The 52,192-nt window shown below is 61.6% G+C and carries 40 protein-coding genes (1 of these 40 only partly in view); 22 read left to right on the plus strand and 18 right to left on the minus strand.

Annotated features, from left to right (window positions below):
• Positions 1–992 carry the 3' portion of a M1 family metallopeptidase gene (locus LJ738_RS09410; RefSeq protein ID WP_227786077.1) on the plus strand. 1,384 nt of this gene lie to the left of the window's left edge, so 992 of the gene's 2,376 nt are visible here — the last part of the coding sequence; its start codon lies beyond the left edge, outside the window; it ends in the stop codon at positions 990–992.
• Between the two features lie 76 nt (positions 993–1,068).
• On the opposite strand, the gene LJ738_RS09415 is transcribed toward LJ738_RS09410, so the two are convergent.
• Positions 1,069–2,397: a hypothetical protein gene (locus LJ738_RS09415; RefSeq protein WP_227786078.1), complete on the minus strand. Its 1,329-nt coding sequence runs from the start codon at positions 2,395–2,397 to the stop codon at positions 1,069–1,071.
• 245 nt (positions 2,398–2,642) lie between these two features.
• Between LJ738_RS09415 and LJ738_RS09420 the strand changes: the two genes are divergently transcribed.
• The gene (locus LJ738_RS09420) at positions 2,643–2,837 is read left to right on the plus strand and encodes a cold-shock protein (RefSeq protein WP_068189689.1); all 195 of its coding nucleotides are present in this window, start codon (positions 2,643–2,645) and stop codon (positions 2,835–2,837) included.
• A gap of 298 nt (positions 2,838–3,135) precedes the next feature.
• On the opposite strand, the gene LJ738_RS09425 is transcribed toward LJ738_RS09420, so the two are convergent.
• Together LJ738_RS09425 and LJ738_RS09430 are read right to left on the minus strand one after the other, a co-directional pair.
• The gene (locus LJ738_RS09425; RefSeq protein ID WP_227786079.1) at positions 3,136–3,627 is read right to left on the minus strand and encodes a gliding motility lipoprotein GldH; all 492 of its coding nucleotides are present in this window, start codon (positions 3,625–3,627) and stop codon (positions 3,136–3,138) included.
• A gap of 130 nt (positions 3,628–3,757) precedes the next feature.
• Positions 3,758–5,497 (minus strand): PSP1 domain-containing protein, encoded by a 1,740-nt coding sequence (locus tag LJ738_RS09430; RefSeq protein WP_227786080.1) that lies wholly within the window; start codon positions 5,495–5,497, stop codon positions 3,758–3,760.
• 501 nt (positions 5,498–5,998) lie between these two features.
• On the opposite strand from LJ738_RS09430, the gene LJ738_RS09435 reads away from it, so the two are divergent.
• From LJ738_RS09435 to LJ738_RS09445, 3 genes are all read left to right on the plus strand, one after another.
• The gene (locus LJ738_RS09435; RefSeq protein WP_227786081.1) at positions 5,999–6,691 is read left to right on the plus strand and encodes a M57 family metalloprotease; all 693 of its coding nucleotides are present in this window, start codon (positions 5,999–6,001) and stop codon (positions 6,689–6,691) included.
• 194 nt (positions 6,692–6,885) lie between these two features.
• A complete protein-coding gene (locus tag LJ738_RS09440) occupies positions 6,886–7,704 on the plus strand; it encodes a M57 family metalloprotease (protein WP_227786082.1) in 819 nt (272 codons plus the stop codon).
• 163 nt (positions 7,705–7,867) lie between these two features.
• Positions 7,868–8,680, plus strand: coding sequence for a M57 family metalloprotease (locus LJ738_RS09445; protein WP_227786083.1), 813 nt, complete (start codon positions 7,868–7,870; stop codon positions 8,678–8,680).
• 129 nt (positions 8,681–8,809) lie between these two features.
• Here LJ738_RS09445 and LJ738_RS09450 read toward each other — a convergent pair whose 3' ends face one another.
• The 7 genes from LJ738_RS09450 to rsfS form a co-directional block, all read right to left on the minus strand.
• Complete coding sequence (locus LJ738_RS09450) at positions 8,810–11,485, minus strand: S8 family serine peptidase (RefSeq protein WP_227786084.1); 2,676 nt, start codon at positions 11,483–11,485, stop codon at positions 8,810–8,812.
• A gap of 178 nt (positions 11,486–11,663) precedes the next feature.
• On the minus strand, positions 11,664–12,830 hold the full coding sequence (locus LJ738_RS09455; RefSeq protein ID WP_227786085.1) for a zinc-dependent alcohol dehydrogenase: 1,167 nt from the start codon (positions 12,828–12,830) through the stop codon (positions 11,664–11,666).
• Between the two features lie 110 nt (positions 12,831–12,940).
• Positions 12,941–13,759 (minus strand): hypothetical protein, encoded by an 819-nt coding sequence (locus LJ738_RS09460; protein ID WP_227786086.1) that lies wholly within the window; start codon positions 13,757–13,759, stop codon positions 12,941–12,943.
• Positions 13,760–13,978: 219 nt separating this feature from the next.
• Positions 13,979–14,761 (minus strand): UDP-2,3-diacylglucosamine diphosphatase, encoded by a 783-nt coding sequence (locus LJ738_RS09465; protein ID WP_227786087.1) that lies wholly within the window; start codon positions 14,759–14,761, stop codon positions 13,979–13,981.
• A gap of 126 nt (positions 14,762–14,887) precedes the next feature.
• A complete protein-coding gene (locus LJ738_RS09470) occupies positions 14,888–15,541 on the minus strand; it encodes a LutC/YkgG family protein (protein WP_227786088.1) in 654 nt (217 codons plus the stop codon).
• 79 nt (positions 15,542–15,620) lie between these two features.
• The gene (gene ftsH / locus LJ738_RS09475; protein WP_227786089.1) at positions 15,621–17,750 is read right to left on the minus strand and encodes an ATP-dependent zinc metalloprotease FtsH; all 2,130 of its coding nucleotides are present in this window, start codon (positions 17,748–17,750) and stop codon (positions 15,621–15,623) included.
• Positions 17,751–17,855: 105 nt separating this feature from the next.
• The gene (gene rsfS, locus LJ738_RS09480; RefSeq protein ID WP_068189721.1) at positions 17,856–18,236 is read right to left on the minus strand and encodes a ribosome silencing factor; all 381 of its coding nucleotides are present in this window, start codon (positions 18,234–18,236) and stop codon (positions 17,856–17,858) included.
• A gap of 67 nt (positions 18,237–18,303) precedes the next feature.
• On the opposite strand from rsfS, the gene LJ738_RS09485 reads away from it, so the two are divergent.
• The 5 genes from LJ738_RS09485 to rlmB all read left to right on the plus strand — a co-directional run bounded on the left by LJ738_RS09485 (position 18,304) and on the right by rlmB (position 25,944).
• Positions 18,304–19,062, plus strand: coding sequence for a biotin--[acetyl-CoA-carboxylase] ligase (locus tag LJ738_RS09485; RefSeq protein ID WP_227786090.1), 759 nt, complete (start codon positions 18,304–18,306; stop codon positions 19,060–19,062).
• A gap of 291 nt (positions 19,063–19,353) precedes the next feature.
• Positions 19,354–20,001 carry a T9SS type A sorting domain-containing protein gene (locus LJ738_RS09490; protein WP_227786091.1) on the plus strand — a complete coding sequence of 216 codons (648 nt, stop codon included), beginning with the start codon at positions 19,354–19,356 and terminating at the stop codon, positions 19,999–20,001.
• A gap of 267 nt (positions 20,002–20,268) precedes the next feature.
• Positions 20,269–23,280: a glycosyltransferase family 117 protein gene (locus tag LJ738_RS09495; protein WP_227786092.1), complete on the plus strand. Its 3,012-nt coding sequence runs from the start codon at positions 20,269–20,271 to the stop codon at positions 23,278–23,280.
• A 391-nt stretch (positions 23,281–23,671) separates the two neighbouring features.
• Entirely contained in the window at positions 23,672–24,946 is a 1,275-nt protein-coding gene (locus LJ738_RS09500) for a GWxTD domain-containing protein (protein WP_227786093.1), read from the plus strand.
• The gene (gene rlmB / locus LJ738_RS09505; protein WP_227786094.1) at positions 24,892–25,944 is read left to right on the plus strand and encodes a 23S rRNA (guanosine(2251)-2'-O)-methyltransferase RlmB; all 1,053 of its coding nucleotides are present in this window, start codon (positions 24,892–24,894) and stop codon (positions 25,942–25,944) included. The genes LJ738_RS09500 and rlmB overlap by 55 nt, the downstream gene beginning before the upstream one ends.
• Before the next feature lie 218 nt (positions 25,945–26,162).
• Here rlmB and LJ738_RS09510 read toward each other — a convergent pair whose 3' ends face one another.
• Positions 26,163–27,245 (minus strand): mannose-1-phosphate guanylyltransferase, encoded by a 1,083-nt coding sequence (locus tag LJ738_RS09510; RefSeq protein WP_227786095.1) that lies wholly within the window; start codon positions 27,243–27,245, stop codon positions 26,163–26,165.
• A 91-nt stretch (positions 27,246–27,336) separates the two neighbouring features.
• The gene (locus LJ738_RS09515) at positions 27,337–28,353 is read right to left on the minus strand and encodes a KpsF/GutQ family sugar-phosphate isomerase (RefSeq protein WP_227786096.1); all 1,017 of its coding nucleotides are present in this window, start codon (positions 28,351–28,353) and stop codon (positions 27,337–27,339) included.
• 320 nt (positions 28,354–28,673) lie between these two features.
• Between LJ738_RS09515 and recQ the strand changes: the two genes are divergently transcribed.
• Entirely contained in the window at positions 28,674–30,878 is a 2,205-nt protein-coding gene (recQ, locus tag LJ738_RS09520; protein WP_227786097.1) for a DNA helicase RecQ, read from the plus strand.
• A gap of 70 nt (positions 30,879–30,948) precedes the next feature.
• On the opposite strand, the gene LJ738_RS09525 is transcribed toward recQ, so the two are convergent.
• Together LJ738_RS09525 and LJ738_RS09530 are read right to left on the minus strand one after the other, a co-directional pair.
• Positions 30,949–31,371 (minus strand): BrxA/BrxB family bacilliredoxin, encoded by a 423-nt coding sequence (locus LJ738_RS09525; RefSeq protein ID WP_068189753.1) that lies wholly within the window; start codon positions 31,369–31,371, stop codon positions 30,949–30,951.
• A 249-nt stretch (positions 31,372–31,620) separates the two neighbouring features.
• On the minus strand, positions 31,621–32,733 hold the full coding sequence (locus LJ738_RS09530) for a glycoside hydrolase family 43 protein (RefSeq protein ID WP_227786098.1): 1,113 nt from the start codon (positions 32,731–32,733) through the stop codon (positions 31,621–31,623).
• 300 nt (positions 32,734–33,033) lie between these two features.
• Between LJ738_RS09530 and LJ738_RS09535 the strand changes: the two genes are divergently transcribed.
• A complete protein-coding gene (locus LJ738_RS09535) occupies positions 33,034–33,924 on the plus strand; it encodes a pirin family protein (RefSeq protein WP_227786099.1) in 891 nt (296 codons plus the stop codon).
• Between the two features lie 173 nt (positions 33,925–34,097).
• Here LJ738_RS09535 and LJ738_RS09540 read toward each other — a convergent pair whose 3' ends face one another.
• Complete coding sequence (locus LJ738_RS09540; protein ID WP_227786100.1) at positions 34,098–35,753, minus strand: M28 family peptidase; 1,656 nt, start codon at positions 35,751–35,753, stop codon at positions 34,098–34,100.
• 209 nt (positions 35,754–35,962) lie between these two features.
• Positions 35,963–36,958, minus strand: a complete 996-nt coding sequence (locus tag LJ738_RS09545) for a DUF1028 domain-containing protein (protein ID WP_227786101.1) — start codon at positions 36,956–36,958, stop codon at positions 35,963–35,965.
• A gap of 68 nt (positions 36,959–37,026) precedes the next feature.
• Between LJ738_RS09545 and LJ738_RS09550 the strand changes: the two genes are divergently transcribed.
• From LJ738_RS09550 to LJ738_RS09560, 3 genes are all read left to right on the plus strand, one after another.
• Positions 37,027–38,088: an ABC transporter ATP-binding protein gene (locus LJ738_RS09550; RefSeq protein WP_317206793.1), complete on the plus strand. Its 1,062-nt coding sequence runs from the start codon at positions 37,027–37,029 to the stop codon at positions 38,086–38,088.
• Positions 38,076–39,647 (plus strand): ABC transporter permease/substrate-binding protein, encoded by a 1,572-nt coding sequence (locus tag LJ738_RS09555; protein WP_227786102.1) that lies wholly within the window; start codon positions 38,076–38,078, stop codon positions 39,645–39,647. Before LJ738_RS09550 ends, LJ738_RS09555 begins: the two co-directional genes overlap by 13 nt.
• Before the next feature lie 251 nt (positions 39,648–39,898).
• Positions 39,899–40,423 carry a GNAT family N-acetyltransferase gene (locus tag LJ738_RS09560; protein WP_227786103.1) on the plus strand — a complete coding sequence of 175 codons (525 nt, stop codon included), beginning with the start codon at positions 39,899–39,901 and terminating at the stop codon, positions 40,421–40,423.
• A 108-nt stretch (positions 40,424–40,531) separates the two neighbouring features.
• On the opposite strand, the gene LJ738_RS09565 is transcribed toward LJ738_RS09560, so the two are convergent.
• Positions 40,532–41,260: a TlpA family protein disulfide reductase gene (locus LJ738_RS09565; protein WP_227786104.1), complete on the minus strand. Its 729-nt coding sequence runs from the start codon at positions 41,258–41,260 to the stop codon at positions 40,532–40,534.
• Between the two features lie 352 nt (positions 41,261–41,612).
• Here LJ738_RS09565 and LJ738_RS09570 point away from each other — a divergent pair, with 352 nt between their 5' ends.
• Positions 41,613–43,550, plus strand: a complete 1,938-nt coding sequence (locus LJ738_RS09570; RefSeq protein ID WP_227786105.1) for a PAS domain-containing sensor histidine kinase — start codon at positions 41,613–41,615, stop codon at positions 43,548–43,550.
• 61 nt (positions 43,551–43,611) lie between these two features.
• Positions 43,612–44,055: a response regulator gene (locus LJ738_RS09575; RefSeq protein WP_227786106.1), complete on the plus strand. Its 444-nt coding sequence runs from the start codon at positions 43,612–43,614 to the stop codon at positions 44,053–44,055.
• 23 nt (positions 44,056–44,078) lie between these two features.
• Here the strand turns inward: LJ738_RS09575 and LJ738_RS09580 are convergent, their stop codons facing one another.
• A complete protein-coding gene (locus tag LJ738_RS09580) occupies positions 44,079–46,655 on the minus strand; it encodes a M1 family aminopeptidase (protein WP_227786107.1) in 2,577 nt (858 codons plus the stop codon).
• 125 nt (positions 46,656–46,780) lie between these two features.
• Here LJ738_RS09580 and pxpB point away from each other — a divergent pair, with 125 nt between their 5' ends.
• The 5 genes from pxpB to LJ738_RS09605 form a co-directional block, all read left to right on the plus strand.
• Positions 46,781–47,527, plus strand: a complete 747-nt coding sequence (gene pxpB, locus LJ738_RS09585; RefSeq protein WP_227786108.1) for a 5-oxoprolinase subunit PxpB — start codon at positions 46,781–46,783, stop codon at positions 47,525–47,527.
• On the plus strand, positions 47,487–48,521 hold the full coding sequence (locus LJ738_RS09590; RefSeq protein WP_227786109.1) for a 5-oxoprolinase subunit C family protein: 1,035 nt from the start codon (positions 47,487–47,489) through the stop codon (positions 48,519–48,521). The genes pxpB and LJ738_RS09590 overlap by 41 nt, the downstream gene beginning before the upstream one ends.
• Before the next feature lie 106 nt (positions 48,522–48,627).
• Entirely contained in the window at positions 48,628–49,410 is a 783-nt protein-coding gene (locus LJ738_RS09595) for a LamB/YcsF family protein (protein WP_227786110.1), read from the plus strand.
• The gene (locus LJ738_RS09600) at positions 49,407–50,609 is read left to right on the plus strand and encodes an NRAMP family divalent metal transporter (protein ID WP_227786111.1); all 1,203 of its coding nucleotides are present in this window, start codon (positions 49,407–49,409) and stop codon (positions 50,607–50,609) included. The genes LJ738_RS09595 and LJ738_RS09600 overlap by 4 nt, the downstream gene beginning before the upstream one ends.
• 30 nt (positions 50,610–50,639) lie before the next feature.
• A partial coding sequence (locus LJ738_RS09605; RefSeq protein ID WP_227786112.1) for a glycerol-3-phosphate dehydrogenase/oxidase occupies positions 50,640–52,192 on the plus strand: 1,553 nt, incomplete at its 3' end.

A 52,192-nucleotide genomic window follows, 5' to 3' on the forward strand; every position in this document is an offset into this window, starting at 1 on the left:
ACCTGACCGAGCAGGAATGGGAACGCAACTACCCCTCCCGCCGCGGCGAGCCCGCCAACATCGTAGAGTACATGCGGACGGATAAAAGCCTGCAAACCCCGATAATGACCAATTCGGAGTCGGTACTGCAGTTCGGCAACAATGCCTACGCTAAGCCCGCCACGGCGCTGAACATCCTGCGCGAGACGGTGATGGGGCGCGAGCTGTTCGACCACGCCTTCAAGACCTACGCCCAGCGCTGGGCCTACAAGCATCCGACGCCCGCCGACTTCTTCCGCACCATGGAAGACGCCTCGGCCGTGGACCTGGACTGGTTCTGGCGCGGCTGGTTCTACACCACCGACCACACGGACATTGCCCTGGAATCGGTGAAGGCTTACAACGTGAACACCAAAAACCCGGCGGTGGAAAACCAGCGCCTGCAGCAGTTGCAAGCTTCTGCCCCAGCTTCTATCTCGGCCCAGCGTAACGCCACCGAGCTCAAAAGCACGCTAGTAGACGAGAAGCCCGAGCTCAAGGACTTCTACAACCAGTACAACCCCTTGGCCGTGACGCCCGCCGACCAGCAGCGCTACACCTCCTACCTGGGCTCGCTAAGCGAAGAGCAGCGCCAACGGCTCGGCGACAACCAGCACTTCTACGAACTGAGCTTGCGCAACGTCGGCGGCTTGGTGATGCCCGTGATTGTGCAGCTCACCTACGCCGACAACTCGCAGGAAATCCAGACCATTCCCGCGGAAATCTGGCGCAAGAACAACGCGCAGGTGAGCAAGGTGATTGTGACCAAGAAGCCGGTCATCAGCTTCGTGCTCGACCCCTTCCAGCAGACGGCCGACACGGACCTGAGCAACAACGCCTTCCCGCGCCAGCCCGCCGCCTCGCGCTTCGAGCTCTTCCAGCAACAGCAGCAGGCCCAGCCCAACCCCATGCAGCAGGCCGCGCCCAAAGCCAATGGGCAGAAGCCGGAGAGCTCTATGGGTGGCACGAAATAGCTCCGAATTTCAGCTCAATAAAAAAGCCCGCCGGACATCCGGCGGGCTTTTTTATTGAGCTGAAATAGTGGATGCTTTACTCGTCGGCTTCGCCGTCGCGGCCGGCGTTGCGGCGCGGGGCACCGTGGTCGGCAGCGTTGTCGTCGCCGCTGTTGCTGCGGTTTTCCTCGCGGGCGGCCGAGCCGAAGTTTGCGTCCCGGTCTTCGGCGCGCTGCTCGCCCTGGGCGGGCGAGCCGGCTTTGCTGCCGGGGCGGCTGTCGTCGTAGGCATCGTTGTAGGAGCCCCCGCGCGAACCGTGGCCTTGGGCCGAGTCGCCGCCGTTGGCCTGCACGTAGCCATTGCGGTCGTCGCCGGTGCGGAAGTCCGGGGACTGTCGGGGTTCCTCACGGCCGCGGTCGCCGTAGCCCAGGCTGCTGGCGGGGCGCTGGCCGCGCTGGTCCGCTACTTCGGGGTCGTTGGTAGAATACCCGGGGTGTTGTTCCTCGCGGTGGCCTTGCTTGTCGAAGCCCGCTTGCGCCGGCAGGTAGTCTTCGGTCTGGTTGCGGCGGTCGGCACTGGTAGTACTGGCACTGGCCGGTGCCACGACTCCAGCGGCGGCTTCTCCGCGCAGGGAAGTATGGCCGTAGTCTTCCGCAAAGCCGCTGTCCCGGATTGGGGCCGAGCCGTTGTCGTTTTGGTACGCGCTGTTCACGTCGGCGCGGTTGGGCTGGTTTCGGTTGTCGGCGTTGGGGCCGTTGTACCGTTCGCCTTGCAAGTGGCCGGGGTCGGCGGTTGCGCCCGAGGTATTCGCGGCGGTAGTGCCGCGCTCAAAGCCGTATTCGTGTCGCGGGTCCGGGCGCTCGTCGCGTCCGTCGTAGGCGCGGTAGGCATTGTCCTGGTGCCCGGGGCGGCCGGGGCCGCCGTAGTAGCGGTCCTCCGGCGTGTTGTGCGGCTCGTAATCGGCTAGCCGGTTTTGATTACCGAAGCCGCCGTGGGTGGTCCCGCCCAAATCCTGCGCCCCAAACTCCCCGCGGTTCGGGTCGCTGTCCTGGTTGTCGCGGCGCGATTGGTCGTGGTAGCTGTCCTGGGTACTGTTGCTGAAATTGCCGCCATAAGCCCCCAGCGGCGTGAGGTCGTCGGGGTTGGCGGGCCTGTTCTCTTCTTTCTCATTTTCATCCCCCAGGGCGCCTTCTGCCACGCTCAATTCCGCATCCGCCAGTTCTTCACTCGACGGCGGAATCTCTGGAGAAGCAGCTCCCGAACCGCTGCCGGGGGCGGCGCTTGGCGGCGTGGGCGGGCCGCCGGGTATGCCCACGCCCGCGTTAGGCAAGGTATGCTTGGCAGCAGTGTTGCCCACCGGCCCGTCAATGCGGTTGCCCGCAATGTCGTTGGGCTCGGTATTCAGGTTTGTTTCCTCATTTTCCATGGCCTGCGAAGAGCGTTTGAATCAGTAAAAAGGTGAACTTCCTTTCTATACGCGCCCCCCAAGCCGTTGTTTTACCAACGGCGGCGCCCACGCCCTTCCCCAGGCCAGGGCCGGTTCATTCGGCGCCCTATTTTTACCTTTGCGGAGCTTGCGCCCTTACGCGCCTTTTAATTCGGTCGCCAACCAAGGGCGAACCGAGGCCGTTATGGCAGGGCCAGCTTCATTTTTTACCCCTCCACACGCACATGCTCACCGGCACCGTTAAGTTTTTCGACGACACCAAAGGCTTCGGCTTCATCGTCGCCGACGACAACCAGGAAGAAATCTTCGTTCACCAAACCGGCCTCATCCACGAAATTCAGGAAGGCGACCGGGTTCAGTTCAATATCAAAGCCGGTAAAAAAGGCCCTAATGCTGTAGACGTAACCCGCCTGCAATAGCAGGAGAGCGTATGATAGAGCCGTTGGGCTAAAAGCTCGTCAGCAGTGCATAGAGAAGCGTATGACTCACGTCTCTTTTCATGCAGAGCGCAGCGAAGCAGCTTATCCCCGCTGAACGACTCGTTCGAACGTGATAAGATGCTTCGCTGCGCTCTGCATGACAGGCGATTTAAAGAAGCGGTAGAGATGCTTCGACAAGCTCAGCATGACCGACTTAGTGTCATCATGACTAGCCATTAGCCCAACAAGAAAGGCCGGCTCCACATTATGGAGCCGGCCTTTCTTGTTGGGCTAATGGCTATTTCTTATCCACGTGCTTGGCTACGCGCACTCCCACAGCCATGAGGCCAGGGAGCTGGTCCTGGCGCATGTACTGCTCCAGGGTCAGGGTGTAGTTGCCAGGTTTGGCGAAGTGCTGGTTGGGCAAAGCCAGCAGCTGGATGTCGTAGATATCGCCGGTGCCGCTGCCTTTGGGCTCGCCGGTTTTGGGGTCCATCAGCAGCATTTGGTGCAGCAGGGGTACGCCCACGCGGCCGGTGGGCCCGGTGAGGGTGTGCTTCACATATAGGTTGTAGAACCCGTAGGAGGAAGCGTGGCGCACGTTGAAATACACGTCGTAGCGCGCCGCCGTGTCCTGAATGGCGAAGGTGAAAGCCGGCTTTTGCTGCACGTCCCAGGAATAATTTGGGAAGTCAATGTTCTGCTCAAACACCCGATTGGGGTCGCAGGCCGTGAGCACGCACAGTAGCCCGGCGGCCGTGGCCAATCGGAATGCAAAGCGTTGGTTCATATAGCAGGTCGTCAGTAATGGCGAGGGGCCGTTGTCAGAAGGCAAAGAAAGCTTTGGTAGCGCTTACTTCCGCGCTACTGCTTTGCCTTCTGACAACAAGCCTATTGGCAGTTCAAGCAAGTGGCACAAATCAGGAGCCAGCCGGGGCGGGGGCTGGCGCGGGAGCGGCGCTGCCGTCGCTAGCTGGTCCACGGCCACCGCGGCGGTTGTTGCGCCCACCGCGGCCTTCGCGGCGCTCGCCTCCTTCGGCTCGGCGCTCTCCTCCCCCAGCCTCACGCCGGGGCCGGGCTTCGCCACCTCCTTCGGCAGCTGGGCGGGGTGTGGCGTTAGCATCGGGGCGGCGCGTAGAGTCGGAACGGCGATTGCGGCCGCCATCGGGCCGGGGCTCGCCGGCCTCGCCCTCGGGGCGCGGGGCGTCGCTCCGGCCTCGGCCGTTGCGGCGGTTCAGGGGGCGGGCGGCGGCACCGCGGCGGCCGCGCTGCTCGGGCACATCGCCCAAGGCTGGTACCGGGTTGTCTATATCGCCGGGGCCTGGGCTGGTCATTTGCTCTGGCGGGCGGGGGCCACCGGGAGCGGCGCCCGCTGGGCGGCGACCGTCGCGGGGAACACGGCCTTCGCGGGCTTCCCGGGGCTCGCGGGGCGGGCGGGCTTCGCGGGGTGCGGCGGTGCCTTCAGCAGCAGCACGGGGTTCGCGTGGCTCGCGGCCTTCGCGGGGAGCACGGCTTTCGGCGTCGGCTTCGCCGCGGCTTTTCTTGCGTTTGGGGCGCTTGCTGCCCGACTTGATTTTATCGTCGAGGCGGTCGAGGTTGCCCTCCACAATGGCCGATACTTCGGGCTCGGGAGCTTCTTCGCGGGGCGGCAGCAGGCTTTCGATTACTTCGCCGCGCTTGTTCATTTCCAGCAGCTCGCGCACGCGGGCTGTGTCCAGCATCACCCAGTTGTTGTCGCCTTTGAAGGCAAACCACATGCGGCGGCGGAAGATGTCGGTTTTCTGCAGGAAGGCCTCGCCCTTGCTGGTTTTCAGGGGGCGCTGCACCTGCGGAATATCCTTCAGGGCGTCGAGATAGGCGTCAAGCTCGTAATTGAGGCAGCACTTGAGGCGGCCGCACTGGCCGGCCAGCTTCTGCGGGTTCAGGCTCAGGTTTTGGTAGCGGGCGGCCGTGGTGCTCACGGTTTTGAAGTCCTGCAGCCAGGTGGAGCAGCACAGCTCGCGGCCGCACACGCCGATGCCCCCGATGCGGCCGGCTTCCTGGCGCAGCGATATCTGGCGCATTTCCACGCGCACCCGGAACTCGTCGGCCAGGCGCCGAATCAGCTCCCGGAAATCGACCCGGTCCTCGGCCGAGTAGTAAAAAAGGGCGCGGGTGCGGTCGGCCTGGTACTCCACGTCGCTCAGCTTCATGCGCAGGCGCAGCTCGCCCACCATGGCCCGGGCCCGGAACATGGTGCCGTTTTCCAGGTCGCGCACGGCTTCCCAGCGCTCTACGTCTTCCGGGGTGGCAATGCGCAGGATGTTGCGGATTTCCTTGGAGTCGGTGGGCACTTTCTTTTTGCGCATCTGCAGGCGCACCAGCTCGCCCTTCAGGCTCACGTGGCCCAGGTGCCAGCCGCTGCCGGCGGCATCTACCACCACGGCATCGCCCGTGACCAGCGGCAGGCGCTGGTCGTTGCGCATAAACTCTTTACGGCCGCCCTTGAAGCGGACTTCTACTATGTCGAACCCGGCAAAAGAGTCGGGCACTTCTACGTCCTGCAGCCAATCGAATACATTGAGGCGGTTGCAGCCGCCGGTGCTACAGCCCCCGTTGGATTTGCAGCCGCCCGGCTTGGTGCCGCAGCCCCCGCCAGAAGAACATGATGAACAAGCCACTAGCTAAAAAATATATAGTTGAGGGAAATTAAAATTTCCGCGAAAATTCGGTTCCTAGCAAAGATACGAAATTCGACAGGGGTACCCCCGGCCGCCTGAAGTTGGGCTAAATACGCACTCCCGGTGGAGCTAGCAAAAAGTAGCGCCGTGATAACGAGTGCAATAAAATAATGGTTTTATGACTTTTAGTAGAAATGTGTAAGATTTTGGCAAATCCAATATCTAGGGATATTCATAAATGCCTCTACAGGCCAAAAATGCAATATTTTGAATAATATTCAGTCATAAGGCGAAATCACTATTGGTGATTACAATTATTCTCCTCTACTTGTGCCCATCCTTTAACCAATTTTCCACCTACCAAACCCCCAACAACATATGAAAGTCAAAAATGTACTTTCCGCCGCTGTCATTTGCGCTGCCTCGGTATTGGCAATATCCTCCTGCTCGAAAGAGAAGGAAGCGAATGCAGTTGCTCCTGCAACCGTTAAGCAGGACGCTATGGCTCAAATCAAAGCCCTAGGTTTTAGCACCCAAGGCGTTCGCGCCGTTGACGGAGGTTATGTCGTGGAAGGCGACATGCTACTGACGCCGGAACTGCTGGCTAGCGCCCCCGGCTACTCCACGCTCCGCGTGGGCCAGGACGAGCAATACCGAACCACCAACCTGGTGACCGGCCTGCCGCGCGTACTCACCGTAAGCATTAGCAGTTCGTTTCCCGCAGCCTATGTAACGGCCATTGATGAAGCGATTCGGCGCTACAATGCAGCTGGCCTGCGTCTGACGTTCCGCCGCATTAGCACGTCTGGAGCTAACCTGCCCGTAAAGTATTCGTCTGACCTGGGCCCGGGCGTACTGGGCCAGTCGGGCGGCTTCCCAAGCGGCGGCAACCCTGCTCCGGGCTTCACGCTGGTTCCTAATGTAATCAACAGCACGAACGTCAATTACATTGCCACCATCATGGCCCACGAGATGGGGCACTGCATTGGCATGCGCCACACCGACTACTTCAACCGGGCGTACAGCTGCGGTGGCAGTGCTTCCAACGAAGGTGCCAGCACCGTAGGGGCTGTCCTCATTCCCGGCACGCCGTCGGGTGCTGACCCCAATTCCTGGATGTTGGCTTGCATAGGTAACGGCGTAAACCGTCCTTTCAATAGCAACGACCTGACTGCCCTGAACTACATCTACTAAGGGAAGTACTCCCTTAGTGAGTTTTACACTCCACGAGGCCTCGGCTCCTAACAGCTGAGGCCTCCGTGTTGAAAGTTAAAAATTCAACTATTTGAATTAATACTTTTTACAGCAACCATAGTCTCACAATAATCTTTTTCATTTCCACCATTTTTCATTTCCACCATTTTTCAACCCCACTTTCAACCCATTTCATGAAAATCAAAAACTTACTGTCCGCCACTGCTTTTTGTGCCATCTCGGCGCTATCGCTTTCCTCCTGCAGCAAAAAAGAGGAGGCAGCTGCGGCCCCTACGGCCGTTAACCAAGAAGCTTTAAGCCAAATCAAAGCTCTGGGCTTTGGCACTGATGACGTTCGTGCTGTAGCTGGTGGCTACGTGGTAGAAGGCGACATGCTGCTGACCAAGGAAATGCTGGCCAGCGCGCCAGGCTACGGCACCCTGCGCGTGGGTGCTGAAGAGCAGTACCGCACCACCGAACTGGTGACCGCGGGCTCGGGCCGCACGTTGACCGTGAGCCTGTCGAGCCAGTTTCCAGCTGCGTACTCGTCGGCCATTGATGTGGCCATCGCCCGGTACAATGCCGCCAACCTGACATTGAAAATGTCCCGCGTCGCCAATGACGCCCCTTCTGACCTGCCCGTGAAGTATTCAGCTGACCTCGGCCCGGGCGTGCTCGGCCAGTCGGGCGGTTTCCCGACCAACGGCAACCCCGCACCAGGCTTCACGCTGGTTCCCAACGTGATTAACAGCACGAACGCCAATTACATTGGCACCATCATGGCTCACGAAATGGGTCACTGCATCGGCATGCGCCACACCGACTACTACAACCGTCAGTACAGCTGCGGTGGTCGTAAGTCCAACGAAGGTGCCAGCACCGTGGGTGCTATCCTGATTCCCGGCACGCCGTCGCTTGCCGAGCCCAATTCCTGGATGCTGGCTTGCGTAGGCAACGGTGTAGACCGTCCTTTCACCGCCAACGACCTCACGGCCCTGACGTACTTGTACTAGCCTAACCCAATAGTTCCGGCTAAAAACAAGGGGCCTCGGTTCAAGCCGAGGCCCCTTGTTTTTTTAATCGGCGCTGTCGGTATTAAGGCTTGGATTTCTTCCTAGGAATACAGTAATTGTTAGTTCTTCCCATCATTTCCACTCCACATTTCATCCTGATTGTATGAAAATCAAAAACTTACTGTCCGCCACCGCTTTCTGTGCCGCTTCGGTACTGGCGCTTTCCTCGTGCAGCAAAAAGGAGGTGGCCGCTGCTGCTCCTTCGGCCGTTTCACAAGAGGCTTTAATTCAAATCAAAGCCCTGGGCTTTAGCACGCAAGGCGTTCGCCCGGTGGCAGGCGGCTACGTGGTCGAAGGCGATATGCTGCTGACCAAGGAGATGCTGGCCACTGAAGCCAGCTACAGCACGCTACGCGTAGGCGACGAAGAGCAGTACCGCACCACCAAACTGGTGACCCGCCTGCCGCGCACGCTGACCGTGAGCCTATCGACCCAGTTTCCCGCAGCTTACTCGGCGGCCATTGATGAAGCCATTCTCCGCTACAACAACGCCAACTTGCAACTGCACTTCACCCGCATTACCACGGGCACCGCTGACCTGCCCGTAAAGTATTCGGCCGACCTAGGCCCGGGCGTGCTGGGCCAGTCGGGCGGCTTCCCCTCGGGCGGCAACCCCGCGCCCGGTTTCACGCTGGTTCCCAACGTGATTAACAGCACGAACACCAATTTCATTGCCACCATCATGGCCCACGAAATGGGGCATTGCATCGGCATGCGCCACACCGACTACTACAACCGGGCATACAGCTGCGGTGGCAGCGCTTCCAACGAAGGTGCCAGCAACGTAGGAGCCATCCTGATTCCCGGCACGCCGTCGCTGGCTGAGCCTAATTCCTGGATGCTGGCTTGCGTAGGTAACGGCGTTAACCGCCCTTTCACCGCCAACGACCTCACGGCCCTGAATTACATCTACTAGTAGCTTCGGCTGCTCGTATACTATAAGGTAGTACGACAACAAAAAGCCCCGGCTCAGTTGAGCCGGGGCTTTTTGTTGTGCCTTGCAACCCGGAGCTTGTAGCGGGGACTTGGCGATTAGCAGCCGGTGCTATTGAATGACCACCCGAATGGTTTGTTCGGCTTGGCTTTCCAGCTTCACTCGGAGCAAATACAGTCCCGGCTTCAGGCCGTTGGTATTAAGCTGGTTGATAACGCCGTCGACAGTGGTTTCACGTTGGAACCGGCCCAGCATGTCGTAGAGGCGAATGCTCACCGGGCTGCTCGTACCGGCAATCAGCCGCAGGGTTTCGCCCGCCAACACGGGGTTAGGAAAGGCTTGCGCCGCCCCAGTCTGGAGGTAATACGCCTGTTCGACCTGGCTGTAAAACTGTTGCCCGGCCAGATTCTCCAGCCGCACGCGGTAGTGGTAGCCGCCGGCGGACGGCGGCAAGTCGGTGAAAGCAAATTTGGTCTTCGTAAGCGGCGCGAGGGTTTGCACGGCTTCGTAGCCTGCGGCCCCCAGACGCTCCAACGTGGCCGACCGCAGGCGATACACGCTGCCCAGCTCAACATTGAACAGGATGGTGTTGTCGACTAGCTGGCGCGGCAGAAACGACCGAAAGTAGCACGCCGTGCCTTGGGTCACATAGTCGATGGTGCCGCCGGGCTCGGCCAGCTTGCCCTGCAAAATGGGCGCCACGGTGTAGTAGCGGGTGGCCGCCATCTGGGCCCGGTCGAGCACCAGAGCCGTGTCGGTCGTAAGCGCTAAGGGCACCAGTGCGGTAGCCCCAAGCTGGTACACCTGGTACTTTGCCACGCCGGGCACCCACGCCCATTGCAGCAAGGTTTCTTCAGGGCAAGTAAAGCCTACTTGCAGCGTGGGCGCCCGCACGATAGCAAAAGTGTCGGAAGCATACGCCTGGCTGCCGGCCACTAAGCGCAGTTGGGCCAAGGCCACGGTATCGGGCGCAGTCCAGGCCCAGTGGTTGTCGGCCAAAGCCACGGTTGGGCTGGCCACGCGCCACAGGGCCTGGCCCACCGGCCGGTACTCGAGGCGGGCGGTGGTGGCGGGGCCGCTCCAGTGCCAGCGCAACGTGCTGGCAGTGCCCGGCCGCACGTTGCCAGCGCTTTGCGGGCTTATCCATTCCAGCCCAACCGGATTCACCTCGTAGGCCAGGCTGAACGACTGGGGCCCTTGCGGCACGGCGTAGCCGCGCACGTGCAGCTCGTAGGTGCCGGCCGCGGGCACGGTCAGGGTAATTTGCTCGGCATTATTCAGGTGGTCGGCGCCGCGGCGGGCGGGGCGCGCCAGCGAGTCGGCGTGGGCATAGGTGCTGAGCACCCAGGGCTGCCAGCGCTGGCCGGTGGCCGGTGCCACCAATTCCAGGTCCAGGTCGTTGACGAGGGCGCGCGCAGCGTTGGCGGCTGCATCAGGGTCGGCCCACACGAGGGTAGCTTTCAGCTGCTGGCCGGCGGGCACGGTGAGGGTAAACACCTGCTCGGCGCCCTGCGCAACGGTCCCATTGAAAAACTGGTTGGCGCGCATCATAGCCAAAGCACCCAGCGCATCGGCCTGCCCGAAGCCGCTCACAAAGTCCACTTCGGGCCGGCCCAGGTCGTCGGCGCTGTTCAGCAGCACGGCTTTGACGAGAGCGGCGGGCGGGAGCGTGCCGCTGTGCTGGTTGCGGTAGGTTTGCTGCAACAGCACCCCTATGCCCGACACCAGCGCCGCCGACTCGGAAGAGCCGCCTTCGCCGTACGCCACCAGCTCGGGCTTGATGCGGCCGTCGTAGGCCGGCCCGCGCGAGCTGAGTGCCGCCACCTGGCCCGAGGGGTCGGTGGCGCCCACGGTCAGGGTGTTTTTCGACATTTTGAACTGGCCCGTGACGTTGGCCACGGCGGCAATGCCAGTATACGGGCCGGTTGGGCTGGCCAGGGTGCCCACGTTGCCCGACGAAAACACGTGCAGCAGCGTGGGAAACTGCCGCACCTGGCGGTCGTACTCCTGGGCTTCTACCCCATAGTAGTTTTCAATGGCCACGCCGTAGGAGTGGTTTTGCACCGATATCCCCGCTTGGGTTAGCTGCGTGCCGTCGTCGGGCAGCAGGCGGGCAAAATCGGAGGTAGCCAGCCCGACCTGGCGGGCCACTCCCCGGCCCAGCGGGTGCGAATTGCCGGCGCCACCGATGAGGGTGGCCATGGCGGTGGCATGGCTGGATGGCGGCCCGGGAAACGTGCCCGCGCTTATCACCCGGCCTTTTAAATCGATGTCGTTCGGGTCAAACGGCTGCTCTTTTACCGACACCGCGATGCCCTGGCCGGCCAGCTGCGGAAAACGCGCCTGCACCGCCGCAATGGCATTAACCGATAAGTCCGAATTATTGAGCTGGCGCTCCTCGTGCGCCTGGCGGTCGGGCACGTCCACAAATTGTACGAAGGGACAGGCGGCCAGCTGGGCCAGCGTCGCAGTGCTCAGCCCCGACACGGCCAACGTGCGGGCCGAAGCGCTGGGCTGCGACACCCGAACCGCGGGCAAATGCTGCTGCACCCATTGCTGAAAAGCAGCTCGGTCGGCCACGCTCACCCGCACGGCCCGGGCAGCCCGCTGGGCCCCGGCAGCCTGCAGCCCGGGCGCCAGCTTTGCCTGGGGGCCAGCCGGGGGCGCTAGAGTTTGGGCCAGTAGTGAAACCGCGGGCAGAAGCAAAAGCGCCGTGCACTGCCAACTGCGCACCAGCCGCTTCCACGGCCGGGCAAGCCCCGTGTGGCCGAGTCGAGTTAACCCCATGTATTGCAAGTCGTTTGGTACAAAAATTCAGCTCAATTCGGGTAGAGAAAGCAGCTCAATTCGCCCGTTGCCAAAGATAACCAGAACCGTCTGCTAATTCTAGTTTACCGCCATACATCAATATAAAAAAAGAACCCGCACGCGGCGGGTTCTTGGGAATTTCTCAACAGCGATGCGTTTACGCGCCGGGCTTGAGCACCACCTTGGTGCAGTTGTCCTTCTTGTTGCGGAAGATATCGTAACCGTGGGCGGCCTGGCTCAACGGGAGGCGGTGCGAGATGATGTCGTCGAGGCGCACGTCGCCGTTGGCTACGTGCTTCAGCAGGCGGTCGATGTGCTTGTGAGCGGGGGCTTGGCCACCTTTCAGCGTGATGCCTTTGTCGAAGAACTGGTGGATGGGGAAGTTGTCGAACGGCGAGGAGTACACGCCCAGCACCGACACAAAGCCGCCCCGGCGCACGGCACTCATGCAGGCCAGCAGCACTTTATCGGAACCCTTTTCCAGGTTGATAACGGCTTTGGCGCGGTCGCCCAGGCTGCGGTCGGGCTCGAAGCCCACGGCTTCCACGCACACGTCGGCCCCGTAGCCGCGGCTCATGCTGCGGATTTCGTCCACCACCTGCTGGTGGCTTTCCCAGAGTATAGTTTCGGCGTTGGAGGTCTGCCGGGCTTTGTCGAGGCGGTACTGCTGGGTGTCGATGATGATGACTCGGCTCGCGCCGCGCAGCCAGGCCGATTTGGCCGCCATCATGCCCACGGGGCCAGCGCCGAAAATGGCAATTACCTCGCCGCCTTTCACCCCGGCCCAATCGATGCCGGTGTAGCCGGTGGGAAAGATATCGGTGAGGAAAAGCACCTGCTCATCGGTGAGGTTATCCGGAACTTTTCGGGGGCCGAAATCGGCGTAGGGCACGCGCACGTACTCGGCCTGGCCGCCGTCGTAGCCGCCGTACAAATCGGTGTAGCCAAACAGCGCGCCGCCTTTTTCGGTCATCAGGCCGCCTTCGGGGCCGTAATGCTCGGGGTTGGAGTTTTCGCAGTGGCCCGGCAGGTCGTGGTTGCAAAACAGGCAATGCCCGCAGGCAATGGGGAAGGGCACCACCACGCGGTCGCCGCGCTTGAGGTTGCCCACGCCCTTGCCCACTTCCTCTACTATGCCCATGAATTCATGGCCCAGGGTCATGGGCCGCGGCTGCGGGATGCTGCCGTTGTAGATGTGCAGGTCGGACCCGCAAATGGCCGTGCTGGTGACGCGGATAATAGCGTCGCGGGCGTCCAGGATTTCGGGGTCGTCTACAGTGTCCACGCGGACATCTTTCGCGCCGTGAATTCGGAGTGCTTTCATGGAATTGGGGTAAGAAATGAGGAGGAAGAACTCCTTTGCCTAACGCTCCCCTTTTCCAGAGGTTACTTAGACTGGCTTTACCCACGAATTAACCTCGGCCGTAGCCGCGGCTATTTCCACTGATACACTGCTACTCCCAGGGCCGTGAAAATATAGGCATAGGACTCTCCCACCAGTACCTGCCGCACTCCGCCCGGCTCTACGCCGGCCGGTAGGGCCACACGGCGCTCGGTCAGGTTGTAGAGGTGAAAGAAGTGCACCGCCCCCGCGTCGAAATAGTACAGCTCGTCGCCCCGAAAACCCACCATACTCAGCCCAACGAAGGGGATTTTCTTCTTGTAAGTGCCCAGGTTATCGAACACGTAAATGCCGGTGTTGCGGTCTACCAGGTAGGTGTTGTTCTGGTACTGGCGCAGGAAGCGGAAATCGGGCCGGGAGCGGCCAATGAGCAAATCCAGTGGCGTGTTCTGCACGAGGCGCTGGGAGTTGGGGTCGAGTTCGCGCAGCACGAGGTTGCTCTCGTCGAGCAGCCAGATGCGGTTGTCGGGGGCCAGGGTGGCGGCGCGCACGGTACCATCGAGCACGTCGGCCAGCCGCACTTCTGTGATGGGCGTCAGGAACCGGTCCAGCAATACCAGCTGCTGCCGGTCGTCGTTGAATACGAGCGTACTGGTTACGTTCCAGGCTTCAACCTGCGCCACGTGGCCGGGCTGCGTAGGGGCGTAGGTGTTCAGGGGCAGTCCTTCCGGACCGTATTGGCGCAGGTTGTTGTCGGCATCGGCCACGTAGAGCGCGCCGCGCCGGTCCAGCGAGGCAGCCCCAGGGTTGGGCAGCTTGATGAGGCGCACGAACTTCCAGGGCGTAGCGGCGGGCAGCGGCGTCGCATCGGCCGGCAGGGCGGCTGGGGCCTGCACCGGGGCTACTATCACCTTAGAAGGCGGCGCTACCGAACCCGCGGATGGCACCGTGACCTGAGCGCGGGCCGCGGTTGTGCTCAGTACAAGCAGGGTAAGAAATTTAGCTAAACACTTGACCGAAAGAACGTCACGCAGAGCGTAGCGAAGCATCTCTACCGCGCAAGTTATCAATTTACTTACACGGGCGAGATGCTTCGGCAAGCTCAGCATGACGTTCTTTTTGCTGCTCATTTACTTCTCAAAATGCCGCAGGGCCAGTTCGTTGCCATCGTACACGCCGTAGGAGCAATAATTGACCCACTCGCCTAGGTTCACGTAGCGGCTGCCGGGGGCCACGGCTATGTCGAGGGGCAGGTGCCGGTGGCCGAACACGTAGTAGTCGTGGTGTGTGAGAGTTTCTACTTCCCGGCAGTATTGCAGCAGCCACTCTTCTTCGCCGAAGTATTTGGCATCGGCTTCGCCGTTTTGCAGGCGGCTGTGGCGGCTCCACTTGTTGGCCATGCCGATGCCAAAGTTGGGGTGCAGGCGCGCAAAGAGCCATTGCGCCATAGATGACGTAAATACTTGCTTTAGCGCTTTATAGCTGTAGTCTTTGGGCCCAAGCCCGTCGCCGTGACCGATGTGAAACAGCTGATTGCCGATACGCTGCGACACTTCCTGGCGCAGCACCGGAATGCCCATTTCCTGAGTGAAGTAGCCAAACATCCACATGTCGTGGTTGCCGGTGAAGATGGTCACGGGCAAGCCCGCATCCGTCAGCTCGGCCAGCTTGCCCTGCAGGCGAATGAAGCCGCGCGGAATGGCGTGCTTGTACTCAAACCAGAAGTCGAAAATGTCGCCCAGCAGGTAGATGGCCGCGGCATCCTTAGCGGCCTCATCAAGCCAGCGCACAATGCGGCGCTCCCGTTCAAGCGAGGCGGCAGCATTGGGGGCACCCAGGTGAAAGTCGGAGGCGAAGTACACCCGGCGGCCGGGCGGCAGCGCCAGGTCGGGTAGCATGCGGGGTGGCTTCATATAGGTTAATAAGCAAAAGGAACGTCATGCAGAGCGCAGCGAAGCATCTCTACCACGAGAGTAATTCAATCAACTCAACGAAGCGGTAAAGATGCTTCGCTGCGCTCTGCATGACCGCCCCTCATATTAAGTAAGTGCAGCGTCATCTTCCAGGAGAAAGAGCGCTAGGCGGCGCGGGCCGTGGGCACCGAGCACTAAGGTTTTTTCAATATCGGCGGTGCGGCTGGGGCCGGTGGTGAGCGATACCATGGAAGGCATCTGCGCGCCAAACTTTGCCTGCACCACGCGCAGGGCCTCCCCTATTTCGGCCACTACCTGGCTGGGCCGGGCCAGTACCAGGTGCTGGTCGGGGTAGATGCTGAGCCGGCGCCCGCTGGCCGTGGCCGCCGAGACCAGCACGCTGCCCGTGCGCGCCACCAGGGCCTCGCACGAGGTCAGCCCCAAATCAGCGTGCTCAATAAAATCGGCTTCGTCGGCTTTGAACGCCACGCCCGCGGCCCGCAGCAAGGCCTGTATGTGGGGCTCCCATACGTAGGGCGCGCCCACCTGCTGCCGCTGCTGGAAACCGGCAATTTGCACGGCCAGATGCGCCAGCGACTCGCAGTAGTAGAACTCCCCGCCCACGCGCTGAAAGCTTTCAGCAAAAGCTACTACCGCGTCGCTGTTGCTCAGCGGCGGGTGCACGGGGGAGGCAAAGTCGGGCCGGGGCGGCAGCGGAGCGGGCTGCGCCAGTCCCTGGCGGATGCGGGCCAGCACAACGTCGCGGGAAGATTCGGACATGCAGCAAAAGTACCTGTACAGTTTTACAAAAAAAGCCAGCCCTCTCGGGCTGGCTTTTGCATTCGGATGATTACCGGAATTATGCGGGAGTTGCGGCGCTGCCGGCTTCCACATCCGAGCCGGGGCGCGAGGTGCGGTCGTCGTCCATGCCGGGCAGGTGCAGGTCGGGCAGGTCGTTGCCGAGTTTGCCGGCCGCGGCTTGTTCGCCTTTCACTTCGCTCTCGGTTTCGCTGCGGTCGGTACCGGCCATGTGGGCCTGGTAGTTGGTCTGGCTGTCGAAGGGGCGCTTGCCCACGAGGCGGGTCAGGTCTTCCTGCTGCAGCACTTCTTTCTCCAGCAGCTCCTTGGCTACTACCTCCAGCTCATGGCGCCGCTCGGTGAGCAGCTCCTTGGTGCGGGTGTAGGCGTTTTCGATGATGGTACGAACTTCTTCGTCAATCATTTGCGACGTGGCTTCCGAGTAGGGCTTTGAGAAGCCGTATTCGTTCTGCCCCTTCGAGTCGTAGAACGACACGTTGCCGAGCTTGGCGTTCATGCCATACATCGTCACGATGGAGTAGGCCATCTTGGTGATGCGCTCCAGGTCGCTCAAGGCGCCGGTGGAGATTTTGCCGAACACCAGCTCTTCGGCGGCGCGGCCACCCAGGGCCATGCACATTTCGTCGGTTAGCTGCTCGGTGTTGTACAGAAACTGCTCTTTGGGCAAGTACTGCGCGTAGCCCAGGGCTGCTACGCCACGAGGCACAATGCTCACTTTCACCAAGGGGTCGACGTGCTCCAGGAACCAGCCGGCAATGGCGTGGCCGGCTTCATGGTAAGCCACAATGCGCTTTTCGCCGGGCGAAATGATTTTGTTTTTCTTCTCCAGGCCACCAATCACGCGGTCAATAGCGTCGGTAAAGTCCTGGTCAGTCACCATTTTCTTGTCGCGGCGGGCGGCAATCAGGGCCGCTTCGTTGCAGACGTTGGCAATCTCGGCGCCGGCAAAGCCGGGCGTCTGGGCCGACAGACGGCGGGCGTCTACGTCGGGGCCCAGGGTCAGTGGCTTGAGGTGCACCTGGAAAATTTCGGTGCGGCCATTGATGTCCGGCTTGTCGATGCTGATTTGCCGGTCGAAACGGCCGGGACGCAACAGGGCCGAGTCCAGGGTATCGGGCCGGTTAGTAGCGGCGAGGATGATGACGCCGGAATCAGTACCGAAGCCGTCCATCTCCACAAGCAGCGAGTTCAGGGTGTTTTCACGCTCATCGTTGCCACCGGGCACGGAGCCCCGCGAGCGGCTGCGGCCCACGGCGTCAATCTCATCTATAAAGATGATGCAAGGCGCCTTGGCCTTAGCTTGCTTGAAAAGGTCACGTACACGGGCCGCACCCACGCCAACGAACATCTCGACGAAGTCGGAGCCCGAAAGCGAGAAGAACGGCACATCGGCTTCACCAGCTACAGCTTTGGCCAGCAGGGTCTTGCCCGTACCGGGAGGGCCCACCAGCAAAGCACCTTTCGGAATCTTACCGCCGAGAACGGTGAACTTGCTGGGGTTCTTGAGGAACTCCACAATCTCCTGTACTTCCTCCTTGGCTTCTTCGAGGCCGGCAACGTCTTTAAAGGTGATTTTCACCTTATCGCCGCCCTCAAACAAGGCCGCGCGGCTCTTGCCAATGCTGAAAATCTGCCCGCCGGGGCCCGCGGCGCTGCCCATGCGGCGCATCAGGAACCAGAAGCCGACAATCATCAGGATGATGAAGCCGTAAGTGCCCACGTAGTCGCCCGGACTTTGCCGGGAATCGATGTTAAGTGGCAGGCGCTGGGCTTCCGGCAGAGTTTTCTGGATGCGGTCCAGGTCCTCCTGAAAAAGCTTGGCGTCGACAACGGGGAAGTAGAACTGCGCCCCGGCCCCAGTAGTACCGAAGGGGGTGCGCCGCGTCAGCTCCTGCCGGTACTCCGGCTTGGCCATGGCTTCGGGCTTGAGGCTCACCTCCACCAACTTTTCGTTGATGATGGTGATTTCTCGCACGTCGCCGGCCGCCAGCATCTGCTCGAAGCGCTGCTGGTTGATTTTGGCGGGCGAGTTCAGGTTATTGACCCACATTACCCCGAACAAGAAAACCAGCAAGCCGGCCAACACCCACAGCTGCACGCCCGGCCGCGGATTGGGGGCCGGCATCAGGGGCTTTTTCTTTTTATTGTTATTGGGATTTTTATCCGACATGAAAATAGCTAGTTAAATCAAGTATAACTACGGGAGCAACACCGCGCCGAAAACAAATGTTCGGTACGGATAAGACGTGCTACCTACGTATTTATTTTACCAAGCTTAAGCTTCTTCGGCTTCGATGTAGCTGATGTTGGCGTCGCCCCACAGCTCCTCGAGGGCGTAGAACTTGCGCCGGTCGCGCAGAAAAACGTGCACCACCACGTCCACGTAGTCGAGCAGTACCCACTCGCGGTTGGTGCGGCCCTCGGTCTGCCAGGGGCTTTCGCCGGTTACTTTTTCGATTTCTTCTTCTACCGAACGGGCTACGGCATCCAGCTGCGTGTCCGAATTGGCCGAGCAGATGATGAAATAATCCGCCACGGCGTTTTTGAGCTCTTTCAGATTCAGCACCACGATGTCGGACGCTTTCTTGTCTTGCATGCCGCGGATAACCAAATCTGCCAATGTGTCTGAGTCCTGCCGGACCAACGTGCTTTTCATATTGTGTTGTTAGGTTTGAGCTTTGCAGCCAAAAGTCTACGAAGTTAACGAAACGCGAAAGAAGGCCGTGGTTCTCACCCCTCAAACCTTGTTCACGGGCCAGCAATTGATATGGTTGCCGACTTGTACCTCCACCAATTCGGAGGCCCAGGCCTTGATTGTCCAAAACCGGGCCAGCGACGGCTGCACCATAATTACGGACTTTCAGACCGCTGGCCGGGGCCAGCGCGGCAACCAATGGGAGGCCGCCCCCGCCGAAAACCTAATGCTCTCGGTGGTCTGGCAGCCCATGTTTCTGGCCGCCGACCAGCAATTCCAGTTGAGCCAGGCCGTGGCACTGGGCGTGCACGACTGGGCCGCGTCGCTACTGGGCCCCGACCCGAAACTGAAGCTGAAATGGCCCAACGACCTGTACTATGGTGACCAGAAATTTGGTGGCGTTCTGATTGAAAACAGCCTGAGCGGCACAAAGATTCAACACAGCATCATCGGTATTGGGCTGAATGTGAACCAACAACGTTTTGCGGTATCCACGGCCACGTCCATCGGCCAGCTCACGGGCCGCGCCTACGACCGTGAGGCCCTGGCGGCGCACCTGCTCGAGTGCCTGGAGCGGCGCTACCTGCAGCTGCGCGCCGGGCAGGTGGGCAAGCTGCGGCAGGCGTACCTGCAGGCCTTGTACCGCTACCAAGAGGCGCACCCGTTCGAGGTAGAGGGAAAACGGGTGAGCGGCCAAATTGTCGGAGTGGAGGAGGATGGCCGGCTGGCCCTGGCCATTGGCAATGAGCTGCGACGCTTCAGCTTGCAGGAAATCAGGCACCTATAACCAGTTTTCGAATTTAGCAGTGGCTCAATTTTCTTTGAAATAAGTTGCCGCTTGCTTCGTATATTAGACTTATTAAATAAAATTTAGGCCTTCGGGCAACCTGCAGCGGGTGGAAGCCGAGTGGTTTTTGAAGCGGGCAAGCAACGTTGGGCTGCTTCGGGCACTCTCTCTATTTGAAATGCGCCGCCGCATTTCGGGTGGGGCCGGAAGCGGGCTCAACCCGGCACGGTGCTTGTCTTTATCAGCTCAATTAAACGCACTCTATCAGCCAACACTTTTTCTGCTATTGCCATGAAACTCTTTACTCGTTCGGTAGCGGTGCTGGCCCTCATGGCCCTGACGCTCACACCGTCGCTGGCAGCGAACATCACCATTCAAGTGGGCGACAACTTTTACCGCGGACCGGGTAATACGACCGGCTCCAGTGACATCCGCACCATCAACGTGGGCGATGTGGTGACGTGGAACTACGTGGGCCAGCTCAGCCACCCCACCGCTTCGGATAATGGCGCCTGGCCCACGTTTCCGATGAACTCCGCCAACACCACGCACTCCATGACGTTCACCACGGCCGGCGAATACGCCTACCACTGCGAAGTGCATGGTGCGCCGCGGGTGGGCATGTTCGGCGTCCTCACGGTGGTGGCCGCGCCCACGGCCACGCTCAATGCGCACGCAGCGGGCATTACCGTCAACGTGTACCCGAACCCCACCCACGGCCAGATAACCGTGCAGCTCAACCAGAAGCCCGGCGCCGACTACAAGCTGCGCCTGAGCAACATCATCGGCCAGGAAATCCGAACCATCGCCCTCAAGCCGGAGCTAACCGCCGCCGGCCTGCCCCTCGACCTGAGCGACCTGCACGCCGGCATGTATTTGTACAGCCTGCTGGTAGACGGCAAAGTGGTGACCACCAAGCGACTCGTCTTGCAGAATTGAGCTAAAATCCTTTTGATTGAACTACCGAAAAGCAGCCTCTGGCTGCTTTTCGTGTTTGTAGGCCACAAGGCTGCGTTTCGCCCCCTTCCGGGGCCGCCCGCCGCACGCCCGGGCCAGGCATGGATTTGCCGGCAAACAAGTGCCCGAAGCTTTATGCAACTGCAACGTTGCAATGCCTACTTTTGACCTTTAACTGCTTTCCTAACTTTCGTTTCCCGACCCTCGCCTGCTGCGTTGGCCACTGGGGCCTGCGCTCTATACGATTCTATGCGTTCCTTCAAAAGCCTGAATAACCTTGTCGGCTGGCTCGTCTTTGCCATTGCTGCCGCCACGTACCTGCTCACCCTGGAGCCCACCGCTTCGTTTTGGGACTGCGGCGAGTTCATTGCCTGCTCCTACAAGCTGCTGGTGCCCCACCCCCCCGGGGCGCCTACGTTCCTGCTGCTGGGCCGCCTGATGTCGCTGTTCTCGTTTGGAGACGTGACCAAGGTGGCAGTGCTCATCAATGCCTTGTCGGGCTTGAGCAGTGCCTTCACGGTCCTGTTTCTGTTTTGGATAATCACCCGCATGGCCCGCAAGCTGGTGCTGCGCGAGGCCGTGACCAACAGCGCCCTGGCGGCCGAGGCCATCGAGCCTTCGCGCTACCAGACCTTTCTCATTCTGAGCGCGGGCGTAGTGGGCGCCCTGGCCTTCACCTTCTCCGATTCCTTCTGGTTTAATGCCGTAGAGGGCGAGGTGTACGCCATGTCGGCGCTGTGCACGGCGGCCGTGGTCTGGATAATGCTGAAGTGGGAAGCCCACGCCGACGAGCCCGATTCGGACAAGTGGCTCATTCTCATTGCCTACGTTATCGGCCTGAGCATTGGTGTTCACTTGCTCAACCTGCTCACGCTTCCTGCCCTGGGCTTCATCTACTACTACCGCCGCACCCAGAACCCGACCGTGAAGGGCGGCATTATCGTGATGGTGGTCAGCATGATTATCGTGGGCTCCATTCTGGTGGGCATCATCCCCGGTCTGCCCACCCTGGCCGGCAACTTCGAGGTTTTCTTTGTCAACACCGTCGGCCTGCCGTTCAACTCCGGCCTGTTTATTTTCCTGCTGGTCTTCGCGGGGCTGATTTACTTCGGCTTCCGGCTGTCGTTTCAGCGCCGCAGCCAGCTGCTGAACACGGCCATGCTGTGCTTCGTGTTTATCCTGATTGGCTACTCGAGCTACCTCATCGTGCCGATTCGCAGCTCGTTTAAGCCCACCATCAACGAAAACGACCCCGAGGACGTGCTCTCCTTCGTGAGCTACCTCAAGCGCGAGCAGTACGGCTCGCGGCCTCTGCTCTACGGCCCGCACCTATTTGCCCAGCCCGACCACTACGAGGAAGGCGCCCCACGCTACGCCCGCGACCCCAAAACCAGCACCTACAAGGAAATCCTGCCCCGCCAGCAGGAGCCCGGCTATCGCGACGAGGACAAGATGCTGCTGCCGCGCCTCTACAGCTACGAGCCCGACCAGATTGCCAACTACAAGAAGTGGGTGGACATTCAGGACGGCGTGAAGCCCACCATGGGCCAGAACCTGGCCTTCCTGTTCCGCTACCAGATGGGCCACATGTTCTGGCGCTATTTCATGTGGAACTACGTGGGGCGCGAGTCCGACGTGCAGCAGGCCGGCGTGGTTACGCCTTTTAGCCCCAGCGCCAAAAGCCTGCCGCAGCGCATAGGCGAGAGCCCGGCCCACAACAACTTCCTGGCCCTACCCCTCATTTTGGGGCTGATTGGGCTGTTTTTCCAGAGCCGCCGCAACAGCAAAGATGCCTGGGTAACGGGCCTGCTGTTCCTAATGACCGGCCTGGCCATTGTGTTCTACCTCAACCAGCCGCCGCGCGAGCCGCGCGAACGCGACTATACCTTCACCGGCGCCACGTTTGCGTTTGCCATCTGGATTGGGCTGGGCGTGCTGGGGCTGGCCGACCTGTTTGGCAAAGTGGTGAAGGCCGACGGCTTGCGCGCCGGCCTGGCCCTGGTGGTGGGCCTGCTAGTGCCCGGCATCATGGCCGCCCAGGGCTGGGACGACCACGACCGGTCCGGCCGCTACAACTCGGTAGACTCGGCCAAGAACCTGCTCAATAGCTGCGCTCCGAACGCCATCCTGTTCACCAACGGCGACAACGACACCTTCCCGCTCTGGTACGCCCAGGAGGTGGAAGGCGTGCGCACCGACGTGCGCGTGGCCGTGCTCAGCTACCTGAACACCGACTGGTACATTGCCCAGATGAAGCGCCGCTCCTACAAATCGGCGCCGTTCCCCATCAGCATGGGCCCGCAGACCTACGCGCAGGGCACCAACGACATGCTGCCCTACGCCGCGAACCCCGCCGTGCAGAGCGTCAACCTGAAGGAGTTCATCCAGCTTGTATCCGACAACAACCCGCTGCTGCAGGTGCAGTACCAGGAGGGCGGCCCGGGCATGATGTCGTTCCCGACGCCCAACTTCTACCTGCCCGTGGATACGGCGGCCGTCAAGAAGCTCGGCATCATCCCTAAAGACCGGGAGAAACAGCTCGTGAGCCGCATGGAATGGAGCATGGGCAAGCGCGCCATCGAGAAGAAAAACCTGGTGATTCTCGACATGATTGCCACCAACAACTGGCAGCGCCCCATCTACTTCAGCAGCACCGTGGCCCCGAGCGACTACATGAACCTACAGCCCTACTTCCAGCTCGAAGGCATGGCCTACCGCCTGCTCCCGCTGAAGGACCCCAAGTATGACCCCCGCAGCGGCGAAGAGGGTTTCGTAGAAAAGGACATCACCTACCAGCACCTGCTGAAGGACTTCCAGTACCGCGGCCTGCAGAACCCGCACATTTTCTACGACGAGAACAACCTGCGCTTCCCGGCCAACTACCGCGACAAGTTCGCGCGCCTGTCGACGGCTTATCTCTCCGATGGCAACGTGGCCAAAGCCAAGGAAGTGGCCGACAAGTGCCTGGAGCTGATGCCCGATAACGCCATCCCCTACGACTACTACTCGCCGCAACTGGTGCCGGCGCTAATTGCCGGCGGCGAGAAAAAGAAAGCCGACGAGTTGCTCGACACCATGACGCGCCGCTCGGAGCAAATGCTGGCCTATTACGCCACCAAGCCCGACGCCAGCCTCTTCGAGGATGACCAGCGCGGCTACCTGCTCAGCCTGCAAAGCGTGTACCGTGCCGCCGAGCTCAGCGGCGACAAAGCCCGCAGCGAAAAGGCCGTTGGGCTGATGAACCAGTACTACCCGCGCTAGTTCGGCATACCTAATGCACCTAAAAGGCCGGCCCGCACTACGCGGGCCGGCCTTTTCGCATATTGATAATTCATAGTGGCAGCAGCTAATTAGCTGGAGATGTTTGATGACGCAAGCTGGCCGTAGTCTAAGCGAAGCGGCGACTACGTGCCTCAGGTAACAGCGAGTTTGCAACTCGCCGTGCGAACTGGAGCAGGCCATGTATGACTTTGTTCTGAATGGCTACTTATGGGCGAGTTGCAAACTCGCTGTTACCTGAGGCACGTAGTCGCCGCTTCGCTTTGACTACAGCCAGCTTAGGAAATGTGTCGTTAGTGAGGACATCTGCATTTTTACCTACATTCCGGCTCCATAAAAAGGACTTTGTATTTCCGTATCCGTAGTCCTCATTATGCTTGCTCACTCGCGCTATTGGCTCTGCCTAGCCTGGCTGTTACCGCTACACTGCGCCTTCGCCCCCCTGGCCCAGCGTCCCGATTACGCTGGCCTCTACCGCGACGGCCCGCACCTCGACGTGGACACCCGCCGGGAAGGCGACAGCCTGCGCTTCTACCTGCGCTTGCCCGCACCCACCCGTCTGGGCCCGGGGCATCCGTTGCGCCTGGCCGTGTGGCCCAGCTACGAAGCCCGGCAGCCGCTGTGGCAAGACAGCATCCCTCGCCGCCAGCAGCACCCCCGGCTCACGGCCGAGGGCACCCGGCTTACTTTCTGTGTACTCACAGCTCGCGTGCCCACTGGGGCAATAGTGGAGCTGCGCACTACGCCCGTTGATACCAAAGACGACTACCAGGACCCTAGCACCACTGCCTGGCTGCGCCTAAGCGAAGCCCAACTTGCGCGCCCATTTGTACTCACCGATTCGGTTGGGCTGCCCCTGCTACGCCGCTACGTGCGAGCCGGCGAAGCCTTTGGCGTGGATAGCTACGGCCTGTACCAGCCCGTGCGCTGGAAACGCTACGAGGTGATGCCAGTAGCCGCCCTGCCGCCCATGACCAACCCCGCCGCGCTGCCTGCCGGCCCGCGCGTGCTGCCCGTACTCGACTCCGCCGAAGCCCGGCCCGGCGAGCTGTTGCACTTTGCGACGCCAGGCCTCTACGCCCTGCACGTGGGGGCAGCAGGCAGCGCGCCCGGCCGCACGCTGGCCGTAATGGTGGCCGCCAACAACTACCCCGCGCTCACCACTGCCGCCGAGCTAATTGAGCCGCTGCGTTACTTGACTACCAGTTTGGAACGCAAGCGTCTCACCGAGGCACCAGACCCCAAACGCGCCGTGGACAAGTTCTGGCTGGACATTGCCCAGGGTAACCAAACGCTGGGCAAAGACCTGATACGGCGCTATTACGGCCGCGTAACGGCTGCCAACCACCTTTTCGCCGCCCACAAGGCCGGCTGGCTCACCGACCGGGGTTTGCTCTACATCGTGCTGGGGCCGCCACCCAGTGTGCGGCGCCTGTTCAATGGCGAGGAACGGTGGTTTTATCCCGAGGGCAGCCTGGGTGGCGGACCCATAAGCTACACCTTCCGCCCCCGGCCTAGTACCTTTGCACCTGATTACTACGAATTGGTGCGCCGGCCCGAGTACGAATTGCTCTGGTATGCCGCCGTTGAAAAATGGAGAACCCCACCGACCGCCCTGACCGGCCCGAACGTCCCAACCGACCGGTAGCCGGCCGCCGCTTCTACGATGGTGCCAACCGGCCCGTCACCCCCAAGCAGTTCCGCCCCGACCGCGGCGGCAGCGAGTTTGACGACCGCCCCGCCCGCCCCCGCGGCCGTGGGGGCAGCGACAACCGCGACGAAGCCGCCGGCGACCGCACCGGCCGCTCCGACCGCGGCGAATCTCGCCCGCCCTTCCGCGAGCGCAACGGCGAAGGCTCGAATGACCGTCCACGCTACGAAAACCGCCCCGCCGCCGACCGCAGTATCGACATGCTGTTTGGCCTGCGCCCCATTCTGGAGGCACTGAGCGCCGGCCGTACCCTGGAGAAAATCTTCCTGCTGCGCGGCACCAAAAACAGCCTCGTAGCCGATATCTCGGCCGCTGCCCGGGCTGCCGGTATCCCGGTGCAGCTGGTTCCCAGCGAAAAGCTCGACGGCCTCACCCGCAAGAACCACCAGGGCGCAGTCGCCTTCGTGTCGCCGATTGACTATGCCCCGCTCGACAGCATTGTCTCCGGCTTATTTGAGGAAGGCAAAGTCCCTTTCCTGCTATTGCTCGACCGCATCACCGACGTGCGCAACTTCGGCGCCATCGCTCGCACGGCCGAGTGCCTGGGCGTGCAGGCCATTGTAGTACCCGGCCGTGGCGCGGCTCAAATCAACGGTGACGCCCTGAAAACGTCCGCCGGCGCACTGAATATCCTGCCCGTCTGCCGCGAAAACAACCTACAGGAAACCATCAAGTTTCTGCAGCAATCGGGCGTAACGGTGGTGGCCTGTACCGAGAAAGCCGACGAAGCCGTAGGCAGCGCCGAGGTAGATTTTACTGGCCCCGTAGCCGTGCTCATGGGCTCAGAAGAAGACGGCATCTCGCCAGAGCTGCTGCGCCTGGCCGATGTAAAGCTTAAAGTGCCCATGGCCGGCCAAATCCAGTCGCTGAACGTGAGCGTAGCCGCTGGCATCATGCTGTTTGAGGTGGCACGTCAGCGCGTGAACGCAGCATAACTGTACTGGCCCGCTTGTCATTGCGAGGAGGCAGGCCGTGGCAATCTGTCCTAGTCTCAGCGACCAGCTCTGATATGTGATAAGCCAGTTCCTTTTGATTAAGCGATTTTGCAAAAAGCCCCGACTCATTGTTGAGCCGGGGCTTTTCATATTAATGGGTTGGTCGCTGAGAACAGGACGGGGATTGCCACGGCCTGCGGCCTCGCAATGACAGGCTGCTAGTTGTAACCGGCGCCCTTTTTGGCTTTTACGTCGGCTACAAACTCTTTCACGCGTTGCTCTTCGCTACGCTTGCAAATGAGCAGCACGTTGTCGTACTCGGCCACGATGTAATCTTCTAAGCCTTGCACTACAACCAAGCGCTCGGAAGGCGTCTTGATAACACAGCCGGTGGTATCGTAAAGTATTACGTTGCCGTTCACCATGTTACCGTTCTCGTCGTGCTGGCCAATGCGGTGCAATGAGTCCCAAGTCCCGACGTCGCTCCAGCCAAAGTCAGCCGGCAGGACATAGACGTTATCAGCCTTTTCCATCACCCCATAGTCGATGCTGATGTTGCGGCAGCGCGAATAGGCTTCGCTGATAAATGCTTCTTCCTGAGGCGTGCCCAATTTGTCGGCACCTTCTTCAAATACTTCGGCAATGTCGTTCAAGTACTGATGAAAAGCCGCAATGATAATGTCGGCACGCCAAACAAAAAGGCCGGAGTTCCACAGAAAGTCACCGCTTTCTACAAACATGCGAGCCAACTCAAGATTTGGCTTCTCGGTAAAAGTCTTCACCTTGTGGAGCAAGCCGCCGGGCAACGACTGCTCGTCCATGTACTGGATGTAGCCGTAGCCCGTGTCCGGCCGTGAGGGCTGAATCCCAAGAGTGATGAGCACATCATTGGCGCGGGCCGCCGCCACAGCTAGGCTCATCAGCCGGCGGAACTCGTCTTCGCGCAGCACGGCATGGTCGGCGGGCGTAACGATGATAGTGGCCTTAGGGTCGCGTTGGGCAATGCGGTAGCTAGCGTAGGCAATGCACGGAGCCGTGTTGCGGCCAATGGGCTCGCCCAGAATCTGGTCGGCAGGTAACGCCGGCAGGTGCTCTTGTACCAGTTGCGTGTAGTCGCGGTTGGTCACGACGAACACGTTTTCGGGTGGACAAATGCCGGCAAAGCGGTCAACGGTAAGCTGGAGCATGGACCGCCCAACCCCCAGCACATCATGGAATTGCTTGGGGTGATTGGTGCGGCTAAACGGCCAGAATCGGCTACCAATGCCGCCGGCCATCACAACGAGGTAAGTAGAATTCATTACGACAAAGGTAAGCGGTAGCGAAATCCTCAAGCCAGAGCGCAAGCTTCAGCTCAAATCCGCCCAGAGCAGGAACCTGCTGCAGCGCGCGTTACACCAGCCCTTCGCGCAGCAAATCGTGCAGGTGAATAAAGCCGGCAAACTGCCCCTCTTCCGTCACAACCAGCTGCGTGATGTTGCGCTGCTGCATGCGGGCCAGGGCTTCGGCCGCAAAATCATCGACGTCTATCGTGGCCGGGCTGGGAGTGAGAATGTCGCGGGCTTTCAGGCTTTCCAAGTCGGAGAAGCTGCCGAGCATGCGGCGCAAGTCGCCGTCGGTGATGATGCCAGCGAGTTGGCCGGCGGCAGTGAGCACGGCGGTGGCGCCGAGGCGCTTGCCGGAAATTTCCAGGAGTACTTCCTTCAGGGGAGCGTCGTCGACTACCTGGGGGCGCTGGTTTTGGCGGCTCAAGTCGCCCACTTTCAGGTAGAGGCGCTTGCCGAGCGTGCCGCCGGGGTGCAGGCGCGCAAAGTCGGCGGCGGTGAACTGGCGGCTTTCTAGCAAACACACGGCCAGGGCATCGCCTAGGGCTAGGGCGGCGGTGGTGCTGGTGGTGGGGGCCAGGTTGTTGGGGCAGGCTTCCTTTAGCACCGGGGCGTGCAAGATGAAATTGGCCTGCTGGCCCAGGTAAGAGTCGGCGTTGCTCACCAGGGCGGCCAGGGGCACGCCCTTGCGGCGCAGCAGCGGCACCAGCACCTTGATTTCGGGCGTGTCGCCGCTTTTACTGATGGCTACCACAAAGTCTTCGGGCTGAATCATGCCCAGGTCGCCGTGGATGGCATCGGCGGCGTGCATGAACAGGGCGGGCGTGCCAGTGCTGTTGAGCGTGGCCACGATTTTGCCGGCAATGTGGGCGCTTTTGCCAATGCCGGTGACCACCACGCGGCCCTTGAGCTGCAGGATGGCCTGCACGCAGTTCACAAAATCAGGCGTGGCCGATAGTGCCGCGGCTACGTCGTGGAGGGCCGCGGCCTCATCGTGAAGAACCTGGCGGGCAATGGCCAGCACGTCGGCGGTGAGGGGGGCAGCGCCAATAGCGGTGAGGTTAGCGGGTTGGGAAGCGGACATGGCGAAGCAGGGAATGACGCTGCAAAATTCGACAAAAGAAGCTAAGCCGGTGCCGCAGTCGGTGGAGCAGCTTGGCAAACAAAAGAATATACGATTGGGGCCCGAAGTACCTCAAAAAAGCCTATTCTCTGGCCGGAAGCTAGAACAAGCTGTTCATCTGGCATTTGCTTTCCACCGAACAAGATGGCGACAGTTACGTGTTATGAATTTGTTTTCCACAATTCACGAAAAACACCATTTTTCACGTTTAAAAACTAGCCTCGTGCTTATCTTCGTTAAGAACCGCGCTTCTACACGCCTTCCACCAGAGTTCCCGTCCTATGTCATCAGTTGCCCTCCAAGAATCCCCGGCGCAAATTGCCGATTTGAAACATACACTTAAAGAAGTATTTGGCTATGGCCAGTTTCGGGGCACGCAGGAGGCTGTTATTCAAAACGTTTTAGCGGGCCACAACACGTTTGTGATTATGCCCACCGGCGCCGGCAAGAGCCTGTGCTACCAGTTGCCGGCCCTGGTGGTGCCGGGCACGGCCATCGTCATCTCGCCGCTCATCGCCCTGATGAAAAATCAGGTCGACCAATTGGCCGCCTTCGGGGTCAATGCCCAGGTGTACAATTCGACGCTGACCAAGACGGAGATGAACCGGGTGAAGAAGGACGTCATGAACGGCGACGTCCGCCTGCTGTATGTAGCCCCGGAAAGTCTTACCAAGGACGACACCATCGAGTTCCTGCTCAAGTCGACCATCAGCTTCGTGGCCATCGACGAGGCCCACTGCATTTCGGAGTGGGGCCACGACTTCAGGCCCGAGTACCGCAAGATTCGCGGTATTATTGATAACCTGGGCGGCAACGTGCCCATCATTGCCCTCACGGCCACGGCCACGCCCAAAGTGCAGCTGGACATCCAGAAGAACCTGCAGATGGACGACGCTTCGGTGTTCAAAACCAGCTTCAACCGTACCAACCTCTACTACGAGGTGCGGGCCAAGCACAACACCAAGAAGCAGCTGATTCAGTACGTGAAGCAGCACAAAGGCAAGGCCGGCATCATTTACTGCCTGAGCCGCAAGAAGGTGGAGGAAATTGCCGAGTTGCTGCGCGTAAACGACGTGCGCGCCCGTCCCTACCACGCCGGTCTCGACCAGCAGGTTCGTATTGATAACCAGGACGCTTTCCTCAACGAGGAGTGCGACGTCATTGTGGCCACCATTGCCTTCGGCATGGGCATCGACAAGCCCGACGTGCGCTTTGTGGTGCACTACGATGCGCCCAAGAGCATCGAGGGCTACTACCAGGAAACCGGCCGCGGCGGCCGCGACGGCCTGGAAGGCAACTGCCTGATGTTCTACAGTTACGATGACATTCTGAAGCTGGAGAAATTCAGCAAAGACAAGCCCGTAACCGAGCGCGACAACGCCCACCAGCTGCTGGCCGAAATGACCAACTACGCCGAGTCGTCGGTGTGCCGGCGGCGGCAGCTGCTGCACTACTTCGGCGAGGTACTCGAGAAAGATTGCGGCTTCTGCGACAACTGCAAGCACCCCAAGGAGCGTTTTGAGGGCGAAGCGGCTGTGGGCCTGGCCCTGCGCGCCGTGGTGCAAACTGAAGCCCGCTTCAACCTCACGCACATCGGCCAGGTGCTGCTGGGTTTGAGCAACCCGCACATCGAGAGCTACGCCCACAACGCCCTGCCGGTGTACGGCCAGGGCAAGGAGCTGGGCGACGCGCAGTTCTGGCACTCGGTGCTGCGCCAGTGCCTGCTCAACGGCTTCCTGGAGAAGGACATCGACAGCATTGGCCTAGTGCGCATCACCGAAAAGGGGATGAACTTCATCGAAAATCCCTTCTCCATCACGCTCACCATTGACCACAACTTCGACGCTGAGCAGAAGGCCGACGAAGAGAAAGAAGAGGTACAGCAGGCCGCTGGGCACGACGAAGCATTGTTTGTTCAGCTCAAGGAGCTGCGCAAGCAGGTAGCCAAGCAGAAAAACCTGCCGCCCTACGTGCTCTTCCAAGACCCGAGCCTGAAGGAAATGGCCACCACCTACCCCACCACGCTGCACGACCTCACGCACGTGTCGGGCGTGGGCCAGGGCAAGGCCCAGAAGTTTGGGGCGCCGTTTGTGGCGGCCATCAAGAAGTACGTGGAAGACAACGACATCGAAACCGCCGAGGACGTGGTGGTGAAGTCGGCGGTGAACCGCTCGAAAATCAAAATCTACATCATCCAGCAAATCGACAAGAAGATGATGCTGGAAGATATTGCCTCGTCCAAGGGCATCGGCATGGGCGAGCTGATGGAGGAAATTGAGCACATCTGCTACTCCGGCACCCGGCTCAACCTCGACTACTACCTCAACGAGATGGTGGAGGAGGACCGCCAGGAAGAAATCTACGACTACTTCATGACGGCCAGCACCGACAACATTGCCGCTGCAATGAAGGAAATGGGCGACGATTTCACCGAAGAAGAGCTGCGGCTGGTACGCATCAAGTTCATCAGCGAAGTGGCCAACTAGCCCACGACTTTTCGCAACAAAAAAGCCGCTCCTGAATCAGGAGCGGCTTTTTTGTTGCGAAAAGTCGGGCTTAGCAATACTCTTCGAAAGCACCTTGCAGGTTGTTTACGATGCGCATGGCGTCGGAACCTTCGATGTGGTAGCGCTCAATCATGTGCACCAGCTCGCCGTCTTTGAACAGGGCGATGCAGGGAGACGAGGGAGGATACGGCAGCAGGTGCTCGCGCATCTTGGCCACGGCTTCGGTTTCCATGCCGGCAAATACGGTCACGAGTTTGCCGGGCTTTTTGTCGGCGCTGGCCAGGGCCATTTTCAGAGCCGGACGGGCCTTAGCGGCGGCGCAGCCGCACACCGAGTTTACGGCTACCAGCACGGTGCCTTCGTTCGAAGCCAGTGCGGAATCCACTTCTTCGGGGGTCATCAACTGCTCGAAACCAACTTCGGTAAGGTCTTGCCGGATGGGCGCCACCATGTATTCGGGATAAACTGCCATTTTATGTAAGAGTTAAGGGGGCGGCGGGGCCGCATGCAACTGCAAAAGTACGAATGCCTAAAGCATCCGTGGGCCCGGAAAGTTTCGGGCAGTAATGTACAGGGCGTTAAACCACAAAACGGCATGCTGAGCTTGTCGAAGCATCTCGCCCAGAGCAGTAATCCAATCGGTTGAGTTACTACCACCCGCGAGATGCTTCGATAAGCTCAGCATGACGTCCTTTTTTCCTCAGTCAGCTTATAGTTTAGTTCACGGCGTGATGGTTTCGATGCTGCCGTCGGCCCGGCGCTTCAGTTCCGTGACTTTGATGTTACGCAGCCAGGTTTTGCCGGAGAGTTGGGTGTCGTGGTAGAAGATGTACCACTTGTCTTTGATGGGGATGATGGAGTGGTGCGTGGTCCAGCCCTGCACCGGTTTCATGATGACGCCCTGGTACGTGAACGGGCCCGTGGGCGAGTCGCCGGTGGCATACACCAGCAGGTGCGTGTCGCCGGTGGAGTAGGAGAGGTAGTACTTGCCCTTGTATTTATGCATCCAGCCGCCTTCGAAGAACCGGCGGCTGCTGTCACTGGCCAGCAGGGGCTTGCCGTTCTCGTCCAGGATTTTGACTTCCTGCACGGGGCCGTCGAAACGCTTCATATCGGCGCTTAGTTTGGCTACGCGGGCGTTGAGAGCGGGCTGGTTGCCGTTGGGTTCTTTTTCGGGGGCGTTGGGGTTGTATTTCCCACCCTGCCAGCGCTGGAGCTGCCCGCCCCAGAGGCCACCGAAGTACATGTAGGCCTTGCCGTCGGTGTCGGTAAACACGGCGGGGTCGATGCTGAAGCTGCCGGGGATGGGCGCGGGCTCAGCCTTGAACGGGCCGCTGGGCGATTTGCTGGTGGCCACGCCGATGCGGAACACATCCTGCTTGTCCTTCACAGGGAAGTAGAGGTAGTAGGTGCCGTTTTTAAAGGCCGCATCCGGGGCCCACAGCTGCCGGCCGGCCCAGGGAATGTCCTTGATATCGAGCCCCACGCCGTGGTCGGTGACCTTGCCGTTGATGCTGTCCATGGACAGGATGTGGTAGTCGCGCATGGCGAAATGGTCGCCTTTGTCGTTCTCCGGAATGCCGGCTTCGATGTCGTGCGAGGGGTAGATGTAAATCTTGCCTCCAAACACGTGCGCCGAGGGGTCGGCGGTGTAGATGTCGCGCACCAGCGGCTGCGACAGCGGCTTCTTCGCCTTGGCGGTGTCAGCAGAAGCCGAAGCGTCGGTGGTCGTGGCGGTTTCCTGCTTGGTGGTGTTGCTCTGGCAAGCGCCTAGCAGAGCCAATGAAGCCAACAGAACCGGCGCAGTCGCTTTCGTTTTTAGAAGATTAAGCATGGGGGAATTTTAGGAAATGGAAGCGAATTTCAACACCCGCGAAAGGCAACCGGCAACTAGTGGCCAGCTTATCGCCTATCGCGGCTTTGCGCAAATATAGAAGTCTTGCCCTGCCATGCAACGCTTTGATTGATAATGCGTTTTAGACCCAAACTACCGGAACCGATTGTGATAGGTTGACTACCTAGCCTTGGCTAGGGGCGGCACATTTCGGGCAAAACGGATAACTATTTTAAGCTCCAACGCTTTTATCATGCGGCCGCCATTGGCAGGCCAGCCCCACTTTCTTCCCTTTGATTTATGGACACTACTCTGGCGACTACTTACCGTAGAATCTTTCAGGTGATTGACGGCAACAAAAAAGCCGTGGGCGACGGCTTCCAGGTGACCAGCCCCATGCCCGGGCCGCGCATCCGGCAGCTCAGCCCCTTCCTGCTCATCGACCACATCGGCCCCATGACGGTGGCTCCGAGCGACAAGCCCCTGGGCTCGCCGCCCCACCCCCACCGCGGCTTCGAAACCGTGACCATCATGTACCAAGGCGTGCTCGCGCACCGCGACACGGCCGGCCACAAGGGCAACATCGGCCCCGGCGACGTGCAATGGATGACCGCCGGCGCCGGCCTCATGCACGAGGAGCTGTATGAGAAGGAGTTCACCCGCCAGGGCGGCACCCTGGAAGTGGTGCAGCTGTGGGTGAACATGCCCAAAAAGGACAAGATGGCGCCGCCCAACTACCAGGACATTCCGTCCGCGGCCATCAAAACCCTGCCCACGCCCGATGGCAAAGGCACCATCCGCGTGATTGCGGGCACCTACGAAGGCGTGCGTGGCCCGGCCACCACCTTTTCGCCCATGACCATGCTGGACGTGCACCTGGCCAAAGGCGGCGAACTAACCCTCAACCTCCCCGCCGACTACAACGTGGGACTCTACATCGTGAAGGGCGATGTGCTCATCAACGGCGACCGCCCTGCGACCACCAAGCAGCTCGTGGTATTGGGCTGGGATTCTTCGGCTACGAGCATCACGTGCCAGGAAGACAGCATCGTGCTGGTACTCGCCGGCGAGCCCATCGAAGAACCTCTGGCCACTTATGGCCCCTTCGTGATGAACACGAACAACGAACTGGTACAAGCCATTGCGGACTTTGAAAGCGGCGCCATGGGCAAGTTTGAAGACCATGATTAAACTGGTCCAACAGCTCGCCGAAGTAGAGTTGAACGGTATAAAGCAGAACGTCATGCTGAGCTTGCCGAAGCATCTCGCGTGTGGTAGTAACCCAATCGTATGAATTACTGCTGCACGCGAGATGCTTCGACTGCGCTCAGCATGACGGTCTTTTTTCTTGCTTAATTCTTGAGTTAGCGGCTGCCGTAGCGCTGGCCGAAAAAGTCACCCTTGTTCCAGGTGGGCCGCACAGGATTCTGAGCTACTTGGTAGCCAATCAGGAAGCAGAGCTGCACGTATTTCTTGCCGGCCTCGAAGTCGAATATGCCGTTGATGTCGTCTTGTGGCTTGTGGTACGTGACGGCGCGCCACTTCTGCACTTCTTCGCTGAGGTTGTTGCGGCCGTCGGCGGTTTTGTTGCCGTATTTGATGTGCAGGGCCGGAATGCCGGCGGTCACGAAGTTGTACTGGTCGCTGCGGATAAAGCGGTTTTGTTCGGGCTCGGGGTCCTGTTCCAGCGCGATGCCCAGGTAGGCGGTAGCGCGTTTCACCGGCTCAAGCAGGGTGGAATGCTGGCCGCCCAGCGCCACCACCGACAGCAGCGGGGCAATGATGGTGGGCATGTCCATGTTCACATCGGCCACGATGCTGGCCTTGGGCACGGTGGGATTGGCCGTGAAGGCCGCCGAGCCGAGCAGTCCCAACTCCTCACCGGTCATGAACACGAACAGCATCGAGCGCTTGGGCTTCTCTTTGAGTTTGGAGTATACTTTGGCGATTTCCAGCACGCAGGCCACGCCCGAGGCGTTGTCGTGCGCGCCGTTGTTGATGGAGTCGCCTTTCACCGGCGCGGTGATGCCGATGTGGTCGAGGTGGGCCGAATGCACCACGTATTCGTTGCGCAGCTTGGCATTGGAGCCCGTGAATTTGCCCACCACGTTGTAGCTCTCAATATCTTGATAAGTGGACTGTGCACTGGCGCTTACGGAGGCTTTTAACGGGGCTGAAGCCGGCTTGCCCCTCCTAATGGACGCGAAAACCTGAGCAGTATCAAGCCCGGCATTCTGCATAAGGCGCTGGAGAGTGGCGGCGCTAATGGCGGCGTACATGTGCATCTGGTTGCTGCCCACGGCGACCGTACGGGAAGCTGCCACTTTGCCATTGGGGCCCAATACGCTATACGTACCGCGCTTCACATCAGGCAATGCCCCGGCATGAGTCGATGCTACCACCACTCCCAGAGCGCCGCGCTTCACGGCAGCTTGCAATATGCCCGACATGTCTTGGCTAGCGGCCGCCACCGTAGAGGCAAACGTGCGCGGCGCACCGCGCACAATTACCACCATTTTGCCTTTCACATTGAGACCGGCAAAGTCATCGTAGCCCAATTCAGGCGCGCTGATGCCAAAGCCGGCAAAGGCCAGCGGCGAGTCATCCACCGCAATGGCGCGCCACTCGGGATTGGGGTATACCACGTAATCCTGACCTGCCACCAGAGGCAGCGTTGCGCCTTGGGCATCGCGGGCAGCGAAAGTAGCCCCAGGACTCAAAAACGCCCGACGCAACTTTACTTTTTGAATGTAGGTGCCGCCTTCGCCGGCGGGCTGCACGCCCATGCTTTTCAGCTGCTTTACGACGTAGTCGACGGCCATTTGGTAGCCGGGCGTGCCGGCCTGGCGGCCCTGCAGCCGGTCATCGGCCAGGTAGGCAATGTGGGCTTTGATGGCCTCCGGCTGCACTTGGTCCATTGCCTGCTTAACGGGCGCGGGCACGGTGAGCGTCGCTTGCGCCTGGGCGGCGCTGCTCAAGAGCAGGCAAGTGAGGGCACTTATTTGGAAGAAGGATTTCATAGGTAAGGATGATTAGACATTTGATAACATCATACTGAGTGCCGCCTTCACACTAATCGTTTGTCATGCAGAGCGCAGCGAAGCATCTTATCCCATTTGAACGAGTCGTTGAGCCGTGAGAAGATGCTTCGCTGCGCTCTGCATGACAAGAGGCGTGAAAGAGCAAGATGTAAAATGCTTTAGCTACACTCAGCCTACCCAACATTGGGCTACTTCAGGGTCAGAATCTGCTTGAGCTCCGAGGCGCTCACGGTCAGCAAGCCTACTTTGGGCAGGCGCTCGGTGAGGATGCGCCAGTTGGGCTCCTGCTTGAAAATGGGGCGGAGCAGAGCCAGCGCGGCGGGCACCTGCTGCTTATTAGCCAGGGTGATGGCGTGCCAGTACTTCATTTCCAGGTTCTGGGGGAACATCTTTTCGGCGGCCTGGTACTCCTGGATGGCTTTGGGCATGTCGTTTTTCTCCACGGCCAGGTCGCCGGCGTTCATATGCTCGTAGGCGCGGTGCAGGCTGAGCAGGCGGCGCAGCTCAACGAGGGGCGTGGCGTGGTCGTCCACGCGCAGGTCCACGAGGCGGTCGGCCCAGGGGCCTTCGGTAGTAGTGCCGCGCACGACCAGCAACGCCGCTGACTGCCGGCCGCGGATATCGCCGCCCGCAGCCTGGGCCGCATCGAGCGCGGCCAGCACCCGCTCGGCCAGGGGCAGCTTGGCGTTTTGCTCGTAGGCCTTGGCCATGGCGGGCCACACTTTATCCGATAGCATCATGTTGGCCTGCACCGAAAATTGGTTGCCGGCGATGTGGCCGGCCATGTCGACGCACTTCTTGCCGGTGTGAGTGGCCACGCGGCCCTGGTTGTCGAGGATGGCCACCTGGCGCACGTCGCGGCCTTCGTCGTTGGCCAGCAGTTCGTCCAGCGCTTGTTGGGCTGATTTGCCGCTTTTCAGCAAGGCCAGCCCGCGCAGGCCGAACGACTTGTTGGTGAAGGACTGCGTAGCCACCACGCCCACGCCGGCTTCGCCCCAGCTCACCGAGGTGCCCACCGAAAACCAGTGGCTTTGCACGGCTACGGCCATTTCGCCGGTGGCCGGGTCGCGCGCCACAATGCTGAAGGTGTGGGCAAAGGGGTCGGTGGTGGAATACATTTGGGCGGCCAGCGGCAAGCGCAAGGCTACCAGCAGCAGGAACGAAAGCAGTGATTTGGACAGCATGAGAGGAGATTGAAGAGGCTTGATAGATCAGGTGGCCGAAGGTACACGGCGGTAATGCTTCGGGTAAAATGCGAACTGGAAAACCCGATTCCACCCGTTGGGTTTACATTGCCTCGCCCTACGCCATGCCCGACCCATCCCCGCCTGTTATCCGTGTTTCTCACCTCAGCAAGCGCTTTGGGGCACATGCCGTGGTGCAGGACGTGTCCTTCGAGCTCGCGGCCGGCGAAACGCTGGTGCTGCTCGGGCCCAGCGGCTGCGGCAAGACCACGCTGCTCAAGATGCTCAACCGCCTGATTGAGCCGGACGGCGGCACAGTGGAAATCAACGGCCAGAACGTGCTCAGCCAGCAGCCCGAAACGCTGCGGCGCGGCATCGGCTACGTCATTCAGCAAGTGGGCCTGCTGCCGCACTACACCGTGGCCGAAAACGTGGCCGTGGTGCCGCGCCTGCTCGGCCACGCGCCGGCCGCCATCGAGGACCGCACCATGGCGCTGCTCACCCGGCTGCACCTGCCGCCCGCGCGCTACGCCGGCCAGTACCCCCACCAGCTCTCGGGCGGGCAGCAGCAACGAGTGGGCCTAGCCCGCGCCCTGGCCGCTGACCCGCCCATCGTGCTGCTCGACGAGCCCTTCGGCGCCCTCGACCCGCTGACCCGTGCCAGCATCCGCCGCGAGTTTCGAGAGCTGGAGGAGCTGCGCCGCAAGACGGTGGTGCTCGTCACCCACGACGTGACCGAAGCCTTCGAGCTGGCCGACCGCATTCTGCTGCTCGACGCGGGCAAGGTGCAGCAATTGGGCACTCCGCGCGAGCTACTATTTCAGCCCAATAATTCGTTTGTGCGCAGCTTTTTCGTCGGCGAACGGCTGGCCCTGCAGCTGCGCACGCTTACGCTGGGCGACATCTTTTCCGGCGATGAGGTGCGACGACTGAAAGCAAATGAAACTGAGGAAGCTAGAGTCGCTGATAGTAATGCACCGGCTCGCTTCACTGCATACACTACCGTGAACGAAGCCTTGGAAGCCTTGACTGGCGGCCAGGCCCCTACTGCGGCCACCTTCACCCTAGCCGAACTCATGGCGGCTTTTGGCCAGGCCTTGCAACGAGAGGAGGACGCATGGAAACGCTAACGGCCCTGTTCACTTTCTGGCACGAGCAAGCCGGCAAGCTCGGCGAGCAAACCCTGCAGCATATTGGCCTCACAGCGGCCTCCCTGTTGCTGGCGGTGCTGCTGGGCGTACCGCTAGGCCTGTGGCTGTCGCGGCGGCCCCGCTGGGCGCCCGCAGTGTTGGGCCTAGCGGGCGTGCTCCAAACCGTGCCCAGCATTGCGCTGCTCGGCTTCCTGATTCCGCTGCTGGGCATTGGGCCAAAGCCGGCCATTTTCGCGCTGTTTCTGTACTCGCTGCTGCCCATTATCCGCAACACGCTGGCCGGGATTCAGGGCGTGCCCCCGGCCGTGGTTGAAGCCGCCCGCGGCCTGGGCCTGACCGATGGACAGTTGCTGCGAAAAGTTGAGCTGCCACTGGCCCTGCCGGTGCTCATGGCCGGCATTCGTACGGCCACGGTCATCAATGTGGGCGTGGCTACGCTGGCCGCCTACGTGGCGGCCGGCGGGCTGGGCGAGTTCATTTTTGGCGGCATTGCCTTGAACAACCCGGCGATGATTCTGGCCGGGGCGCTACCGGCCGCCGGGCTGGCGCTGGCCTTTGACGCACTGCTGGGCGGGGTACAAAAATTGAGCACGCGCCGCCTGGGCCAAGTGGGCACGGCCCTGCTGGTGGCGCTGCCGCTGCTGGGTGCACTCTACCTGCTGCCCCGCGCCACGGGCAAACTGCTGGCCGGCTTCAGCCCAGAGTTTGTGGGCCGGGCCGACGGGCTGCCCAGCCTCACCAAAACCTACGGCCTGAAGCACTTGCCCAGCGTGGTACTGGCCCCCGCGCTGGTGTACGAAGCCGCCCGCCACGCCGACGTCGACGTCATCGACGGCTACTCCACCGACGGCCGCATTCGGGCCTACCACCTCCGCGTGCTGCGCGACGACCGCCGCGTGTTCCCGCCCTACTATGCCGTACCAGTCGTGCGCCCCGCGCTGCTGCGCGAGCATCCCGAGCTTGCCGCCGTGCTAGCTCAACTCGATGGGCAGATTTCCGATTCGGTGATGACCGACCTGAACTACCGGGCCGACTACCTGCATCAGGACCCCAAATTCATTGCCGAAGCCTTTCTCAAGCGGCGCGGACTCTGGCGGGCTCCCCTGCCAGCGCAGGCGGGCGCGCCAGTGGTGCGCCTGGGCTCCAAGATTTTTGCCGAGCAATACATTCTGGCCGAGATGTACGCCGCCCTCATTCGCGGCAACACCGACCTGGCCGTGCAAACCAAAACCGGCCTCGGTGGCACCACCATCTGCTTCGAAGCCCTGCGCGACGGCGCCATCGATATGTACCCCGAATACACCGGCACTGGCCTGCTCGTACTGCTGCAGCCCACGCCCGCCGTGGTCGACTCGCTGGCCGGCCGCCCCGCAGCCGTGCTCAACTACGTGCGCCGCGAATTCCGCCGCCGCTATCAGCTGGAGTGGCTGGCCCCGCTGGGCTTCAACAACACCTACGCGCTGCTGATGCGGCAGCAACAGGCGCAACAACTGGGCATTGCTTCGGTATCGGAGCTAGGTCAGTATTTGAGGCGGTAGCAGCAGTTGGGCCAACGAACGGGAACTGGTGCTAAAAATGACCGTCATGCTGAGGTGTCTGTCATGCTGAGCCTGCGAAGCATCTTATCACCGAAGAACAACTTGCTCTAACCTGACAAGATGCTTCGCAGGCTCAGCATGACAGCCGATTGAGCTACTACCCCCCTGTAGAAATGCGTTAGCTCCGCCGGACCCAAATAAGCATGACCGTGGTTCAAAGCTTGTCTGGCGAACCACCTTATTTTTGCCGAATGCCTACCCCTTTTCGCTTAGCCACGGCCACTCCGGCCGATGCGCCCCGCCTCGTCCGCCTCGTGAACAGCGCCTATCGTGGTGACTCCTCCCGCCAGGGCTGGACCACCGAGGCCCATTTGCTCGACGGCCAGCGCATCGATGAAGAAGGGATTCGTGAGATGCTGGCCGTGCCTGCAGCGGCGATGCTGCTCTGCCTGGGCCCAAACGAGGAGCTGCTGGGCAGCTTTTACGCCCACCCAACTGGCTCTAAAGTGTACTTGGGCATGTTGGCGGTCGACCCCACCGGCCAGGCCCAGGGCGTGGGCAAGTTTCTCATCCAGGCCGCTGAGGACTACGGCCGCCAGCACGGCTGCACGGTGAGCAAGATGACGGTCATCTCCGTGCGCCCCGAGCTCATTGCCTTCTACGAGCGGCAGGGCTACCGCCAAACCGGCGATACCGAGCCCTTCCCTACCGACCCGCGCTACGGCATTCCCAAGCAGCCCCTCACCCTGCTGGTGCTGGAGAAGCCGCTGGCCTAAGCCGTATTGGCTGGACTAGCCGGGGCTGCCTGCGCCCAGACTTGAGCTGATTTTAAACCCTACAAATTGAGCTAAACTGCGGCATGGGCCATCCGCGACCGGGCTGGCTTATTTCACCTCGTCGATGGCTTTCTGCAAGTAGGCCACGATGTCGGGGTGAATCTGGGTGTGAAAAACCACTTTGCCTTGGCGGTCTAGAACCAAGTTGGTGGGGTAAGACCTTACGCCGTATTTCTCGGCCACGTACCGGCCATCGGCGACGATGGCGTACTCAAGCGGAAACTGCTGCGTGAACTTCTCAATGGCCCCGCGCTGGTCCAAGGCCACAGCCAGAAAGACCACGTCGTCGCGCTTGGCGTTCTGCTGCACCAGCTTGTTGAGCTCCGGAATCTCGGCCCGGCACGGTGGGCAGCCGATGAACCAGAAGTTGAGCACGACAATTTTGCCCGCCAGGTCCTTGCTGTCATACTTGCGGCCGTTCACGTCGCGCAGCTTGAAGGGAGCCAGCGTTTGCCCAGTGGTGAAGAAGGGGCTTTCCTGGGGCGCCGGCAGCTGGGCCAGGTAGGCGGCCCGCTCTTCCGGCGTGCGCGCCACTACCTGAAACACCGGCGCCGCGGCCGAGGAGCCGGGGGCGGCCCGCAGCTTAAACTCGCTGGTAGCCAGCATCTGGCGCCACACGGGATAAGCCAGCGGATTGCCGGCCGCATCGATTACGGAAGACTTTTCGGTAACCTGAATGGTGGGCCGGGGCGCGGCAGTGGGAACTGGCGAAGGTGCCTGGGCATGAGCCGTGGTAGCAAGCAGCAGGGAGAAGGCCAGAGCGGAGAGGTAGTTCATGCCGGAAAGTTAAGCGGAATAATGCATGGCAGAGCACGAATAGTTTTATATATCCGACTCTTTTCCTTTGCCCAGGCAGCACTTGCCCTGGGGCATCCGATGGACCGCGGGCGCGGCCAGCAGTGGTCAATGAAGCCAATAACTCACTTGTTTTCATTGGGTTTCGGCGATAATTGAGCTGAGCCCGTATACACACCTGCCGGTTCTGCATGGACAGCCGCCCGGCCCGCCCCCGCGCCGTGGGGGCCCTTTCGCCGCAAGTGCGCGGCCATCGGCAATTACCCGCCCGCAGTTGTAGCCGCTGCTTTCCCGGCCGAAGTTTCCTTGGCGCTCCAGCGCCGCCCGTGCCTTTATGCCGCTTACTTCCGCCAGGGCTCCCCTGGCCCTGCCCAGCTCCGACGAGCTCCTGGCGCTGCTCGACGTATCCCAGACTGCCCTGGCCCTGATATGCCCCCGCTACGCTGACGATAATCAGGCGATTATCAACTTTTCTTTCGAATACCTCAACCCCGCCGCCCAACGCCTGTTGGATCTATCCGACTACCCCGAAACCGCTTTCCTGGCCTGCTTCCCCCACGCTTCTGAAGCCCGGGTGCTGGCCTTTCTGGGCGGCGTACTGGAAACCGGCCAGCCCGGGTACTTCGAGTGCCCGGGCCCGCCGGAAAGCCTGGCCGCGCCCCTTTGCATCGAGGCCTCCCGCCAGGCCAAGCGCCTAGTGGTCAAGCTCTGTTGCACCGGCCAGCTCGCCCAGCTGCCCATGGAAGCAGCCCTGCGCGCGAGCCGCGCCCGCGAGCAGCTGGCCCAGGTCGACGCCCAGCGCCAGCGCGCCAGCCTCGAGCGCTTCATGGGCCAGACGCAGGCCATCGTATGCATTCTACGGGGTCCGGCGCACCGGCTCGAATACGGCAACCCGGCTTACCAGCGGCTGTTTTCCGGCCGGCACCTCACGCCGGGCTTTCCCGTGGCGGTGCTGCACCCCGAGGCCGTGGCCCAGGGCATTGTGGCCCGCCTCGACGACGTGTATACCTCCGGCAAATCGTCGTTTGGCGTGGCGCAGCCCCTGACCCTAACGCCGCCCGACGGCCAGCCACCGCTCACCCGCTACTTCACGTTTTCCTACGATGCGTACCTGGAGGATGGCCGCACGGCCGGCGTTTCCATCTTCGCCTACGACGTAACCGACCAGGTGCACGGGCGCCAGCAGGCCACCCGGGCCGCCACCGAAATCCAGCTGGTGATGGCCAACGTGCCCGTGTTCCTATTTCGCACCGACCCCGCCGGCCGCATGACTTACGTCAACGAGGCGTTGTTTGAGTGGAGCGGCCTGGCCCCGGGCCCCACCGACCTGGACCGCGTGTGGGACACCGTGCATCCGGACGACGCCCCGGCGCTCAGGGCGGCCTTCAAAGCCTCGCTGGCCACTGCCCAGGGGTGGGAAAGCCCGGTGTACCGCATCCGTCGCCGCGACGGCGAGTACCGCTGGTCGCTCACCCGCACCCAGCCCAATTTCCGGGCCGATGGGCAGCTGGTCGGCTACAGCGGAGTCAACATCGAGATTCACAAGCAGATAGAAATGCAGCGCCAGCTCACCCGCGTGAATGCCGACCTAGACATGTTTATCTACACCGCCTCCCACGACCTAAAGGCGCCTATCAGCAACCTGGAGGGGTTGCTTCACGCCCTGCTCGAGGAGCTGCCCGCCGAGGTGCGGCAGGCGCCGTTCGTGCAGCCCATGCTCGAGCGCATGCAGCGCTCCGTCGACCGCTTCAAGCTCACCATTGCCCAGCTCACCGACGTGTCGCGGCTGCAGCAGGCCCAGACGCAGCCCGCCGAAACCATGGATTTGGCGGCACTGGTCGAAGACGTCCGCCTCGACCTGGCCCCTGCTCTGGCCGACGCCGGTGCGCAGCTCACCGTCGACGTCGAGGCCTGCCCCCACATGTCGTTTGCGCCCAAAAACCTGCGCTGCATTGTGTACAACTTGCTCAGCAATGCCGTGAAGTACCGCCACCCCGACCGCCCGCCGCTGGTGCTGCTACGCTGCCACAGCAGCGCCCACACCATCGTGCTCGAGGTGCAGGACAACGGCTTGGGCCTGACTACCAGCCAGCAGGGCAAGCTTTTTGGCATGTTCCGCCGCCTGCACGACCACGTGGAAGGCTCCGGCATTGGCCTCTACATGGTGAAGCGCATTGTGGAAAACGCCGGCGGCACCATCGCGGTGCACAGCGCGCCCGGCGTCGGCTCCACGTTCACCGTCTCGCTGCCGGCCCCTTCCAGCGCAAGCTGAGCCACCCCCAAGCGGGTCGCTTAGTCCCCGCTTTATTTCCTGTCTGCACAAATTATCTGCGATGAAAAAACTATCCACTATACTGCTGGTCGACGACGACGAAACCAGCAATTTCCTGAGTGAACGGCTCTTAACCAGCATGGGCGTAGCCAACCAGGTGCTGAGCGCCGCCAACGGCGAAGAAGCCCTCGAAGTGCTGGCCCAGCACGGCACGGTGTTCAGCCCCACCAACCCTGCCCTGGTCCTGCTCGACCTGAACATGCCCGTGATGGACGGCATTGAGTTTCTCGAGGCCTACCACGCCCTGCCCCTGGTTCAGCAGCAGTCGGCCGTTATCGTGGTGCTCAGCAGCTCCGTGCACCCCTACGACCTGGACCGCGTGCAAACCACGCCCATCGCCGACGTGGTGAGCAAACCCCTGACCAAAGAAAAAATAAGCACCCTGCTGCAGCAGAACTTTCCGTGGGTCGGCCAGCTAGCCGTACAATCCAGCTCAAGCTACTAGTTCACAACCTACTGCATCTTCTTTCAAGGAGCCATTTCCACGGCGGCTGGCACCAGCCGCTCGGCCCGAAACAGGTCGTCGGCCGCTTGCAGGAGCTTGGCGCGCAGCTTGGGGTTGTAGTCGGGGTGGGCTTGTAGAAAAGTCCGCACGGTGCTGGCGGCCGAGGCCGTTTGGTAGGAGCCCAGCGTGGCCTGCAGCCAGGAATACGGGAAGAAAATATCGCCGGTGAGCTGAATTTCTTCCAGCAGCGCCAGGCTGGCGGGCAGGTACTTCTGGGACGTGGCCTGGCGCAACGGGTGATGCAGGTAGCCCAGCGCGGAGGTGACCCAGGCTTCTTTGTCGCGGCCTTTCTCGTCTTTCAGGCTTTCAAAAAACGCGTCGCGCGTGGCCACATCGGGCGATAGGGCGGGCATCATAAACTCCAGGCGCTGGCGGCGGTCCACGTTCTTGATGCGGGCGAGCTGCGCAGGCAGGATGGGCTGCGGGGCGGGGTAGTCGCGCACGGCCAGCGCCAGGGCCAGGGCGGTGTAGTCGTCCTCGGTCAGCTTTACGCCGGTGGGGGCTTTCTGCGCTTGCCAGATTTGGTAGAGGCGTTCTTGGGCCGGCTTGGTGAGGGCGATGGATTGATAGGTTTTGAAGAGCAGCTTCTTGGAGTTGGCGGCCGGGTTTTTCTGCAGGGCGGCCCACAGGTCTTTTTCCAGGGCCGGCACCACGGCCAGGCGCTGGGTTGGGCTGAGGAAGTGCCAGAAAATGTCGCTGACCTGGCCGGTGAGCAGCTTCAGGTTGAGCTCTTCGGGCTCGCGGGTGAGGGCTTGGCGGTACACCGCGAGCAGCTCCTGCGGCTTGATGACCTGGCCGTTGAGCATGTTCTCGTAGAGGTTGACGTAGGCCGTGGCGCGGGCCACCGGGTTTTTCAGCGCGGCCAGCTGGCCGGTGAGCTGCCGGGCCACCGGGAACACGCCGTAGCCCAGGCCGGTGGAGTTGAACAGGATGAAGCTGGGCACGGGCTGGCCCGCAGCCTGGGGCAAGGCCACGGTGCGCGCGGTCATGTTCACGGTCAGCTCTTTGGTGCGGCCGCCGGGGTACACCAGCAGCACCTCGAAGAGCTGGGGCCAGAGGCGGTCGGAGTTGTCTTCGGCGCGCTGGGTGAGGGCGAGGCTGGCGATTTTACCGGCGCGGGTTTGCAGGTCGTAGGTGAAGACGGGGCGGCCGGGCTGGTTTACCCACACCTGGTTCCAGGCCTGGAGGTCGGCGGGGGTGCGGGCGTCCAGGATGTCGATGAGGTCGGGCCAGGTGGCGTTGCCGTGGGCGTATTTCCGCAGGTATTCCTGCAGGCCCTGCTGGAAGGCAGCGGGGCCCATCAGCCGCTCGAGCTGCCGCATCATGATGGGCGCTTTGTGGTAGATGATGTTGCCGTAGAGCGAGCCCGCGTCCTGCAGGTTGGCCAGGGGCTGGCGGATGGGGTTAGCCCCGGCCGTGCGGTCGATACCGTAGGCGGCGGGGTAGTGGTCGATGACGAACTTAAGGTCGTAGTTCGAATTTTTGACGGCCACCTGCGTGACTTTGTCGGCCATAAAATTGGCAAATACCTCCTTCATCCACACGTCGTTGAACCACTGCATGGTCACCAAATCGCCGAACCACATGTGGGCCGTTTCGTGCGAGACCAGGTTGGAGCGGGCCAGGATTTGGTCCTGCGTGGCGCCTTCGTCCAGAAACAGCGTCGAGGCCTTGTAGTCAATCGCCCCCACGTGCTCCATGCCCCCGTATTGGAAGTCCGGAATCGACACAAAATCGAACTTCTGGAAAGGGTACGGCAGGCCGGTGTACTGCTCCATGAACTGCAGCGCATCGGCGTGCAGCTGGAAGATGGGGCCGAGACTCAGGCGCAATTTGGCCGGGTCGGTTTCGCGGTGCAGCAGGCTCATGGCCCGGCCGTTCAGCGTGCGGTTGACCCGCGTAAACTTGCCCGCCGCGAAGGAAAAAAGGTAGGTGCTGATGCTGTCGGACGGGGCGAAGGCGTACGACTTGGTAGCGCCGCTGCTCACCGAGTCCCGCACCGGCGCATTGCCCATGGCCTGCCAGCCCGCGGGCACGGTGAGGGCCAGGGTGAAGGTGGCCTTCAGGTTGGGCTGGTCGAAGACCGGGAAGACGGTGCGGGCGCGGTCGGGCACCAGCAGCGTGTAGAGGTAATCGGCGTTGCGGTTCAGGGACTGCTCGCCAGCCCGCAGGTGGATTTCGGCCACGTTGCGGCCCGGCTTCAGCGCGGCGGCCGGCAGCACGAGGTGCTCGTTGCGGTGGTCGATGGCCACCGGCTGGCCGTTTACCGTGAGGCTGTGCAGGTACTCGGTGGGCGCTTTGAAATCGAGCTGCACTGGGTCGAGGTTTTCGCGCAGATTGAACGACACTGACTCCACGGCGGCAATGGGCTCGGTTTTCTGGGCCGGAATGGTCAGGTTGAGGTCGTACGCCACGCCGCTGATGTTCTTTTTGCGCGCCACGGCCAGCGCTTCAGAAACGCCTTTCTCGACGGGTGGCAGCGCGCGCGCTATGACCTGTGCTGGGATTTGCGCAGCGGTGGATGCCGGGGTGCTGGGCATGGGTTGGCGGTGGCAGGCCGCGGTGAGCAGGGCGAGCAGAACCGGGCCGGTCCTGCCATATTTACGGAAGCTAAAATTCATCGGGAGTGTCCAGTGCAGCGAGCTCCAAAAGTAACCGTCCGCACGTGAGTAGTATCCCCGAGCCGTCTGCCGCCCCTGCCTTCGCCATGCGGCTGTTCCCGCTGGGCGACGCGGCTGTGGTACTGGAGTTCGGCGAGGGCATCAGCCCGGCTACGCACCGCGCCATCCAAGCCTTTAGCGCATATTTAGCTCAACACCCCTTCGTGGGGCTGATTGAATACGTGCCCGCTTTCACCACCCTCACCGTGTACTACGACCCGTGGCTGGTGAGCGACAACGGCCAGCACCCGCCCTACGAGCGCGTGGCCGAAACCCTCCGACAGATGCTGCCCGCGGCCCAGGCCACCGCGGTTGCGGGCCCGGCCACCGATGTGGAGATTCCCGTTTGCTACGGCGGCACGTACGGGCCGGACTTAGCCTTTGTGGCGCAACACGCCGGACTGGCGCCCGAGGAGGTAATTGCCCTGCACGCCTCCCCCGAGTACCTGGTGCACATGATAGGATTCGCGCCCGGCTTCCCCTACCTCGGTGGGCTGGATGCGCGCCTAGCCACGCCCCGCAAGCCCCAGCCCCGCGCGCTGGTGCCGTCCGGTACCGTGGGCATCGCCGGCCCGCAAACTGGTATTTATTCCATGCCCACGCCGGGCGGCTGGCAGCTCATCGGCCGCACGCCACTACGGCTCTTCGACCCCGCCTGGGCACAGCCCAGCCTGTTGCAGGCGGGCCAGCACCTGCGTTTCGTGCCCATCAGTGAAGCCGAATACCAGCACCGCCAGCAGCATGAGTCTTAGCATCCTCCGCCCCGGCCTGCTCACCACCGTGCAAGACCTCGGCCGGCACGGCTACCAGAAAGACGGCATCTTGGTGAGCGGCGCCATGGACGCCACCGCCCTGCGCGTAGCCAACCTGCTAGTGGGTAACCCTGAAGTCACGGCCAGCCTCGAAATCACCCTGCTCGGCCCCCGCATTCGCTTCGAAGCCGACCACCTCTTGGCCATCACTGGCGCCCACCTCTCCCCTACCCTGAACGGCCAGCCAGTTGGGCTGAACCGCGCCATTTGGGTGAGGGCAGGAGCTGAGCTGGCGTTCGGGGCACCCGTGGCCGGCAGCCGCGCCTACCTTGCCGTTTCGGGCGGGTTTGACATTGCGCCGGTGCTTGGCAGCCAGTCCACTTACCTGCGCGCTGGCTTTGGTGGGCTGCACGGCCGCGCCCTGCAAACCGGTGACCTGATTCCCTGCCCCGGCCCCACCGCAGCAGGCCAGAAACTCATGCAAGCCCTAGCCCAAGATGCCCCCCAAGCCGCCTGGGCCCAAGCCCGCTGGACGCCGGGCCCGGAGCTCTGCCCCAAGCCCCAGCCGAACCCGGTTGTCCGCGCCATTAGCGGGCCGGAGTACACGCAGTTTTCACCGGAAAGCCAGCTCAATTTTTGGCAGCAGCCTTTTATGGTAACGACGGAGGCCGACCGTATGGGCTACCGCCTGCAAGGGCCCATGCTGGAGCGTCACAGCAGCGGCGAGCTGCTCTCCAGTGCCGTCACGTTTGGCACCGTGCAGGTGCCGGCCGGCGGGCAGCCCATCGTGCTCATGGCCGACCACCAAACTACCGGCGGCTACCCGCGCATTGCCCAGGTTATTTCTGCTGATTTTTCGGCCTTGGCGCAGCTGCGGCCGGGGCAGCACATCCGTTTTGCAGAGGTTTCTTTGGCCGAAGCGCAGGCGCTGTACCTTGCGCAGGAACAGCGGTTGCGAGCGTTGCGGCGGGCAGTGAACGCCAGAACGATGTAGAGACGCCATACTTGGCGTCTTGGCGTCCACGCCGTTCTACCGATAACTGTTCAACGACGAGACGCCAAGTATGGCGTCTCTACATTGTTCAACCAACATTCTCTCTATGACCCCAACCCCTACTGTTGACCTTAACTGCGACATGGGCGAGAGCTTCGGCGCCTGGACGCTGGGCAACGACGCGGCCCTGATGCCCTTCATCACCTCGGCCAACATTGCCTGCGGCTTCCACGCCGGCGACCCGGCCGTGATGAAGCAGACCGTGCGCACGGCCCTGCACCACGGCGTGGCTTTGGGCGCCCACCCCGGCCTGCCCGATTTGGTCGGTTTTGGCCGGCGCAACCTGGATATTTCGGCTGAGGAAGCGTTTGACATGACGGTGTACCAGTTGGGCGCCCTCGCGGCCCTGGCCCGGGCCGAAGGCGGGCAGCTCCACCACCTCAAGCCCCACGGCGCGCTCTACAACATGGCCGCCACCAACGCCGCCCTGGCCCAGGCCATTGCCGAAGCCGTGTACAAGGTGCAGCCCGAGCTGGTGCTCTACGGCTTGGCCGGCAGCGAGCTAACCAAAGCCGGCGAGAAGCTCGGCCTGAAAACCGCCCACGAAGTCTTTGCCGACCGCACCTACCAGGCCAACGGCACCCTCACCCCACGCCGACAGCCCGACGCCCTCATTACCAGCGCCGACGCGGCCATTGCCCAGGTGCTGCGCATGGTGAAGGGCGGCGGGGTGCGCACCCAGCAGGGCACCGACGTGGCCATTCGGGCCGATACCGTATGCCTGCACGGCGACGGCGCCCACGCCCTGGAATTTGCGCAGCGCCTGAACAAAGAATTGCGCGCAGCCGGCGTGCAGCTGAAAGCGGCCACCCCGGCCACCGCCAAATGAGGCCGCTGCCCAAAGCCCGCTGGTGGGGCGGGGCCAGCCTAGGAGCGGCGTTCCTGATGGCCAATTCGTCCATTGGGCCGGGCTTCCTGACCCAAACCACGGTGTTTACCCAGCAGCTGCTCACCAGCTTCGGGTTCGTCATTCTGGTGTCGGTAGTGCTTGATATCGGCGCGCAGCTCAACACTTGGCGCATTCTCACGGTGAGTGAGTTGCGGGCCCAGGACTTGGCCAACCGGCTGCTGCCCGGTCTGGGCTACTTCCTGGCGGCTATGGTCATATTGGGCGGCTTCGCGTTCAACATCGGCAACATTGCCGGCTGCGGGCTGGGGCTGAATGTGCTCACGGGCATGTCGTTCGAGCAGGGCGCGCTCATTAGCTGCGGGGTGGCGCTGGTGCTGTTTTGGGTGCGCGAAATCGGGAATATGCTCGACGGCTTCACCAAGATTCTCGGCACGGTCAAGATTCTGCTCACGCTGGGCATTGCCTTCAGCGCGCACCCGCCCTTGCTACAGGCGCTGCACCACACGCTGCTGCCGGTCAAAATCAGCGCGGCGGCCATTGTGACCATTGTGGGCGGCACGGTGGGCGGCTACATCACGTTTTCGGGCGCGCACCGCTTGCTCGATGCGGGCATCAAGGGCCCGAGCCAGCAGGCGGAAGTCACGCGCAGCGCCGTCAGCGGCATTGTCATTTCGACCATTATGCGGTTTGTGCTGTTTCTGGCCATCGTGGGCGTGCTCACCCATGGCGCGGTGCTGGCAGCAGAAAACCCGGCGGCCGGTGTGTTCCGGGCTGCCGCGGGCGAGATAGGCTTCCGCATTTTCGGGGTAATCCTGTGGAGTGCGGCCATCTCCTCGGTGGTGGGCGCGGCTTACACGTCGGTGTCTTTTTTCAAGACGTTTCACCCGATTTTTGAGCGCTACGAGCGGGTCTGTATCTCGGTGTTTATCATGCTCTCCACGGCCATCTTCGTGCTGGTGGGCAAGCCTACGCAACTGCTGGTTTTTGCCGGCGCCATCAACGGGCTGATACTGCCAATAGCGCTGGCCATCGTACTGGTAGCGGCCACCAACCGCCGGCTGATGGGCGCCTACCACCACCCGAAGTGGATGCTGGCTGCGGGCTGGGTCGTGGTCCTCATCATGGGCGGGCTGAGCGTGCCGGTGCTGGTGGAGCAGATTGGTGGGTTTCTGCGCTGAGGTTCCCCAAGTGCGCCGTATACCACCGTTATGTCCGCTGAAATCAACCCCTACCGCCGAGAAACCCTGGTGCAACAGCTCACCTCAGTGCCTACCTGGGACCTCATCGTCATTGGCGGCGGGGCCACAGGGCTGGGAGTAGCGCTCGATGGCATCAGCCGCGGCTACAAAACGCTGCTGCTGGAGCAGGCCGACTTTGCCAAGGGCACGAGTAGCCGCAGCACCAAGCTAGTGCACGGTGGGGTGCGCTACCTGGCTCAGGGAGATATTGGGCTGGTGCGCGAAGCGCTGCACGAGCGCGGCCTGCTGCTGCAAAACGCGCCGCACCTGTGCCACAACCAAGCATTTGTCATCCCAAATTATAACTGGTGGGGCGGCCCATTCTACACGCTTGGGCTGAAACTGTACGACCTGCTGGCCGGGCGTTTGAGCCTCGGCGAATCAGTCCACCTCAGCAAAGCTGAAACACTGCGCAGGCTGCCCAACCTGCGCGCTGCCGGCCTGCGCGGCGGCGTGCTTTATCACGACGGCCAATTCGACGATGCCCGCCTGGCTGTAAACCTGGCCCAGACCTGCATCGACCACGGCGGCACGGCCCTCAACTACTGCACGGTGCAGGGCTTCCTCAAAGACGACCAAGGCCGTCTAACTGGCGTACGTGCCACCGACCTTGAAACTGGCACTGCCTACGAGCTGCGCGCCAAAAGCGTGGTCAATGCCACTGGCATTTTCGTGGATGAGATGCGGCAACTTGACGAGCCCGGCGCCCGCCCGCTGGTACAGCCAAGCCAGGGCGTGCACCTGGTGCTGGACCAATCGTTTTTGCCCGGCGATGCTGCCCTGATGATTCCCAGTACCGAAGACGGCCGGGTCCTGTTTGCCGTGCCGTGGCTGGGCCATGTGGTGATGGGCACCACCGATACGCTCGTACCCACCGCCAGCCTGGAGCCCCAAGCTCAGGAAGCCGAAATCGATTTTCTGCTGCGCACCGCGGCTCAATATCTCACCCGTGCTCCCACCCGCGCCGACGTGCGTAGCGTCTTCGTCGGCCTGCGTCCGCTGGCGGCTTCAACGGCTGGAAGCACTAAAACCAAAGAGATTTCGCGGCGCCACAAAATCGTCACGTCGGCCAGCGGCCTCATCACCATCACCGGCGGCAAGTGGACCACCTACCGCCGCATGGGCCAGGACACCCTCGACCAGGCCATTGCGATGGGCCAGTTGCCCGCCGCCCCCAGCCGAACCGCGCACCTGCCCATTCACGGCGCCGAAGTGGTTTCCGAAACTACCGTAACCGATAGTCTGGCCCACTACGGCAGCGACCGATCCAAGCTGCAGCAGCTCATCACCGACACTCCAGCATTGGGCCAAAAGCTGGATGCACAGCTGGAATTTTGCCAAGCCGAAGTAGTGTGGGCAGCGCGCTATGAAATGGCCCGCACCGTGGAAGACGTACTGGCTCGGCGCGTACGCCTGCTGTTTCTGGACGCGGCCGCCGCGCTGCGCGCGGCTCCCACGATAGCCGCCCTGCTGGCGCAGGAATTGGGCCACGACGCGGCGTGGCAGACGCAGCAAGTAGCTCA

The sequence above is a fragment of the Hymenobacter plasmatis genome, assembly GCF_020711255.1.
Taxonomy (GTDB): domain Bacteria; phylum Bacteroidota; class Bacteroidia; order Cytophagales; family Hymenobacteraceae; genus Hymenobacter.

What these genes read in the sequence shown, in the direction of transcription:
- LJ738_RS09415 (WP_227786078.1), bottom strand. Translation starts at nt 2,397, where the DNA reads ATGGAAAATGAGGAAACAAACCTGAATACCGAGCCCAACGACATTGCG.
- LJ738_RS09420 (WP_068189689.1), top strand. Translation starts at nt 2,643, where the DNA reads ATGCTCACCGGCACCGTTAAGTTTTTCGACGACACCAAAGGCTTCGGC.
- LJ738_RS09425 (WP_227786079.1), bottom strand. Translation starts at nt 3,627, where the DNA reads ATGAACCAACGCTTTGCATTCCGATTGGCCACGGCCGCCGGGCTACTG.
- LJ738_RS09435 (WP_227786081.1), top strand. Translation starts at nt 5,999, where the DNA reads ATGGCTCAAATCAAAGCCCTAGGTTTTAGCACCCAAGGCGTTCGCGCC.
- LJ738_RS09440 (WP_227786082.1), top strand. Translation starts at nt 6,886, where the DNA reads ATGAAAATCAAAAACTTACTGTCCGCCACTGCTTTTTGTGCCATCTCG.
- LJ738_RS09445 (WP_227786083.1), top strand. Translation starts at nt 7,868, where the DNA reads ATGAAAATCAAAAACTTACTGTCCGCCACCGCTTTCTGTGCCGCTTCG.
- LJ738_RS09450 (WP_227786084.1), bottom strand. Translation starts at nt 11,485, where the DNA reads ATGGGGTTAACTCGACTCGGCCACACGGGGCTTGCCCGGCCGTGGAAG.
- LJ738_RS09455 (WP_227786085.1), bottom strand. Translation starts at nt 12,830, where the DNA reads ATGAAAGCACTCCGAATTCACGGCGCGAAAGATGTCCGCGTGGACACT.
- LJ738_RS09465 (WP_227786087.1), bottom strand. Translation starts at nt 14,761, where the DNA reads ATGAAGCCACCCCGCATGCTACCCGACCTGGCGCTGCCGCCCGGCCGC.
- LJ738_RS09470 (WP_227786088.1), bottom strand. Translation starts at nt 15,541, where the DNA reads ATGTCCGAATCTTCCCGCGACGTTGTGCTGGCCCGCATCCGCCAGGGA.
- ftsH (WP_227786089.1), bottom strand. Translation starts at nt 17,750, where the DNA reads ATGTCGGATAAAAATCCCAATAACAATAAAAAGAAAAAGCCCCTGATG.
- rsfS (WP_068189721.1), bottom strand. Translation starts at nt 18,236, where the DNA reads ATGAAAAGCACGTTGGTCCGGCAGGACTCAGACACATTGGCAGATTTG.
- LJ738_RS09490 (WP_227786091.1), top strand. Translation starts at nt 19,354, where the DNA reads ATGAAACTCTTTACTCGTTCGGTAGCGGTGCTGGCCCTCATGGCCCTG.
- LJ738_RS09495 (WP_227786092.1), top strand. Translation starts at nt 20,269, where the DNA reads ATGCGTTCCTTCAAAAGCCTGAATAACCTTGTCGGCTGGCTCGTCTTT.
- LJ738_RS09500 (WP_227786093.1), top strand. Translation starts at nt 23,672, where the DNA reads ATGCTTGCTCACTCGCGCTATTGGCTCTGCCTAGCCTGGCTGTTACCG.
- rlmB (WP_227786094.1), top strand. Translation starts at nt 24,892, where the DNA reads ATGGAGAACCCCACCGACCGCCCTGACCGGCCCGAACGTCCCAACCGA.
- LJ738_RS09510 (WP_227786095.1), bottom strand. Translation starts at nt 27,245, where the DNA reads ATGAATTCTACTTACCTCGTTGTGATGGCCGGCGGCATTGGTAGCCGA.
- LJ738_RS09515 (WP_227786096.1), bottom strand. Translation starts at nt 28,353, where the DNA reads ATGTCCGCTTCCCAACCCGCTAACCTCACCGCTATTGGCGCTGCCCCC.
- recQ (WP_227786097.1), top strand. Translation starts at nt 28,674, where the DNA reads ATGTCATCAGTTGCCCTCCAAGAATCCCCGGCGCAAATTGCCGATTTG.
- LJ738_RS09525 (WP_068189753.1), bottom strand. Translation starts at nt 31,371, where the DNA reads ATGGCAGTTTATCCCGAATACATGGTGGCGCCCATCCGGCAAGACCTT.
- LJ738_RS09530 (WP_227786098.1), bottom strand. Translation starts at nt 32,733, where the DNA reads ATGCTTAATCTTCTAAAAACGAAAGCGACTGCGCCGGTTCTGTTGGCT.
- LJ738_RS09535 (WP_227786099.1), top strand. Translation starts at nt 33,034, where the DNA reads ATGGACACTACTCTGGCGACTACTTACCGTAGAATCTTTCAGGTGATT.
- LJ738_RS09540 (WP_227786100.1), bottom strand. Translation starts at nt 35,753, where the DNA reads ATGAAATCCTTCTTCCAAATAAGTGCCCTCACTTGCCTGCTCTTGAGC.
- LJ738_RS09545 (WP_227786101.1), bottom strand. Translation starts at nt 36,958, where the DNA reads ATGCTGTCCAAATCACTGCTTTCGTTCCTGCTGCTGGTAGCCTTGCGC.
- LJ738_RS09550 (WP_317206793.1), top strand. Translation starts at nt 37,027, where the DNA reads ATGCGAACTGGAAAACCCGATTCCACCCGTTGGGTTTACATTGCCTCG.
- LJ738_RS09555 (WP_227786102.1), top strand. Translation starts at nt 38,076, where the DNA reads ATGGAAACGCTAACGGCCCTGTTCACTTTCTGGCACGAGCAAGCCGGC.
- LJ738_RS09560 (WP_227786103.1), top strand. Translation starts at nt 39,899, where the DNA reads ATGCCTACCCCTTTTCGCTTAGCCACGGCCACTCCGGCCGATGCGCCC.
- LJ738_RS09565 (WP_227786104.1), bottom strand. Translation starts at nt 41,260, where the DNA reads ATGAACTACCTCTCCGCTCTGGCCTTCTCCCTGCTGCTTGCTACCACG.
- LJ738_RS09570 (WP_227786105.1), top strand. Translation starts at nt 41,613, where the DNA reads ATGCCGCTTACTTCCGCCAGGGCTCCCCTGGCCCTGCCCAGCTCCGAC.
- LJ738_RS09575 (WP_227786106.1), top strand. Translation starts at nt 43,612, where the DNA reads ATGAAAAAACTATCCACTATACTGCTGGTCGACGACGACGAAACCAGC.
- LJ738_RS09580 (WP_227786107.1), bottom strand. Translation starts at nt 46,655, where the DNA reads ATGCCCAGCACCCCGGCATCCACCGCTGCGCAAATCCCAGCACAGGTC.
- LJ738_RS09595 (WP_227786110.1), top strand. Translation starts at nt 48,628, where the DNA reads ATGACCCCAACCCCTACTGTTGACCTTAACTGCGACATGGGCGAGAGC.
- LJ738_RS09600 (WP_227786111.1), top strand. Translation starts at nt 49,407, where the DNA reads ATGAGGCCGCTGCCCAAAGCCCGCTGGTGGGGCGGGGCCAGCCTAGGA.